51 protein-coding genes (1 of these 51 only partly in view) are annotated in these 56,747 nt (G+C 62.0%); 34 read left to right on the top strand and 17 right to left on the bottom strand.

Annotated features, from left to right (window positions below):
* The 3 genes from leuC to leuA all read right to left on the bottom strand — a co-directional run.
* On the bottom strand, window positions 1-1,315 hold the 5' portion of the coding sequence (leuC, locus tag I6L32_RS02920; protein ID WP_041211113.1) for a 3-isopropylmalate dehydratase large subunit. It extends 83 nt beyond the left edge of the window; the window shows 1,315 of its 1,398 coding nt (coding positions 1-1,315); it begins with the start codon at window positions 1,313-1,315; its stop codon lies beyond the left edge, outside the window.
* A gap of 32 nt (window positions 1,316-1,347) precedes the next feature.
* Entirely contained in the window at window positions 1,348-2,433 is a 1,086-nt protein-coding gene (gene leuB, locus I6L32_RS02915) for a 3-isopropylmalate dehydrogenase (protein ID WP_041211114.1), read from the bottom strand.
* Window positions 2,434-2,544: 111 nt separating this feature from the next.
* Entirely contained in the window at window positions 2,545-4,107 is a 1,563-nt protein-coding gene (leuA, locus tag I6L32_RS02910) for a 2-isopropylmalate synthase (protein ID WP_010673154.1), read from the bottom strand.
* Window positions 4,108-4,512: 405 nt separating this feature from the next.
* Between leuA and I6L32_RS02905 the strand changes: the two genes are divergently transcribed.
* The 6 genes from I6L32_RS02905 to ilvN all read left to right on the top strand — a co-directional run bounded on the left by I6L32_RS02905 (window position 4,513) and on the right by ilvN (window position 9,662).
* Window positions 4,513-5,136, top strand: a complete 624-nt coding sequence (locus I6L32_RS02905) for a TetR/AcrR family transcriptional regulator (protein ID WP_010673155.1) — start codon at window positions 4,513-4,515, stop codon at window positions 5,134-5,136.
* Between the two features lie 125 nt (window positions 5,137-5,261).
* Window positions 5,262-5,765, top strand: coding sequence for a phosphatase PAP2 family protein (locus I6L32_RS02900; protein ID WP_119197347.1), 504 nt, complete (start codon window positions 5,262-5,264; stop codon window positions 5,763-5,765).
* Window positions 5,762-6,871: an MJ1255/VC2487 family glycosyltransferase gene (locus I6L32_RS02895; RefSeq protein WP_103244288.1), complete on the top strand. Its 1,110-nt coding sequence runs from the start codon at window positions 5,762-5,764 to the stop codon at window positions 6,869-6,871. Before I6L32_RS02900 ends, I6L32_RS02895 begins: the two co-directional genes overlap by 4 nt.
* A gap of 35 nt (window positions 6,872-6,906) precedes the next feature.
* On the top strand, window positions 6,907-7,059 hold the full coding sequence (locus I6L32_RS02890) for a hypothetical protein (RefSeq protein WP_010673158.1): 153 nt from the start codon (window positions 6,907-6,909) through the stop codon (window positions 7,057-7,059).
* 390 nt (window positions 7,060-7,449) lie between these two features.
* Complete coding sequence (locus tag I6L32_RS02885) at window positions 7,450-9,168, top strand: acetolactate synthase 3 large subunit (RefSeq protein WP_039041176.1); 1,719 nt, start codon at window positions 7,450-7,452, stop codon at window positions 9,166-9,168.
* A complete protein-coding gene (ilvN, locus tag I6L32_RS02880; RefSeq protein ID WP_010673160.1) occupies window positions 9,168-9,662 on the top strand; it encodes an acetolactate synthase small subunit in 495 nt (164 codons plus the stop codon). The genes I6L32_RS02885 and ilvN overlap by 1 nt, the downstream gene beginning before the upstream one ends.
* 478 nt (window positions 9,663-10,140) lie before the next feature.
* Here the strand turns inward: ilvN and pta are convergent, their stop codons facing one another.
* Together pta and I6L32_RS02870 are read right to left on the bottom strand one after the other, a co-directional pair.
* Window positions 10,141-12,294 (bottom strand): phosphate acetyltransferase, encoded by a 2,154-nt coding sequence (pta, locus tag I6L32_RS02875; RefSeq protein WP_010673161.1) that lies wholly within the window; start codon window positions 12,292-12,294, stop codon window positions 10,141-10,143.
* 70 nt (window positions 12,295-12,364) lie between these two features.
* On the bottom strand, window positions 12,365-13,567 hold the full coding sequence (locus I6L32_RS02870; protein WP_010673162.1) for an acetate kinase: 1,203 nt from the start codon (window positions 13,565-13,567) through the stop codon (window positions 12,365-12,367).
* 301 nt (window positions 13,568-13,868) lie between these two features.
* Between I6L32_RS02870 and yfbV the strand changes: the two genes are divergently transcribed.
* Window positions 13,869-14,309 (top strand): terminus macrodomain insulation protein YfbV, encoded by a 441-nt coding sequence (gene yfbV, locus I6L32_RS02865; protein ID WP_113069686.1) that lies wholly within the window; start codon window positions 13,869-13,871, stop codon window positions 14,307-14,309.
* 52 nt (window positions 14,310-14,361) lie between these two features.
* Here the strand turns inward: yfbV and I6L32_RS02860 are convergent, their stop codons facing one another.
* From I6L32_RS02860 to I6L32_RS02850, 3 genes are all read right to left on the bottom strand, one after another.
* Entirely contained in the window at window positions 14,362-14,862 is a 501-nt protein-coding gene (locus I6L32_RS02860) for a YfbU family protein (RefSeq protein ID WP_042016678.1), read from the bottom strand.
* A gap of 195 nt (window positions 14,863-15,057) precedes the next feature.
* Window positions 15,058-15,522, bottom strand: a complete 465-nt coding sequence (bcp, locus tag I6L32_RS02855; protein WP_202040286.1) for a thioredoxin-dependent thiol peroxidase — start codon at window positions 15,520-15,522, stop codon at window positions 15,058-15,060.
* A gap of 23 nt (window positions 15,523-15,545) precedes the next feature.
* Entirely contained in the window at window positions 15,546-16,079 is a 534-nt protein-coding gene (locus I6L32_RS02850) for a glycine cleavage system protein R (protein ID WP_010673166.1), read from the bottom strand.
* A 188-nt stretch (window positions 16,080-16,267) separates the two neighbouring features.
* On the opposite strand from I6L32_RS02850, the gene dapA reads away from it, so the two are divergent.
* The 3 genes from dapA (at window position 16,268) to I6L32_RS02835 (ending at window position 19,539) form a co-directional block, all read left to right on the top strand.
* A complete protein-coding gene (gene dapA / locus I6L32_RS02845) occupies window positions 16,268-17,155 on the top strand; it encodes a 4-hydroxy-tetrahydrodipicolinate synthase (protein ID WP_029313831.1) in 888 nt (295 codons plus the stop codon).
* Window positions 17,148-18,266 carry an outer membrane protein assembly factor BamC gene (gene bamC, locus I6L32_RS02840; RefSeq protein ID WP_216944664.1) on the top strand — a complete coding sequence of 373 codons (1,119 nt, stop codon included), beginning with the start codon at window positions 17,148-17,150 and terminating at the stop codon, window positions 18,264-18,266. The genes dapA and bamC overlap by 8 nt, the downstream gene beginning before the upstream one ends.
* Before the next feature lie 169 nt (window positions 18,267-18,435).
* On the top strand, window positions 18,436-19,539 hold the full coding sequence (locus I6L32_RS02835) for a phosphoribosylaminoimidazolesuccinocarboxamide synthase (RefSeq protein WP_039040947.1): 1,104 nt from the start codon (window positions 18,436-18,438) through the stop codon (window positions 19,537-19,539).
* Between the two features lie 123 nt (window positions 19,540-19,662).
* On the opposite strand, the gene I6L32_RS02830 is transcribed toward I6L32_RS02835, so the two are convergent.
* Window positions 19,663-20,265 carry a short chain dehydrogenase gene (locus I6L32_RS02830; RefSeq protein WP_041211120.1) on the bottom strand — a complete coding sequence of 201 codons (603 nt, stop codon included), beginning with the start codon at window positions 20,263-20,265 and terminating at the stop codon, window positions 19,663-19,665.
* 97 nt (window positions 20,266-20,362) lie between these two features.
* Here I6L32_RS02830 and I6L32_RS02825 point away from each other — a divergent pair, with 97 nt between their 5' ends.
* From I6L32_RS02825 to I6L32_RS02810, 4 genes are all read left to right on the top strand, one after another.
* A complete protein-coding gene (locus I6L32_RS02825) occupies window positions 20,363-21,265 on the top strand; it encodes a LysR family transcriptional regulator (RefSeq protein WP_216944663.1) in 903 nt (300 codons plus the stop codon).
* 74 nt (window positions 21,266-21,339) lie between these two features.
* Window positions 21,340-21,963 (top strand): DUF2057 domain-containing protein, encoded by a 624-nt coding sequence (locus I6L32_RS02820; RefSeq protein WP_171865078.1) that lies wholly within the window; start codon window positions 21,340-21,342, stop codon window positions 21,961-21,963.
* Window positions 21,964-22,036: 73 nt separating this feature from the next.
* On the top strand, window positions 22,037-22,483 hold the full coding sequence (locus I6L32_RS02815; protein ID WP_039040966.1) for an HIT domain-containing protein: 447 nt from the start codon (window positions 22,037-22,039) through the stop codon (window positions 22,481-22,483).
* Between the two features lie 118 nt (window positions 22,484-22,601).
* The gene (locus tag I6L32_RS02810) at window positions 22,602-23,294 is read left to right on the top strand and encodes a DUF3334 family protein (protein ID WP_029313837.1); all 693 of its coding nucleotides are present in this window, start codon (window positions 22,602-22,604) and stop codon (window positions 23,292-23,294) included.
* Between the two features lie 61 nt (window positions 23,295-23,355).
* Here I6L32_RS02810 and I6L32_RS02805 read toward each other — a convergent pair whose 3' ends face one another.
* Window positions 23,356-24,354: a DUF2860 family protein gene (locus I6L32_RS02805; RefSeq protein WP_039040951.1), complete on the bottom strand. Its 999-nt coding sequence runs from the start codon at window positions 24,352-24,354 to the stop codon at window positions 23,356-23,358.
* Window positions 24,355-24,556: 202 nt separating this feature from the next.
* Here I6L32_RS02805 and arcB point away from each other — a divergent pair, with 202 nt between their 5' ends.
* The 6 genes from arcB (at window position 24,557) to I6L32_RS02775 (ending at window position 36,409) form a co-directional block, all read left to right on the top strand.
* On the top strand, window positions 24,557-26,869 hold the full coding sequence (arcB, locus tag I6L32_RS02800; RefSeq protein ID WP_216944662.1) for an aerobic respiration two-component sensor histidine kinase ArcB: 2,313 nt from the start codon (window positions 24,557-24,559) through the stop codon (window positions 26,867-26,869).
* Between the two features lie 29 nt (window positions 26,870-26,898).
* Window positions 26,899-28,275: a dGTPase gene (gene dgt / locus I6L32_RS02795; RefSeq protein ID WP_216944661.1), complete on the top strand. Its 1,377-nt coding sequence runs from the start codon at window positions 26,899-26,901 to the stop codon at window positions 28,273-28,275.
* Between the two features lie 293 nt (window positions 28,276-28,568).
* On the top strand, window positions 28,569-28,772 hold the full coding sequence (locus tag I6L32_RS02790) for a hypothetical protein (protein ID WP_041211124.1): 204 nt from the start codon (window positions 28,569-28,571) through the stop codon (window positions 28,770-28,772).
* 144 nt (window positions 28,773-28,916) lie between these two features.
* On the top strand, window positions 28,917-33,191 hold the full coding sequence (locus I6L32_RS02785; RefSeq protein WP_216944660.1) for a transporter substrate-binding domain-containing protein: 4,275 nt from the start codon (window positions 28,917-28,919) through the stop codon (window positions 33,189-33,191).
* Window positions 33,184-34,395, top strand: a complete 1,212-nt coding sequence (locus I6L32_RS02780; RefSeq protein WP_041214588.1) for an EAL domain-containing protein — start codon at window positions 33,184-33,186, stop codon at window positions 34,393-34,395. Before I6L32_RS02785 ends, I6L32_RS02780 begins: the two co-directional genes overlap by 8 nt.
* A 37-nt stretch (window positions 34,396-34,432) precedes the next feature.
* A complete protein-coding gene (locus I6L32_RS02775; RefSeq protein WP_103260760.1) occupies window positions 34,433-36,409 on the top strand; it encodes a methyl-accepting chemotaxis protein in 1,977 nt (658 codons plus the stop codon).
* Window positions 36,410-36,575: 166 nt separating this feature from the next.
* Here I6L32_RS02775 and rfaH read toward each other — a convergent pair whose 3' ends face one another.
* The 4 genes from rfaH to metN form a co-directional block, all read right to left on the bottom strand.
* Window positions 36,576-37,076 (bottom strand): transcription/translation regulatory transformer protein RfaH, encoded by a 501-nt coding sequence (gene rfaH / locus I6L32_RS02770; protein WP_010673182.1) that lies wholly within the window; start codon window positions 37,074-37,076, stop codon window positions 36,576-36,578.
* 97 nt (window positions 37,077-37,173) lie between these two features.
* Window positions 37,174-37,974, bottom strand: a complete 801-nt coding sequence (gene metQ / locus I6L32_RS02765) for a methionine ABC transporter substrate-binding lipoprotein MetQ (protein WP_041211129.1) — start codon at window positions 37,972-37,974, stop codon at window positions 37,174-37,176.
* 26 nt (window positions 37,975-38,000) lie between these two features.
* Complete coding sequence (locus tag I6L32_RS02760; RefSeq protein WP_029313844.1) at window positions 38,001-38,654, bottom strand: methionine ABC transporter permease; 654 nt, start codon at window positions 38,652-38,654, stop codon at window positions 38,001-38,003.
* Window positions 38,635-39,678: a methionine ABC transporter ATP-binding protein MetN gene (gene metN / locus I6L32_RS02755; RefSeq protein ID WP_039040957.1), complete on the bottom strand. Its 1,044-nt coding sequence runs from the start codon at window positions 39,676-39,678 to the stop codon at window positions 38,635-38,637. Before metN ends, I6L32_RS02760 begins: the two co-directional genes overlap by 20 nt.
* A gap of 471 nt (window positions 39,679-40,149) precedes the next feature.
* On the opposite strand from metN, the gene I6L32_RS02750 reads away from it, so the two are divergent.
* A complete protein-coding gene (locus tag I6L32_RS02750; RefSeq protein WP_010673186.1) occupies window positions 40,150-40,605 on the top strand; it encodes a hypothetical protein in 456 nt (151 codons plus the stop codon).
* Between the two features lie 52 nt (window positions 40,606-40,657).
* Here the strand turns inward: I6L32_RS02750 and ppgK are convergent, their stop codons facing one another.
* Together ppgK and queG are read right to left on the bottom strand one after the other, a co-directional pair.
* Window positions 40,658-41,401: a polyphosphate--glucose phosphotransferase gene (gene ppgK, locus I6L32_RS02745; protein WP_216944659.1), complete on the bottom strand. Its 744-nt coding sequence runs from the start codon at window positions 41,399-41,401 to the stop codon at window positions 40,658-40,660.
* Window positions 41,402-41,484: 83 nt separating this feature from the next.
* Entirely contained in the window at window positions 41,485-42,639 is a 1,155-nt protein-coding gene (queG, locus tag I6L32_RS02740) for a tRNA epoxyqueuosine(34) reductase QueG (RefSeq protein WP_216944658.1), read from the bottom strand.
* A gap of 99 nt (window positions 42,640-42,738) precedes the next feature.
* Here queG and I6L32_RS02735 point away from each other — a divergent pair, with 99 nt between their 5' ends.
* From I6L32_RS02735 to I6L32_RS02690, 10 genes are all read left to right on the top strand, one after another.
* Window positions 42,739-44,241 (top strand): NAD(P)H-hydrate dehydratase, encoded by a 1,503-nt coding sequence (locus tag I6L32_RS02735; RefSeq protein ID WP_216944657.1) that lies wholly within the window; start codon window positions 42,739-42,741, stop codon window positions 44,239-44,241.
* A gap of 17 nt (window positions 44,242-44,258) precedes the next feature.
* Complete coding sequence (tsaE, locus tag I6L32_RS02730; protein ID WP_029313846.1) at window positions 44,259-44,732, top strand: tRNA (adenosine(37)-N6)-threonylcarbamoyltransferase complex ATPase subunit type 1 TsaE; 474 nt, start codon at window positions 44,259-44,261, stop codon at window positions 44,730-44,732.
* A gap of 23 nt (window positions 44,733-44,755) precedes the next feature.
* Window positions 44,756-46,273, top strand: coding sequence for an N-acetylmuramoyl-L-alanine amidase (locus I6L32_RS02725; protein ID WP_223956306.1), 1,518 nt, complete (start codon window positions 44,756-44,758; stop codon window positions 46,271-46,273).
* Window positions 46,274-46,379: 106 nt separating this feature from the next.
* On the top strand, window positions 46,380-48,263 hold the full coding sequence (gene mutL / locus I6L32_RS02720; protein WP_216944656.1) for a DNA mismatch repair endonuclease MutL: 1,884 nt from the start codon (window positions 46,380-46,382) through the stop codon (window positions 48,261-48,263).
* Window positions 48,264-48,355: 92 nt separating this feature from the next.
* Window positions 48,356-49,273, top strand: a complete 918-nt coding sequence (gene miaA, locus I6L32_RS02715) for a tRNA (adenosine(37)-N6)-dimethylallyltransferase MiaA (protein ID WP_080770083.1) — start codon at window positions 48,356-48,358, stop codon at window positions 49,271-49,273.
* A gap of 72 nt (window positions 49,274-49,345) precedes the next feature.
* Window positions 49,346-49,609 (top strand): RNA chaperone Hfq, encoded by a 264-nt coding sequence (hfq, locus tag I6L32_RS02710; protein WP_011704864.1) that lies wholly within the window; start codon window positions 49,346-49,348, stop codon window positions 49,607-49,609.
* Window positions 49,610-49,672: 63 nt separating this feature from the next.
* Entirely contained in the window at window positions 49,673-50,959 is a 1,287-nt protein-coding gene (gene hflX / locus I6L32_RS02705) for a ribosome rescue GTPase HflX (RefSeq protein ID WP_010673194.1), read from the top strand.
* A 93-nt stretch (window positions 50,960-51,052) separates the two neighbouring features.
* Complete coding sequence (gene hflK, locus I6L32_RS02700) at window positions 51,053-52,204, top strand: FtsH protease activity modulator HflK (RefSeq protein ID WP_010673195.1); 1,152 nt, start codon at window positions 51,053-51,055, stop codon at window positions 52,202-52,204.
* A gap of 3 nt (window positions 52,205-52,207) precedes the next feature.
* Window positions 52,208-53,092 (top strand): protease modulator HflC, encoded by an 885-nt coding sequence (gene hflC / locus I6L32_RS02695; protein ID WP_010673196.1) that lies wholly within the window; start codon window positions 52,208-52,210, stop codon window positions 53,090-53,092.
* Between the two features lie 91 nt (window positions 53,093-53,183).
* Window positions 53,184-53,372 carry a DUF2065 family protein gene (locus I6L32_RS02690; RefSeq protein ID WP_049636189.1) on the top strand — a complete coding sequence of 63 codons (189 nt, stop codon included), beginning with the start codon at window positions 53,184-53,186 and terminating at the stop codon, window positions 53,370-53,372.
* Window positions 53,373-53,460: 88 nt separating this feature from the next.
* Here the strand turns inward: I6L32_RS02690 and ispB are convergent, their stop codons facing one another.
* Window positions 53,461-54,432: an octaprenyl diphosphate synthase gene (gene ispB / locus I6L32_RS02685; protein ID WP_010673198.1), complete on the bottom strand. Its 972-nt coding sequence runs from the start codon at window positions 54,430-54,432 to the stop codon at window positions 53,461-53,463.
* 242 nt (window positions 54,433-54,674) lie between these two features.
* Between ispB and rplU the strand changes: the two genes are divergently transcribed.
* The 3 genes from rplU to cgtA all read left to right on the top strand — a co-directional run bounded on the left by rplU (window position 54,675) and on the right by cgtA (window position 56,653).
* Window positions 54,675-54,986, top strand: coding sequence for a 50S ribosomal protein L21 (gene rplU / locus I6L32_RS02680; protein WP_005304210.1), 312 nt, complete (start codon window positions 54,675-54,677; stop codon window positions 54,984-54,986).
* A 17-nt stretch (window positions 54,987-55,003) separates the two neighbouring features.
* Complete coding sequence (rpmA, locus tag I6L32_RS02675; protein ID WP_010673199.1) at window positions 55,004-55,261, top strand: 50S ribosomal protein L27; 258 nt, start codon at window positions 55,004-55,006, stop codon at window positions 55,259-55,261.
* A gap of 189 nt (window positions 55,262-55,450) precedes the next feature.
* A complete protein-coding gene (cgtA, locus tag I6L32_RS02670; RefSeq protein WP_010673200.1) occupies window positions 55,451-56,653 on the top strand; it encodes an Obg family GTPase CgtA in 1,203 nt (400 codons plus the stop codon).
* Window positions 56,654-56,747: the final 94 nt, after the last annotated feature.

Below are 56,747 nucleotides of genomic sequence, written 5' to 3'. Positions count from 1 at the left end.
CACGACCCTGACGCCCCTCGAAGTTGCGGTTGCTGGTGGAGGCGCAGCGCTCCCCCGGTTGCAGCCGGTCGTTGTTCATGGCCAGACACATGGAGCAGCCGGGCAAACGCCACTCAAAGCCTGCCTCGATGAAGATCTTGTCCAGCCCCTCGGCCTCGGCCTGGGCCTTCACCTGCTCGGAGCCCGGCACCACCAGAGCCTGTACCCCGGCGGCGACCTTGCGGCCACGGGCGATGGCGGCGGCAGCGCGCAGATCCTCGATGCGGCTGTTGGTGCACGAACCTATGAACACCTTGTCGATGGCCACGTCGGAGAGCTTCTGGCCCGGTTGCAGGTCCATGTAGGCGAGGGCCTTGCGGGCGGACTGCTGCTCCACCGGATCGGCGAAGGATTCCGGGGCAGGGATGGGCTCATTGACGGCAATCACCTGGCCCGGGTTGGTGCCCCAGGTCACTTGCGGGGCGATGTCGGCGGCGTCCAGCACCACTTCGGCGTCGAAGTGGGCACCTTCGTCGCTCTTGAGGGTCAGCCAGTAGGCGATGGCTTGTTCCAGCGCCTCCCCCTTGGGAGCGAACTCCTTGCCACGGATGTAGTCGATGGTGGTCTGGTCGGGGGCAATCATGCCCGCTTTGGCGCCGAGCTCGATGGCCATGTTGCACACCGTCATGCGCCCTTCCATGGTGAGCCCCTCGATGGCTTCACCGGCGAACTCCACCACGTAGCCGGTCCCGCCTGCGTGACCCACCTTGCCGATGATGGCGAGCACCACGTCTTTGGCGCTGATGCCTGCGGCCAGCTTGCCGTTGACAGAGATACGCATGGTCCTGGCGCGGCCCTGTTTCAGGGTCTGGGTGGCCATCACGTGTTCCACTTCGGAGGTGCCGATACCGAACGCGAGCGACCCGAAGGCGCCGTGGGTGGCGGTGTGGGAGTCACCGCAGACGATGGTGGTGCCGGGCAATGTGATGCCGAGCTCGGGGCCCATCACGTGGACGATGCCCTGGTACTTGTGGTTCAAGTCATAGAGACGAACCCCGAACGCCTTGCAGTTGGCGGCGAGTGTCTCCATCTGGATGCGGGCCATCTCGCCGGAGGCGGCGATGTCCTTGGTGGTGGTGGAGACGTTGTGATCCATGGTGGCCCAGGTCAGATCCGGGCGACGTAGCTGGCGGTTCATGGCGCGCAGGCCGTCGAATGCCTGGGGGCTGGTCACTTCATGCACCAGATGACGGTCGATGTAGATGAGAGGGGTTTCCCCTTCCACTTCCCGCACCACGTGGGCGTCGAACACTTTCTGATAGAGGGTCTTGGACATTGCTCGGTTTCCTTGTTATCGATGCCGTGGGGTCAGATGCGCGCGGCGATCTGGCTGCCCATGTCGGCCGTGCTCTGCACCGGGTGCGTGGCGCTGGCCTGATGCAGGTCGGCGGTGAAATAGCCTTCTGCCAGGGTCTGGGCCACGGCCTGCTCGATGGCCTGGGCGGCGGCTTCCTGGCCGAGACTGTAACGCAGCATCAGGGCGGCGGAGAGGATCTGGGCGATGGGATTCGCAATCCCCTTGCCGGCGATATCCGGGGCCGAGCCACCGGCCGGCTCGAACAGACCGAAGCCGGATTCGTTGAGGCTGGCGGAGGGGAGCAGCCCCATGGAGCCAGTGATCATGGCGCACTCGTCGGAGAGGATGTCACCGAACAGGTTGGAGCAGAGCAGCACGTCGAACTGGGACGGATCCTTGATGAGCTGCATGGTGGCGTTGTCGATGTACATGTGGTTCAGGGCCACGTCCGGGTAGGACTTGGCGACCTCGGTCACCACCTCGCGCCACAGGATGGAGGAGGCGAGCACGTTGGCCTTGTCGATGGAGGTGACCCTGGCCTTGCGCACCCGGGCCGATTCAAACGCTATCTTGGCGATGCGCTCGATCTCGAAGCGGTGGTACACCTCGGTGTCGAAGGCCTTCTCGGTGGCGCCTTCCCCTTCACGCCCCTTGGGCTGGCCGAAATAGATGCCGCCGGTCAGCTCGCGTACGCAGGCGATGTCGAAGCCGCGATCGGAGATGTCGGCACGCAGCGGGGAGAACTGCTCCAGACCGGTGTAGATGCGGGCCGGGCGCAGGTTGCAGAACAGTTTGAAGTGGGCACGCAGGGGCAGCAGGGCACCGCGCTCCGGCTGATCGTTGGGCGGCAGGTGCTCCCACTTGGGGCCACCCACCGATCCGAACAGCACCGCATCGGCCGCTTCGCAGCCTTTGATCGTGCTCTGGGGCAGCGGTGTGCCGTGGTTGTCGATGGCGATGCCGCCGACGTCGTGACGGTCATAGTCGAGGGAGAAGCCGAATTTGGTCTGCACCTTTTCCAGTACCTTGATGGCCTCTGCCATCACTTCCGGGCCAATGCCGTCACCCGGCAATACTGCGATCCGATAACTGCTCATACTCTCTCCGTCTTGATAGTGTGATTCCGTTTCATCCGGGAGGCCGGTCCGGGCCACTGCCCTGGCCCCGGTCCTCCCCATGTCATGCTGTCATCTTGTCCGGCGGCGGGCTCAGACGGTTTCCGATTTGATGGTGTGGTTGCGCTCCATCTGCTCGGCCACCTGATCCGCGCGCCAGATGCTGTTGATCACGTGGACCAGGGCCTGGGCCGAGGATTCGATGATGTCGGTGGCCAGCCCCATGCCGTGGAACTTGCGCCCTTTGTACTCGGCGACGATGTCCACCTGGCCGAGGGCGTTCTTGCCCTCGCCCTTGCCCTTGAGTTCGTATTTGTCGATGCGGATCTCGTAGCCGGTGATGCGGTTGATGCACTGGTAGACCGCATCCACCGGGCCGTTGCCGGTGGCGGCCTCGCACACCAGATCCTGGCCTACCTTGAGCTTGACCGAGGCGGTGGCGAGCACCGAGCTGCCGCTCTGCACGCCGAGGTACTCCAGCTTGAAGTGCTCGGGCTCCTCGTGGATCTGGCTGAAGAAGGCGAGGGCCTCCAGGTCGTAGTCGAACACCTGGCCCTTCTTGTCTGCCAGGGTGAGGAACTTGGCGTAGAGATCGTCGAGGTCGTAGCTGCTCTCGGCGTAGCCCATGGACTCCATCCGGTGCTTGATGACGTGGCGGCCGGAGCGGGAGGTCATGTTGAGGTTGTTCTGGGTGAGACCGATGCTCTCGGGGGTGATGATTTCATAGGTGTTCTTCGCCTTGAGCACGCCGTCCTGATGGATGCCTGAGCTGTGGGAGAAGGCGTTGGCGCCGACGATGGCCTTGTTGGGCTGCACCGGCATGTTGCAGATTTGACTGACGAGGGTGCTGGTGCGGTGGATCTCGCTGTGGCGAATGTTGGTGTGTACCCCGAGCAGGTCGGCGCGGGTCTTCAGGATCATCGCGACCTCTTCCAGAGAGCAGTTGCCAGCACGCTCGCCGATGCCGTTGATGGTGCACTCGATCTGGCGGGCCCCCATCTGCACGGCACTGATGGAGTTGGCCACCGAGAGGCCCAGATCGTCGTGGCAGTGCACCGAGATGATGGCCTTGTCGATGTTGGGTACCCGGTTGAACAGGGTGTGGATGATACCGGAGAATTCGGTCGGCACCGTGTAGCCCACGGTGTCAGGAATGTTGATGGTGCGGGCGCCTGCCTTGATGGCGGCTTCCACCATGCGGCACAGGTTGTCTATCGGGGTGCGGCCCGCATCTTCGCAGGAGAACTCCACGTCATCGGTGTAGCGCAAGGCGTGCTTGATGGCGCCGACCCCCATCTCCAGCACGTCTTCGAAGCTCTTTTTCAGCTTGCTCTCCACGTGGATGGAGGAGGTGGAGATGAAGGTATGGATGCGAAACGCCTCTGCCACTTTCAAGGCTTCGCCGGCGGCATCGATGTCTTTTTGCAGGGCGCGAGCCAGGGCGCAGACCCGGCTGTTCTTGATGTGGCGGGCGATGGTCTGAACCGATTGAAAATCGCCGGGGGAGGAGACGGGGAAACCCACTTCCATGATATCGACACCGAGCCGTTCCAGCGCCTGGGCGATCTGCAGCTTCTCCTTGACCGTCAAGCTGGCCGACAGCGCCTGCTCACCATCACGCAAGGTGGTGTCGAATATGATGACCCGATCTGACATGTGACTTCCCTCTTCCTAAGTTCGCTGCGTGCATCCTGCATGGCATAAAAAAACCCGTGCGGGGTGCACGGGTTTCTGTAAATTCCGGCTATGCCTTAGCCCGGCTACAAGGATCCCGCGCGAGGAGTCGCGATTAGGGAGAGCAGTAGTAGCGGAGCGGCAATACGCATGATGTCTCAATCCTTCCAGTCGATAACGCTACTACCAATAACGAGATTTTTATGCTGTGTCAACCGGAATGGACAGGTTCAATCCACTGGTTTATTTAATCGGATTGTAAAGGAGTGCAAATTCTCTTGTTCCATATTCGGTTCATGCCTGATTATCTGGTCATTCCTGCTGTACTCGATCACCCGCACAATCAGATCGACTTATCAGCCCTTGCTGAATTATCTGAGGTATTCCATGGAAAAACGCAGACCTGGCCGTCCAGTCGGACGTTCCGACATTCGTGACAAGCTGCTTGCCGCCGCACGCGAACGTTTTCTCAACACCCCCTACAGCAAGGTGACGACCCGCGAGATTGCCGAGCTGGCAGGCTCCAATCTGGCGATGATCCACTACTACTTCGGCAGCAAGGAAGGCCTCTACAAGGCGGTGCTGGGGGATGTGGCCGAGCCCCTCGAGCAAGCCTGGCACGACGAGAGCAGCAACCGCAGCCTGACCGATCTGCTCAACACCTACTATCAGGTGATGGCGCCCAACAGCGAGCTGACTTCCGCCATCTCCAGCGCATTGTCCACTGAAAAGAGCCCGGGGCGTGATTTTGTGCTGAGCCGCCTGCTGGATCGCCAACTTCCCCAGTTCGATGCCCTGCTCGAATCCATGCGCTCCAACGGCCAGCTGGCGGACAACCTGGACCCCGAGATGCTGAAGATCTCCTTCCTCAGCATGATGTGGCAGCCTTTCGTGATGAAGGATCTCTACGAACAGGTGTTTGGTCTGACGGTGGACGAGCACTTCATGAGCCGCCTCGCGGCCCACAACTGCCGCCTGATGGAAAACGGCCTGCGCGGTGCCCTGAACTGACTTTTTCGGGATGACGGATGAAAAAGGGCCCCTGGGCCCTTTTTTTCATCAATCTGTTATCTGGGCGTCAACGAAGTGTCATGCCGCCCTCCTAGTCTGCACTCAGGATGCAAGGGAGGGCCGTGATGAACAAGATCCAGCAATGGGACCTGCGGGTGTGCCGTGTCTGCCTGCTCCACCCCTACAATCAGCCGCAGGCCAGGATAAGCCGGCTTGTCTCCCGTACCGGTGACGGCCCCCTCTATGCCGTGGCGGCCTGCCTGCTTTGGTGGCAGGGGAGCGTCGGGCAGGAGGCGGTCAGGGTGGCGCTCTGGGCGTTTGCCCTCGAGTTGCCGCTCTACCTGCTGCTCAAGAATGCCCTCAAACGCCAGCGCCCGGCAGGGCTGCCTGTCTTCATCACCCCGTCGGATCGTTACAGCCTGCCCTCGGGCCATACCGCGGCCGCCTTTCTGATGGCGACCGTACTGGCCGCCAGTTTCTCGCTCTGGGCACCGCTGCTGTTTGTCTGGGCCGCGCTGGTGGGGGCGTCCCGCCTGCTGCTCGGGGTGCATTATCTGAGCGATCTGGTGGCCGGGGCGCTGCTTGGCGGTGGTTGCGCCCTCTGGGCGCTGGGTTGGAGCCAGGGATGAGGATACTGTTCGGCGTTCAGGGGACCGGCAACGGTCATATCAGTCGTAGCCGGACCCTGGCGCGCGCATTGAAGAGCAGGGGCGTGGCGGTGGACTATCTGTTCAGCGGGCGCGCCGCCGACGGCTACTTCGAGATGGGGGAGTTCGGGGATTATCGCACCTTCCCCGGTATCACTTTCGCCAGCCATCAGGGGCGCATCTCGGGCTGGCGCACCCTCAAGGGACTCTCTCCCCTGCGTTTCTGGCAAGATCTGCGTGCCCTCGATTGTCGCGAGTACGATCTGGTCATCAGCGACTTCGAGCCGCTCAGTGCCCATGCTGCTCGCCGCTGGGGCAAACCCAGCCTCACCATCAGCCATCAGGCGAGCTTCGACTGGCCGATCCCGCGCTGGGGGGAGAGCGGCTTCAACCGCCAGCTGATGCGCCATTTTGCGCCGGTACGCCAGTCCTTGGGGCTGCACTGGTTCCATTTCGGCCAGCCCCTGCTGCCTCCCATCGTCGATCCCCTCGAGCCGGTGCCGGACAACCAGCAGATCCTGGTCTATCTGCCATTCGAGCAGACAGAGACGATCGCGGCCCTGTTGTCGCGTTTCAGCCAGCAGTCGTTCATCTGCTTCCATCCCGAGGTGCGCAAGCGCAGCGAGTGGCGCAACATCCGCTTTGAACCTCAGGCCAGAGAGGGCTTCAAGCTGGCGCTGGCCGGTTGTCGCGGGGTCATCAGCAATGCGGGATTCGAGCTTGCCTCCGAGGCGCTCTCCCTTGGCAAGAAGCTGCTGGTCAAACCCCTGGGTGGCCAGTTCGAGCAGTTGACCAACGGCAGGACCCTGGAGCTGATGGGGTTGGCCCAGTTGATGGACAGCCTGGATGCCAATGCGGTGCGAAGCTGGCTGGAGGCCCCTTCTCCTGGCAGGGTACGCTATCCCGATGTGGCAGGAGAGCTGGCCGACTGGTTGCTGGCCGGGGCCGGGGAGGAGGTGGGGGCGCTCTCCCGCCGCCTCTGGGGCAGGACCCTCTTTCCGGAGGAGGTGTGTGACAGCCTGGGGGAGCTTGCCAGCCGCACCGGCCAGGAGCGTCCCTGGTTATCCCAACTCAGCGCCTTTGACTAAACTGAGTCGATCCCACCACGGAGAGGACGGACACCATGCGCTTTACCAATGAAAACGGCGACACCATGACTCTGGCAGACAATCTCACCCTGCATGAGCTGCTCGACATGGGTGTCAGCATTTCGGTCTGCGAAGAGACGGATCCGGATCAGCAGATCTGGCTGGCAGAACCCGAAGACGAGCAGTGAAACCAGCCAGTTTTTGACGGCTCACCCCCTCGGGGTGGGCCGTTTATTTTGTTCCTGACCGACGCGGGCAGCATGATCCGCTGGTTGTTCCCCCCAGGGCCCCTCTTTGTTGCCCGTCTGGTGGCCAAGTCACTGAATGTTAATAGCTGTTTGAAATTTATGACTGTTATGGCCAGACAAAGCCGTGGACAAGCGTTCACGGGCGGGTTAAGTTGGTTTTTCACCCGCTTTTCGGGTGAATGATGGAAAACCCCTATTTTTCTACTATCGACGGCTCCGAACTCGCCTGATCTGCCTGCAGACAACAACAAGACTCGGATCGGCGCTGCCGGGAAGCAGCGGACTGTCGATAGCTTTCGCTTAACGGAGCAAAGCCTGGAGGGCTTTATCATGGAGATGTTATCAGGCGCCCAGATGGTGGTTAGAGCGCTGGAAGATCAGGGAGTGGAACACGTTTTCGGCTACCCTGGTGGCTCAGTGCTCGACATCTATGACGCTCTCTTCGAAAACGGCAAGATGGAGCATGTCCTGGTGCGGCACGAGCAGGCCGCAGTGCACATGGCGGACGGTTACGCCCGCTCCACCGGCAAGGTGGGCACTGTGCTGGTGACCTCGGGTCCCGGCGCCACCAACTGCATCACGGGGATCGCCACCGCCTACATGGATTCCATTCCCCTGGTGATCCTGTCCGGCCAGGTGCCGACCAGCATGATCGGGGAGGATGCGTTCCAGGAGACCGACATGATCGGCATCTCCCGCCCGGTGGTGAAGCACAGCTTCCTGTGCAAGAAAGCCAGCGACATTCCCGAGGCCATCAAGAAGGCCTATTACATTGCCGCCAGTGGCCGCCCGGGGCCCGTGGTGGTGGATCTGCCCAAAGACGTGCAGAATCCGAAAGAGAAGTTCCCCTATCAGTATCCCGAGTCCGTTTCCCTGCGCTCCTACAATCCGACCAAGGCGGGACACAAGGGCCAGATCAAGCGGGCTGCCAAGCTGCTGACCGAGGCGAGCCGCCCGGTCATGTACGTGGGTGGCGGCGCCATCAACGCCAATGCGGATCACCTGGTGACCAAGCTGGCGGAGCTGCTGAACCTGCCGGTGACCACCACGCTCATGGGGCTGGGCGCTTTCTCCGGCACCCATCCGCAGTTCATCGGCATGCTCGGCATGCACGGCACCTTCGAAGCGAACAAGAGCATGCACAACGCGGATCTCATCTTCGCCGTGGGTGCCCGCTTCGATGATCGCGTGACCAACAATGTCAGCAAGTTCTGCCCCAACGCCACCATAGTCCACATCGACATTGATCCCACCTCCATCTCCAAGACGGTACAGGCCCATGTGCCCATCGTCGGCTCGGTGGAAACCGTGTTGGAACAGATGCTGGAAGTGATCCGCGAGTGCGGCTTTGACAACGACAAGCAGGCGCTGGCGGACTGGTGGGAGCAGATCAACCAGTGGCGTTCCCGCAACTGCCTGGCCTACGAGACCCATCCCACCCTGATCAAGCCGCAGCAGGTCATCGAGACTCTCTACAAGGTGACCAAGGGGGAGGCGTTCGTTGCCTCCGACGTGGGTCAGCACCAGATGTTTGCCGCTCTCTACTACCCGTTTGCCAAACCGCGCCAGTGGATCAACTCCGGCGGTCTCGGCACCATGGGCTTTGGCATTCCCGCCGCCATGGGGGCCCAGTTTGCCAATCCGGAAGCCGTGGTCTGCTGCGTCACCGGCGACGGCTCGGTACAGATGAACATCCAGGAGCTCTCCACCTGCATGCAGTACGGGGTGCCCATCAAGATCATCTCGATCAACAACCGTGCGCTGGGCATGGTCAAGCAGTGGCAGAAGATGTTCTACGGTGGCCGCCACAGCCACTCCTACATGGAATCCCTGCCTGACTTCGTCAAGCTGGCGGAAGCCTATGGCCACGTCGGCATCGCGGTGAGCGATCCGGCGGAGCTGGAGAGCGCCATGGAGAAGGCCTTTGCCATGAAGGACAGACTGGTGTTCATGGACATCTCGGTCGATCCGGACGAGCACGTCTATCCGATGCAGATCAAATTTGGCGCCATGGACGAGATGTGGCTGAGCAAGACGGAGAGAACCTGATGAGACATATAATTTCCGTTCTGCTGGAGAACGAATCCGGCGCCCTGAGCCGGGTGGTGGGCCTCTTCTCCCAGCGCGGCTACAACATCGAGACCCTGACGGTGGCCCCCACCGAGGATCCCACCCTGTCCCGCATGACCATCGTCACCATGGGGGATGAGCGGGTGCTGGAGCAGATCCAGAAGCAGCTGCACAAGCTGGTGGACGTGCTCAAGGTGTGTGACCTGAGCGAGGGTGAGCACATCGAGCGGGAGATCGCGCTGGTCAAGGCGCGCGCCGCCGGTGGTGCACGTGACGAACTGAAGCGGCTGGCGGACATCTTCCGTGGCCAGATCGTCGACGTCACCCCCGAGCTCTACACGGTGCAGCTCGTCGGGACCAGCGAAAAGCTGGACGCCTTCATCAAGACGGCTGCCCAGACCAACGAGATCATCGAAGTGGTGCGCTCCGGTGTCTGTGGCATCTCCCGGGCGGACAAATCCCTGCGTCCCTGATGTGGCCGGATGTGAAAATAGCTGTTCAAGGGCTCTTCGGAGCCCTTTTTCGTGTCTGGCAGCGTTGCGGGCAAGTGGGGGGGCCGGTAGGGATGATGGCCACAGCATCAGGAGGTTATCGAGGGGGTGAAAGAGAAGGGGGAAGGGAGGGGCTTCACCTGTCATTTTCTTTCAAATGATCGGTAAACTATCCACAAAGGCTGTGGAAAACTCTGTAGATTAGCGGTGTGTCTGGCGTTAGTCTTATGATCTTAAAGGGATATTTCAATTTGATCCTGGCTGGATCGCATTTGTGCAATCCCCTGGCGAGGGTGTGAGCGTTTGCTTATCCCTCGAGCCTTGCCAAGGGCGGAACGCGGATCTGTCCGTGGATCCGGACGGGATCCCGACCTGATCTTGCGGATCAACATTTCTGGGCGCGAGCCATAAAAAAACCCGCCTCTCGGCGGGTTTTTCATTGTATCGGACTGCGGGTCGATTACTCAGCCTGGGCTGCCTGGATGCCGGTCAGGGCGATGGTGTAGACGATGTCGTCCACCAGGGCGCCACGGGAGAGGTCGTTGACCGGCTTGCGCATGCCTTGCAGCATGGGGCCGATGGAGACCAGCTCGGCGGAGCGCTGTACCGCCTTGTAGGTGGTGTTGCCGGTGTTGAGATCCGGGAACACGAACACGGTGGCCTTGCCGGCAACCGGGGAGTTCGGTGCCTTGGACTTGGCGACGTTCTCCATGATGGCCGCATCGTACTGAAGCGGGCCGTCGATGATGAGGTCGGGACGCTTGGCCTTGGCCAGCTCGGTCGCTTCACGCACCTTCTCCACGTCCGCGCCGGCGCCGGAGGTGCCGGTGGAGTAGGAGATCATGGCCACGCGCGGCTCGATACCGAAGGCGGCGGCGGAGTCGGCGGACTGGATGGCGATCTCGGCCAGCTGCTCGGCAGTGGGATCCGGGTTGATGGCGCAGTCACCGTAGACCAGTACCTGGTCCGGCAGCAGCATGAAGAAGATGGAGGAGATCAGGGAAGAGCCCGGAGCGGTCTTGATGATCTGCATCGGCGGACGGATGGTGTTGGCAGTAGTGTGCACTGCGCCGGATACCAGGCCGTCAACTTCATTGCGCTCCAGCATCATGGTACCCAGTACCACGTTGTCTTCCAGCTGCTCGCGGGCAACCACTTCGGTCATACCCTTGTTCTTGCGCAGCTCGACCAGACGAGCCACATAGCGCTCGCGCACGGCAACGGGATCGATGATCTCGACGCGGTCGGTCAGTACCACGCCCTGCTGTTCGGCAACACGACGGATCTCTTCCGGGTTGCCCAGCAGGACCGGGCGGGCGATGCCACGCTCGGCACAGATAGCGGCAGCCTTGATGGTGCGCGGCTCTTCCCCTTCCGGCAGCACGACGCGCTTGTTGGCCTGACGGGCCAGCTCGGTCAGCTGATAGCGGAAGGCCGGCGGGCTCAGGCGACGGGAGCGGGTGGACTTGGCGGAGAGAGACTCGATCCAGTGCTTGTCGATGTGACCAGCAACGTAGTCCTGCACCAGCTCGATACGCTCGCGGTCATCTTCCGGGATGTCGACGTTGAAGTTCTGCAGGCTGACGGCGGTCTGCCAGGTGTTGGTGCCGGTGATCATGATCGGCAGACCGGTGGCCATGGCCTGTTGGCACAGTGCCATCACCTGGGGTTCCGGGTGGTAGTTGCCGGTCAGCAGCAGGGCACCCAGCTTGACGCCGTTCATGGCGGACAGGCAGGCGGAGACGATGACGTCGGAGCGGTCGCCGGAGGTCACCAGCAGGCTGCCCGGACGGAAGTGCTCGATCATGTTGTGGATTGAGCGGGCGCAGAAGGTCACGGTCTGCAGGCGGCGGCTTTCCAGCTCACCCTTGTTGATGATCTTGGCGGCCAGGTGCTTGGCGAGATCCTTGGCGCGCGGGGCGATCAGCTGGGTGTTCCAGGGGATGCAGCCGAGGATGCGCAGCGGGCTCTTGCCGAAGACTTGCAGCACTTCCAGGTTGTGGCCGGTATCGGCGCCGTGGTGGTGCGCTTCGAACATCTCGGTCAGGTCGGGACGGGTCACACCGTGCTCGTCAACCGGGGCACCCACCTTGTTGATGACGCAGCCCACGATGCGCGGGTTGTTGACGCCACCGAAGTTGGAGCAGGCCAGCTCGATGCGCTCTTTGAGCTTCTGGCTGGAGTCGTTGCCCGGATGGGTCACGAACACCATGTCGGCGTCCAGCGCCTTGGCGACGTCGTAGTTCAGCTTGTTGGCAAAGGGTTGCTTGTCGGTCGGAACCAGGCCCTCGATCACCACCACTTCGGCACCGCTGGTCTTCACGTGCTCTTCGAAGCGGGCCACGATCTCTTCCAGCAGGATATCGGTGTTGCTGGAGGTGATCATGTTCTCGGCGTAGGAGAGGGCGAACGGCTCGGGCGGGTTGATGTTGGCGGCGGCGCGGATCACGGCGGTGGAGCGCTCGGTACCGGTTTCACCCGGACGCGGCTGAGCGACCGGTTTGAAGAAGCTGACATTGACACCGTGACGTTCCATGGCGCGAACGACGCCAAGGCTCACGGAGGTTACGCCGACACCAGTGCCGACCGGGATGAGCATAATAGTGCGTGCCACTTATTACCCCTTGTTCATTTTTTGGGATCAGGAAAAGGCCGCCCTGGGGCGGCCTTGCTCTACAGCTAATTTATGCGCCGACCAGTTCCAGCGCGTCGTGGGCGATGACCCACTCTTCGTTGGTCGGGATAACCAGGGCCTTGGTGGAACCAGCCTTGGTGATCTCGCCGCCCTTGCCGAAGCGAGCCTTCAGGTTGGCGTCGTGGTCGACGTCAAAGCCCAGCAGGCCCAGCTTGTTCAGGGTGATCTCACGGATCGGGGCGGAGTTCTCGCCGATGCCGCCGGTGAAGACCACGGCATCCAGACGACCGTCCATGGCGGCGGCGTAGGCACCGATGTACTTGGCCAGACGGTAGCAGTACACGTCCATGGCGCGCTTGGCTTCTTCCTTGCTGTCGTAGTTGTCTTCAACGAAACGGCAGTCGGAGGTGACTTCGGTCAGACCCTGCAGGCCGGATTCCTTGGTCAGCATGGTGTTGATCTCGGCAACGCTCATGCCCAGCTTGTCGTGCAGGAAGAAGATGATGGCCGGATCGATGTCACCGGAACGGGTACCCATCACCAGGCCTTCCAGCGGGGTCAGGCCCATGGAGGTGTCAACGGACTGGCCGTTCTTGATGGCGCAGACGGAGCCGCCGTTGCCTAGGTGGCAGTTGATGATGTTGAGCTCTTCCACCGGCTTGTTCAGCTGCTTGGCCGCTTCCAGGCTGATGTAGTAGTGGCTGGTGCCGTGGGCGCCGTAGCGACGGATGCCGTTCTCTTTGTAGAGCTTGTACGGCAGGGCGTACAGGAAGGCTTCTTCCGGCATGGTCTGGTGGAAGGCGGTGTCGAACACGGCGACGTTCTTCTCGGCCAGTTCCGGGAAGACCTTCAGGGCGGCACGGATACCGATCAGGTGAGCCGGGTTGTGCAGCGGTGCGTAAGGAATGGCGGCTTCGATGCCGGCAATGACGTCATCACAGATGCGAACGGAGGAGGTGAAACGCTCGCCGCCGTGTACCACGCGGTGGCCGATGGCGATCAGGTTCTTGGACAGTTCCGGGTTGAGCGGCAGGATCTTGTGAACGATGAAGTCCAGCGCTTCCTGGTGAGCGGCACCGGCACCCAGATCAGCGTTGCCTTTCTCGCCGTTCAGCTTCCACTTGATGCGGGCGTCGTCGAGGTTGAAGCATTCGGCCAGGCCGGACAGCAGGTCATCACCGGTGGTTGCGTCAATGACAGCAAACTTCAGGGACGAGCTGCCACAGTTAAGAACAAGAACCAGCTTACTCATGAATAAATCCTATCGCAGATTGGGTTGGGTTGGAGGATGCGCCGGACGCGGTGCGTCCAAAAACTATCAACTTATCCTTATGAGGGTTGGCAATCTGTTGCTTGCCCCTTGTATAGTGATACAAGACCCGAAATTCAGACGTCCCTGACTGGTCAGTGGCCGTGCCCCAGCGTAAAAATGGGCGTACAAAGGATAACCTGATTGTTGAAAAATAACAAAGTCATCCTCAACCTTTGTTATTGCCTCTCAAATATTGTCGAGGTTTTGCCGTTAATGCGTTCGAAAAGAGCTCGGAGGTAGCATGAGCATGAACATTTTTGGAACTAAATTACAGCAAGGCCGTCATTATATGACTCTTTGGCCGCGCCGTCCCGAGCTTAATTCCATGTTCCCGGAGAATCGGGTGATCAAGGCCACCGAATTCGCCCTCAAGGTGATCCCGGCACTGGCGGTGCTCAGCGTCATGGTGCAGTTCCAGTTTGGCGAGCTTCAATACTGGCCCTCCGTGATGGCGTCCGTGCTCTTCCTGCTCAGCCTGCCGCTGCAAGGGTACTACTGGCTCGGCCAGCGCGCCGATACCCGGCTACCCCCCTCCCTCGCCACCTGGTATCGGGAGATAAACGGCAAGATGAACGAGCAGGGCGGTCAACGTCAGCTGGTGGCCCGTCCCCGCTACGAAGAGCTGGCCGATACCCTCAACGCCGCCTTCAAGCAGCTGGACAAATCCTTCCTCTACGAATGACTTTCCGAAGTCAGACTGACGACAAAGGCGCCCTCAGGCGCCTTTTTCACATTCAGGCGGCCAGCACCTTGCTGATCTCCTGGATGGAGAGCTTGTACTGACGGGGGCACTGACGCCAGACCGTCAGCATGCGCTGGTATTTGTCCCGCATGGCGATGTCGCTGGAGAGCTCGTCGCAGGGGCAGGGCAGTTCGGGGAAGCGCTTGTCCACTTCCAGCAGGAAGCAGACGTAATCCGCCAGTTCCCGCTCCTGGCTGCGGCTGTAGCCGTTGAAGGCAAGGCGGCTCTCGTTGACATCGGCCCGGGCGCTGGCATCCAGGTTGCCCCAGGAGATGGCCAGTGCATGGTGCAGCTCCAGAGTGTCCAGCACCTCCTGGCAGGTGGCGAGATCCAGATGGCCGAAGCTCTTCTCCAGCTCGAGGATTTGCAGGCAGTAGCCGCGCTCGACGATGGTGCTGGCACGCTGGTAAAACGCCGCCTTTTCCGGATTGAGTTTGGCCAGGATCTCGTACTGGTTGCTCAGGATCAGGCGTTCGGTGTGGCTCATGTTCATGGGCTGTCTCGCTGGAAAATGAATCTGGGGTCACGTTAACCCATATCCAGGATGAATTTTTTGATCTGAGAGGGGAGGTTGGCGAGAAAAGGGGGGAAGAGGCGCCCTGGTGAGCCGCCAGAGAGTGGGGGCTGATGCCGTGGTGAAACGAGCAGGGCCCGCCATGGCGAGCCCTGCAACAATGCCGCTGGTGGCTTAGCCCTTGACGAGGTCGAGCACCACCTGATGGTGATCGCTGGTCTTGAACTTGTCGAAGCGATGGGCAACCTTGCCCTCTTCGTCGATGAGGAAACTCAGGCGATGAATGCCGTCATACTCCTTGCCCATGAACTTCTTCGGGCCCCAGACGCCAAAGGCATCGGCCACCGCGTGATCCTCATCGGCCAGCAGGCGGAAGTTGAGGTTGTCGCGCTCCTCGAACTTTTTCAGGCGCTTGGCGCTGTCAGGGCTGATGCCGAGCACCACCACATTGAGGGCAGCCAGCTCGCTATTGACGTCGCGCAGACCGCAGGCCTGGGTGGTGCAACCCGGGGTCATCGCCTTGGGGTAGAAATAGACGAGCACCTTCTTGCCGCGCAGGTCGGCGAGGCGAACCTGATTGCCGTCCTGATCGGAGAGGGAGAAATCGGGGGCCTGGGTACCAGCTTCTAGTGGTGACATGGGGTCTCCTCGGATAAACGCCGTCAGGCGTACTTGTGATTGACGATGAATTCGAACGACTCGGCGCCCAGTCCACGACAGAAATCGGCGAAGGCTGTCTTCGAGCCAGGCTCTTCTCCCTGCTTGGAGAGATTCAACTGAAAGTTCGCCTTGAGCAGGTTGAAGGGCTGCTGTTCCAAGGTGATGGTCTGCATGGCCTGAATGTCCCAGCCGTGATCGCTGAAGAACTGGGTGCACTGACTTACGATGCCCGGCTGATCCCGGATCAGCACCTCTGCGCTGGCGCTGATGTCATATTGCAGGGAGTGGTGGCGCTCGGTGCGTTTCATCATGGTGATGAGATCCCACTCCTGGCTGCGCAGTGGGAGGCTGATTTCCAGTTGCATCAGGCTGTTCCAGTCACCGGACAGGAGCATGATGAAGGTGAATTCGTTGCCGAAGATGCCAAGACGGCTGTCGACAATGTTGCAACCGCAGCCACTGACGTGACGGGTCACCTCATTGACGATGCCAGGCCTGTCCGTGCCGATGGCCGTTACGACCAGGTAGTGAGTCATAAATCGTCTCTCGTCCATTATTGAGAATGCGTTGACCGCGGGTGCCGGCACCCTGCCGTGAGGCCTCTTGTGCGCTCGTGCATTCATACGTTTTGTGCCGGATGGTAACACGGCTTGTCCCGTGCCTCCCTTGTTTTTCAAAAGGGGCAGCTTTACCATTACGCCCCTGAAAATCGGGAGAATTATCCATGTTACGCGGTAGTATTGTTGCGCTCGTTACCCCCATGCTGCCCTCGGGCGACATCGATTGGGTCAGTCTGGCAGCGCTGGTGGAATATCATGTGGATGCCGGGACCAGCGCCATCGTCGCCGTGGGAACCACGGGAGAGTCGGTCACCCTGAGCGAGCAGGAACATATCGCCGTGGTTGAGAAGACGGTGGAATACGCCGCCGGACGCATTCCCGTCATCGCGGGCTGCGGCTCCAACAATACTGCTCACGCCATCGCCCTCTCCCGGCGTTTCGCCACCATGGGCGTGGTGGCGGGTCTCTCGGTTACCCCCTATTACAACAAACCCACCCAGGAAGGCCTCTATCGTCACTATTGTGCGATCGCCGAGGCTAGTGGTCTGCCTCAAATTCTCTATAATGTGCCCGGTCGCACCTGCTGTGACCTCAAACCCGAGACGGTGGCCCGTCTGGCCAAGGTGCCCGGCATCATAGGTTTGAAAGAAGCGACTGGCGATCTTGGCCGTACCCCGCTGCTGCGCGAACTGTGCGGGCCGGATTTTGCGCTTTATAGTGGCGATGACGCCAGCGGATGTGATTTTATGCTGCAAGGGGGCGATGGTGTCATTTCGGTCACCACCAATATTGCGGCGCCCCAGATGGCCGACATGTGTCGTGCTGCCCTGGCCGGTGATGCCGGGCAGGCTCATGACATCAACAATCGATTGATGCCGTTGCATCAGACTCTGTTCTGTGAACCGAGTCCCATCCCGGTGAAATGGGCCTGTGCCCGGCTGGGATTGATGGCGACGGCGACCTTGCGTCTGCCCCTGACCGATCTCACCCCCGAGGGGGAAGCGGCGATGGCGCGAGCACTGACGACTGCGGAGTTGATGGCGAGTGTTTAAAGCAAATGGAAAGGGAAATGCAGTGCGCCTGGTACTGAGTGTCGCGACGGTGGCCGTGCTGGCTGCCTGCAGCTCACCCCAGGAACGCAAAATGGCCAACCGTGGCTTCGAGTATGAAGAGAGCCGCCTCGAAGGCCGCGCCTTCCTTGTGCCCGCCGGGTTGAGTACCCCCGCCTTTAACAGCAATTTCGACATTCCGGCCCTGCCCGAGAGCAGCCGTGAGGGCGCCCTCGGGGCCAAGGTGGACGTGCGTCCGCCTGCCCAGTTGCTCACCGTGGTGCCCGGCAGCCAGGTGGTGGCCAATGCCAGCGAGCCGACCGTCGCCTTCTATGCCCTCAGCACCTCCCAGAGCGTGGAGCGTGATACCTGGGCCTTCCTGATGAACTTCCTGGCCGAACACAAGGTCACCACCGAGAAGCTGGATCAACAGGACGGCGTCTTGCAGACCGGCTGGTTTGACAACTCAGCGGTGCTCGATGGCTGGGCGGAAGATGACGATGACTTCAAGATCCGTCAGCGTTACCAGTTCACCCTGCGCAACGATGTGCAGCGTCACGCCATCAAGATGTCGGTACGGGTGCTGGATCACGAAGAGACCATCGACGGCGAGACCAGCACTGTGCTGACGCCGGCGGACTCCCAGCGTTATGCCACCCGCGCCCTGAACCAGTTCTCCCTCTATTACGACAAGCAGCTCAAGGCCCGTGAACAGCACAAGTCCAGCGATGGCATGGGGCTGGAGCTGGGTCTGGACAACAACGAGCTGAGCGCCTGGATTGCCGAAGGGTCGTTTGACCAGGTGTGGCGCCGCCTCAATCAGGTGCTGCCTGCCTATGGTTTCACCATCAAGGACACCCAGCAGTCCCTGGGCTGGATCGACGTGGAGTACGACGAGCCGGACAGCGAGTTCTGGAAGGCCAAGGGAGCGGAGCCCTTCAAGCTCGAGGAAGACAAGTATCGCTTCCAGCTCGGCGAGATGACGGGCGGCAAGACCTCCATCACCCTGTTCGACAAGGACAAGAAGCCTGTCGCATCCGGTGTCATCTCCCAGATGTACATCAGCCTGTCCGAGGCCTTTGCCAAGGGCTTGGCCGATCAGGGGGCGAAGTAAGCATGGAAACAGGGGCCTCGCGCCCCTGTTTTGTTATGTCCGGGTTGCCGCAGGGCCAGCGTGCCGAGCCGGTTGCCCCGGGCCTGAGTACCTGATGATGTGAATCCCCCACAGACAGGGGTCTGGTGCCCCTGCCTAACTAGTCCCACAACAGGAAGTGTTATTAGCCATGAGTCTTGCAGATCAAGTATTGGCGGTGAACGACGATTTGCCGATCCGTACCGATAAACCTGTCCATTCCGGCAAAGTGCGCAGCGTCTACTGGTTGACCCCGGCAGACAGTGCCCGGCTCATTCGGGAGAAAGGCTATGATGTGCCGGCCGATACGCCCCTGGCCCTCATGGTGATCAGTGATCGCATCTCGGCATTCGACTGCATCTGGCAAGGGGTGGACGGTCTGAACGGCGTGCCGGGCAAGGGCGCGGCGCTCAATGCCATCTCCAGCCACTGGTTCAAGCTGTTCAAGGAGCAGGGGCTGGCGGACAGCCACATCCTGGACATCCCGCACCCCTTCGTCTGGATCGTGCAAAAAGCCCGTCCCGTGATGATCGAGGCCATTGCCCGCCAGTACATCACCGGCTCCATGTGGCGTGCCTACAAGGATGGTGAGCGGGAATTCTGCGGCATCACCCTGCCGGAAGGGCTCAAGAAGGATCAGAAGCTGCCCGAGATCCTCATCACCCCGTCCACCAAGGGGATCCTCAAGGGGCTGGATGGCGTGCCGGAAGCGGACGACGTCAACGTCTCCCGCGGCGACATCGAGCGCCACCATCAGGCCTTCGGCTTCCGCTCCCCTGCGGACATCGACCGCTACGAGGCGCTGCTCAAAGAGGGCTTCAACGTCATCAGCGAGGCGCTGGCTGCCCTGGATCAGGTCTTCGTCGACACCAAGTTCGAGTTCGGTTACGTGACCGATGCCGCCGGTCGCGAGAAGCTCATCTACATGGATGAAGTGGGCACCCCCGACAGCTCCCGCATCTGGGACGGCGCAGCCCTTCGCGGCGGCGAGATCATCGAGAAGTCCAAAGAGGGCTTCCGCCAGTGGCTGCTGAACCACTTCCCGGATCCGGACATCCTGCTCAACAAGAACCGCATGCCCGAGCGCTTCGCTCTGGCCCGTGACAACAAGCTGCCCACCGAGGTGATGATGGATATCTCCCGCACCTATGTGGGGATCGCCGAGAAGATCATCGGTCAGCCGCTGGTACGCAGTGCCAATCCGAAGCAGGAGATCATCGAGGTACTGCGGGAGCAGTACGGCCTGATCGACTGAGGCCGACCGCTTTTTTTGCCGCAGGCGAACAAACGTTTGCTGGTGGCAAGGGAGGCGTTTGCAACGCAGATGACAAAACGGGCCCCATGACGGGGCCCGTTTTCATTGGGTTGTCCGGAGCGCTCAGCCATTGACCCGGAAGATCTGGCCGGTCTGTACCCCCAGTACCGATTTCTTGTAGGCCTGGGCCACCCGGGCGGCGGGTACCGGCACGAAGCCCGGGAAGAAGTCGGCATACTTGCCCATGGACTCTTCCAGCACGGTGGGGCTGACCACGTTGATGCGAATGCCCCTTGGCAGCTCGCAGGCGGCCCCTTTCACGAAGTGCTCGATGGCACCGTTGATGGTGGTGGCGCTCACCCCCCAGTGGATGGGCTCCTCGCTCAGAATGCCGCTGATGAGGGTGATGGAGCCACGGTCGCTCAGGTGGGCAATGGCGGCCCGGGTCAGATTGATCTGGCCCATCAGCTTGCTCTGAAGCCCCACCTGCCACTGCTCGTCCGTCATCTCGGTCAGGGCATTGAAGGCGACGCTGCCGCTGGCGACCACCAGGGCATCGAAGGACCCGACCTGCTCGAAGAGCGCTCTGATGGAGGCGGGGTCGCGCATGTCCACTCTGGCATCCCCCTGGCTGTGACCGACCCGGATCACCTGGTGATCCTGGGCAAGCAGTTCGCTGACGGCGGCGCCAATGGTGCCGGAGGCACCCACAATCACAATCTTCATATCTATCGCTCCTGGTTGAGATGAGTTGATGATAGCGGGATAAAAAGGGAGAAAAAGCGCTTATGATGAACCCATTGTTTCCATATTGGAGCTAATGATGGATATCACTCACCTGGCCAGTTTCTATGAAGTGGTGCAACGAGGCAGTTTCTCCGCCGCTGCCGATGCCCTGGGGGTGAGCAAGGGGATGCTGAGTCGCCATGTCAGCGCCCTGGAGTCCGCCCTCAATGCCCAACTGCTCCAGCGCACGACCCGCAGACTCAGCCTGACCGAGGCGGGGCGGGTGCTTCACCAGCAGGCCGGTGAGATCTTCGCCCTGGCCCGGGAGGCGGAGGAGGGGATCCGTGCCCTGACCGAGGAGGACAGCGGCCGCCTGCGCTTCACCTGCCCGGTCAGCACGGGGGACCGCATGGTGAGCGAGCTGCTCGCCCGTTTTGCCGAGCTCTGCCCCGGCGTCCAGGTCGAGCTCAACTTCACCAATGCCATGATCGACATGAGCCAGGGGGAGAATGACATCGCTCTGCGGGCCATGGAGCTGATCCCCGACAACCTGGTGGCCCTGCCGCTCGGCAGGCTCAAGGATGTGGTGGTGGCAAGCCCCGCCCTGCTGGCGCGAGAGGGGATCCCCGCCACTCCCTATGAGCTGGGGGGGCGCTCCTGCCTGCTGCAGGGCCACAACCCGGACTGGGAGCAGTGGCACTTTCGCCAGGGGGAGGAGGAGGCGCACATCCTGGTGCAGGGGCGAGTGCGGGCCAACCACTACAGCACCCTGCTGCAACTGGCCCGGGCGGGCATGGGCTTTGCCAAGTGTCCACTGATGCTGGTGGAGGCCAGCCTGACCCGAGGGGAGCTGGTGGCCGTGCTGACGGAGTGGCAGACCGGCCTGCACCCGATCCATGTGCTGCACGCCCAGCAGCGCCGGGTGCCGCGCAAGATCCGGCTGTTCAAGCAGGTGCTGGCCCAGTGGTTTGCCGAGCGGCCCCATTATCTGCTGGGGTGAGCCTGCATCCCGTTATTTTTCTGTCATCTGGGGCTGCTACCCTGCGCCCTTCATCGCGAAAGGAGAGTCAGGGAATGAAGCGTCATCAGGGTTGGGCAGGGGTTGCGCTGCTGTGCTGCGGCGGTGTGCAGGCCGAGGTCAGGGTCGAGGTGCCCCGGGATTTCCAGATCCTGGCGGTGAGCGCCGGCAAGGTGCAGGACGAGCAGCATGCCGTGCTGGCCGACGGGGAGCAGCAACTGCTGGTGCGCTACGAGGGGGTGATCCCGAGTCGCAACAGCAGCGACAACGATCGCCAGGTTCGCTCCGAGCCCCAGGTGCTTCGCTATGAGGCCCGCGGGCAGTCGGTGCGCCTGCAGGCTCCCGTGCCTGCGGACGAGGCCGGGATGGAACGCTACGCCAGGGCCCCTGTCCTGGGCCTGGTGGCGGGGGGGCAGCCCCTCGAGGTGCGCCAGGATACGCTGATGGTGCAGGGGATGCAGATCGGCATGGACTGGCATGCCAGGCTGATGGAGTACAACCGTGGCGAGGGGCCTGCCGTGCTCGCCGGTGCGGCGGATGTGACTGCGGCCGCCGTGGCGACGCCCCGGGTCTCCTCCGTGCCGGCCAGCGCCCTGGAAGGGCAGTTGCAACAGCTTTTCCTGCAGGCGGACCCCGCGCTTCGCAAGCGCTTCATCGGTTGGGCCGTGCCGCGCCTTTAAGTTTGCTCCCCGTTGCAGTAACGTGGGCACATCTTTGATTCCCGATGTGCCCATGTTGATCAGCGAGGCCCCCATGTTTGAATTGCACCCCCGCCTTCAGGCGGATACCCGGATACTCGGGGATCTGCCCCTGTGCCGCGTCCTGCTGGCCAAAGACAGCCAGTATCCCTGGCTGATTCTGGTGCCCCGGGTCGCCAACCTGCGGGAGATCCATCATCTGGCCCCCGAGCAGCAACAGCAGTTGATGCAGGAGTCCTGCGCCGTCGCCACCCTGATGGAGCGGGCACTCGGCCCGGACAAGATCAACGTGGCGGCCCTCGGCAATCTGGTGCCTCAGCTGCACCTGCACCACGTGGCCCGCTTCAGCTCGGATGCGGCCTGGCCCGGTCCCATCTGGGGTGCCTGTCCCGCCATTCCCTATGAGGAGCAGGCCTTGCAAGGGGCGGCTGCCAGTTGGCAAACCCGTCTGGCTACCCTGGATGGATTTCAGCCATTTCTGACTGATAATCCAGTCAAGTGAGAGGTGGCTCGCGCTTTGGGCACCGGGATCACGCAATCTGTTAGCGTATCGCGTCGGTGCATGGTGACATGGGCGACACGAGTGACAGCCCCATTATTTCGATCAGCAGGAAGGTTCCATGATAGTGACAAGATCCGAGGATGATGCCGTATTGACCACAGAGGACGTACTGCTGAGCCTGTGCAATTCGGTGACGAGCGTATTGAGTGCGGCGACCCAGACCCAGGTGCGCTTCTCCGGCATGGTGCAGCGGATCAGCAAGACCTGCCTCAAGCCTGACATCGGCTGTTTCGTGCTGTTTGACGGCGGCTTCTCCGGGCTGGTGGTGATCAACTTCTCCGCCGCCGCGGCCATGGAACTCTACCAGAGCTACATGCTGAGCATGGGGCTCTCCAAGGAGGATCTCGCCATCTCCCACACCTCGGACGAGGTGAGCAACGTCATGGGCGAGCTGATGAACCAGATCGTCGGCAGCTTCACCACCAAGGTGGGGCGCGAGCTGCAGACCCACATCACCCAGAACCAGCCCAAGATGCTGGCGCTCAACAAGCAGGTGATGCTGAGCGTCGACACCAACCTCGACAATCCCGAGACCCGCCGGGTGACCTTCTTCACCGCCAGCAACAACATCTTCTATCTGGAGCTGGCCATGGACAAGACGGAGTTTATCCGGATCCATGATGGCGGCGTGCAGGAGGAGGTGGATCCCGACGAGCTGATCGCCCAGGCCAAGCAGTCAGCCAAACCGGCACCGGCGGCCGCGCCGGCGAGCAACGAGCACGACGATCTGCTGGATTCCCTCGGCATCTGATGGTCGAGGGTTGTGCAAATGAAGAGGCCACCCCGGGGGTGGCCTTCTTGCTTGGGGCGGGTCAGAAGTTGTAAAGCAGCCCGGTACTGAAGCGAAGCGCCTCGGCATCGTAGAAGTCGATGTCGGAGTCGGCGCTGGAGTAGGCCGCGGTGAAGGTGGCGGCAAGGGGTTTGATGCCGAACAGGTTGTGCCAGAAGAAGGTGCCATTGAGGGCGAACTCGCTGGCATCGGCGCGCTGGCCGAACAGGGGATTCGCCTCGTCATACTTGCGCTTGCCGGCGTAGAGGTTGCTCACGATGGACCACTGGGAGGCGCGCTTGGCATAGGTCAGCTGCAGACCGGTGTTCTTGAAGCTCTCCGCACTCCCGTCCAGGCGGGCCTCCTTGTAGAGGAAGGCGGGCTCCAGCAACTGGTCGCCGCCGAAGTGGTACTGGTAGGAGAGCGCCAGGTCGTGGACCTTGCCATTGCGGCTCAGCATGGAGGCGTAGTGGGTGCCGTGGGTCAGGTCATATTGCTGGCCACTGCGCTCCTCGTCGAGCTCCACTTCCCGGCTGGTCAGGGTGGCGTAGACGTTGCTGCCCCAGATCCTGTCCCAGGCAAAGCGCACCCCTTTTGAGGTGAGATCGGTGGCGCTGCGGTCCACGCCGGTGGCGAAGGGATCGCTCCACACTTCCACCGGCATGAGGTTGAACACCAGGGAGGTGGCGACGATACCCTTGTCGCCCATCTCCTGGCGCAGACCGAGTTGCTGGGTAAAGTCGAAGCGCACCGCGTCCTGGATGAGGTTGCCGAGGAAGACCTGGGTGCGGGTATCGGCGAAGGTGTAGCGGATATCGGCATTGAGCAGCGGGCTCAGACCGCTTTCGCGGCCGGGGGAGCCCAGATCATCGATACGGCTGTTGCTGTCGTCACCGGCATAGAAGTTGGACTTGTGGCTGCCGGCATTGACCCCGCCCAGCAGAAAACCGGACCAGCCGGTCTGGCGGGGGATCTCCCCCAGATCGGCGTGGGCGGTGGTGGCGACCAGCAGGCCAAGGCTCAACAGAACATGATTTCGCATCGGGTATGCTCCTGACATAACGAATGAGAAGGGTGACAGTGCGCCCCGGTATTCCGGTGGAACCGGTGCTGACTGAGGCATGGCAGGCATGCTACCCCAGCCGGAGTGTGACGTTAATCAATAATTGAATACGCGACGGACAAGAGTTCATGGCGCCGTACTGGTATCCTGTTTGCGCAAGAAAAGGGGAGAAAACAACGAGATGAAGCAGATCAAATCCTGGGCGCAATATTACGTCGACCTGATGACCAAGCTGGGACTGGTGCGCTTCAGCATGTTCCTGGCCACCGCCATCATAGTGCTGGCCGTGTCGATCCAGATGGGGGTGACCCTGTTTTTGCGCGGCACCGTGGACATCGTCGACCTGGTGCGCTCTGTCTTCTTCGGTCTGCTGGTGACCCCCTGGGCCGTCTATTTTCTCTCCATCGTGGTGGATCAGCTGGAGGACTCCCGCCAACGGCTGACCCGGATGGTGCGCAAGTTGCAAGACATGCGCGAGCGGGATCTCGAGCTCAACAGCCAGTTGCAGGAGAACATCAGCCGGCTCAACGCCCAGATCGCCGAGACCAACCGGGCCGAGACCCTGCGCCAGCAAGCCATCGAGGATCTCGAGAACGAAGTGTTCCAGCGGGAGAAGGCCCAGCTGCATCTGGGGGAGCGTACCGCCCTCTTGCGCTCCTTCATCGACTGCTCCCCCGATCTGGTCTATTACCGCAACGAGGACGAGCAGTTCTCCGGTTGCAACCGCGCCATGGAGGAGCTCACCGGCAAGGTGGAAGCGGAACTCATCGGCCTGACCCCGTTCGATGTCTACAAGCACGACATCGCCAGCAAGGTGGTGGAAACCGACAAGCAGGTCTTCGCCCAGAACGAGCCGCTCACCTATGAGCAGTGGCTGGAGTATCCCGATGGCCGCAAGGCCTACTTCGAGCTGCGCAAGGTGCCCTTCTTCGACCGCTTCGGCAAGCGGCTCGGCCTGCTCGGCTTTGGTCGCGACATCACCGAGCGCAAGCAGTACCAGGACAAGCTGGAGAAGGCGAGTCGGGACAAGACCACCTTCATCTCCACCATCAGCCACGAGCTGCGCACCCCGCTCAATGGCATCGTGGGCCTGAGTCGGATGCTGATGGATACGCCCCTCGATGCCAGACAGCAGCAGCAGCTCAAGACCATCCACCTGAGCGCGGTGACGCTCGGCAACATCTTCAACGACATCATCGATCTGGACAAGCTCGACCGTCGTCGGCTGGAGATTGCGCCGGCTCCGCTGGATTTGCCCGCCTTCCTCGACGAGCTGGAGACGCTGTCGCGCATCCAGGCGGAGCAGAAGGGGCTCTACCTGCACTTCGACCGGGACGGCGACATGCCCCAGTTCGTGATGGCGGACGGCACCCGGCTGCGTCAGGTGCTGTGGAACCTGGTGGGCAATGCGGTCAAGTTCACCGATGAAGGGGGCGTCACCATACGCTGTCTCGCCCACGCCGCTGATGAACCGGGCAAGCTGGCGCTGCACTTCGAGGTGGAAGACACCGGGGTGGGCATTCCCCGTGCCCAGCAGGAGAAGATCTTCGCCATGTACTATCAGGTGCAGGGCAAGAAGCACGCCACCGGTACCGGCATCGGCCTTGCGGTCTCCCGCCAGCTGGTGCAGGCCATGGGCGGTCAACTCTATGTGGACAGCGACCCGGGCGAAGGCGCCTGCTTCACCGCCGAGCTGGAGGTGGACTGCGTCGAGCCCAAGGCCGCGGCCCCGGAGCCCGAGATGCCCTCCCTCGACATCCTGCTGGTGGAGGATGTGGAGCTCAACGTGACCGTGGCCTGCGCTCTGCTGAACAAGCTCGGCCATCAGGTCAAGGTGGCGCGGGATGGTGCAGAGGCGCTGGCCATGGCCAACCCGGATGATTTCGACTTGATCCTGCTCGACATCCAGCTGCCGGACATGACGGGGTTCGATGTGGCGGAGCAACTGCTCACGCGCTACGGCGACAGCCTGCCCCCCATGGTGGCGCTCACCGCCAACGCCACCGGCGATCGCCAGTACTACCGGGATCACGGCATGCAGGATGTGATCAACAAGCCGCTGGGCTCCAAGGCGGTGCGGGAGGTGATAGGCCACCTGTTTGCGGATCTCGCCGGGGACGAGGCGGACGAGCAGGACGATGTCCACCATCAGGATGCCCTGCTGGATCTGCCCTTCCTCACCGATTACGCCAGCACGGTCGGCAAGCCGGTGCTGCTCTCCAGCGTCGAGCTGTTCGAGAAGATGATGCCGGACTACATGGCGGTGCTCGACTCCAACATGATTGCCAGGGATCAGGCCGGTGTGGTAGAGGAGGCCCACAAGATCAAGGGGGCGGCGGGCTCCATCGGCCTGCGCCGGTTGCAGCAGACGGCCCAGCTCATCCAGAGCCCGGAACACCCCGCCTGGTGGGAGAACGTGGAGGACTGGATTGAAACCCTGCGCCGGGAATACCCGGGTGACATCGCCCGCCTGCGGCGCTGGCTGCTCTCGTAGACACGACGCCTCAGGCAAGGAGCCACGACATGTATGACCGTTTGATCCCCCCCGAGCGCATTCACCCCTGGGGAGACGAAGACCTGCTGGAGGCGACGGAGCAGGACCGCACCCGCATCGTGCAGGCGGCGCCGGTGCGCCGCCTGCAGCAGAAGACCCAGGTCTTCCCGCTCGATGTGAAAGCCTCGGTGCGCAGCCGCCTCACCCATTCGCTGGAGGTGCAGGAGACCGGTCGCCAGATCAGTCGCCGCATCCTGGCGGCGTTGCCGGCCGGAGTGGTGTGCGAGGGGGCCTTCATCAATCTGGTGGAGATGTCCTGCCTGTTGCACGATGTCGGCAACCCGCCGTTTGGCCATTTCGGCGAGCAGGTGATGAGTCAGTGGCTTGCCCAGGAGCTGGATGGCCTCTTCGCCCGTGCCCACGACCAGTTGCCGAGCCCCCAGTGGGCAACCCTTCGCCAGGATCTGCTGGTGTTTGACGGCAATGCCCAGAGCCTGCGACTGGTGCACAGCCTGCATGAGCTGAACCTCACCCTGGGGCAGCTGGCGGCGCTGTGCAAATACCCGCAGCAGCCCGTGCCGGGCCTGCACCATCCCCAGGGCTATGGTCAGCACCACGGCTGGACCAGCAAGCGCGGCATCTTCTTCAGCGAACAACCCCTCTATCGTGCCCTCGGCCAGAGCCTGGGGCTGGCCGAGGGGTGCCGTCATCCGCTGGTCTACATCATGGAGGCGGCGGACGACATCTCTTACTGCATCGCCGATCTCGAGGATGCGGTGGACAGGCGCATCCTCACCCAGATCGAGCTGCTGGCAGCTCTGCGCGAGGCGGACGAGGGCGGTTACATGGCCGACCTGCTCGATGAGGCGCTTGCCTCCGGTCGGGGGTTCTTCCCCCATTTTCGCCAGCATCTGACCCGGGATCTGGTGGCGCTGGCCGCCCATACCTATGTGGCCGAGCACGATCAGATCCTGAGCGGGGCCTATCCCCAGGCGCTGCTGCACGGTCAGGCTCCGGCAGCCCGGGTACTCGATACCCTCAAGCGGGTGGCTCGCGAGCTGGTGTTCATGCGCCCGGAGGTGGAGGCGCTGGAGCTGGAAGGCTATGCCGCCCTGCGCGGGGTGCTCTCCACCTACGCCTGCCTGCTGGCCCTGCCTGCCAGCCAGTTCGAGCGGCTGCTCGCAGGCAACGGCGGGAGCGAGCTCTTCTTCGCCCGGCGGTTGTTCCACCGCCTCTCTGCCCGCCACCTCAAGGCGTACCGACTGGCGGTGGCGAGCCGGGATCCCCGTTTCGAAAAGGAGAGCGAGCAGGAGTGGTACTACCGGGTGCGGCTGCTGCTCGATTATGTGAGCGGCATGACGGATACCTATGCGCTGGAGGAGTTCCGGCTGTTGTCAGGGATTTGACTGAACCTCTTTTTGGCCGCATTCCACCCATATGGGTGGGAGAGATATTGCGTAAAATTCGGTGTTTTTTTACACTGCGGCAACTTGTTCAACTTTCACACGGTAAGGAGACGACCATGCAACATTCCATGTTCAACGTTGCGTTCGATCGCTGCTCTGGCAGCGCGAAGACTCGTGCTCTTTATTTGCCGCGTGGAGGGGACAGGTAACACCTGCTTTTTTCATCACCCGCGGTTGTCCCGCAGGGTGATCACCTCTCTCCGGGGGAACCGCACGTTCAACTGGAGAATATTATGTCTATCGAACTCGCCCTGCTGCGCCACGTAGAGACCCTGGTTCAAAAAAGGATCACCCGGCTGGAGCGTCGCGTCAGCTACCTGCATCTTTCACCTGCCCTGCTCAAAGACATCGGGCTGGAAGGCAAGGAAGTGCAGATCGCCCACATCCGTGAGCGGGAGTTTCAAACCGGTTTCCGGCTCGGGAACCGAATAACCTGATGGGAGGGGGCCCGGCCCCCGACCTGGTGGATGGCAGGCCTGGGCCTGCCATTTTTCTTTCCTGATGAGCATTGTCTCAATTTAGTTGTCGCACATTGCGCCAAACACTCTATGATCCCCCTCCGTTTCGTATGGGAGTTGATAATGTTCCGCCGCTGCTGTCGTCTCATCCTGCTATGTGGTCTGGCTTTCTGGAGCCTGATGGTTGCGGCTGCGCCGGCGCAACTGGACCAGAGCAACTTCACCCTGGACGAACTGCACTGGCTTGCCACCCATGATGAACTGGTTGTCGGCATGCCTTCGGCGGCCTGGCCACCCTATGTCTATACCGATGGGCGCGGCAACTTCACCGGCCCCCTGGATGAGTTCGCCTCCCAGATTGCAGCCAGGCTGGGGGTGAGCCTTCGCTACCGTGCCTATGCCAACAATGCGGCGGTCCAGCAGGCCTTGCTGGATGGCAAGGTCGACATGTTGATCGGGGTGGCACCGAGCCCGACCCGCACCCTGCAGATGCAATTTACCTCCGAGCTGATGGCACTGCCCCGGGCCGTGCTGCTGACGGGGGGGAGGGAGAGCCTCTCCCTGGAGGAGGCCTATGGGGTGCGCTGGGTCTGCGTCTTCGGTGTCAGCGCCTGCGATGAGCTGCTGCGCCTTGGGATCTCGAACCTGATCACGGCCGACAGCCGTGACGAGGCGATCTTCATGCTCAAGGAGGGCAAGGCGGATGCCTACCTGGCCGAGCTGCCCATGCTGAACAGGCTGCAAGCCATGGCGGGCATGGCGCTGGCCAGGATCGACTGGATGAGGGATACCTCCCTCGCCATGGCCGTGGCGCCCAGGAATGATGTCTTGCAGGGATTGCTGGAGCGGGCCCTCGAGGATATCTCTCCCCTCGAGCGTCGCGCCATTCTGGAGGCGGGGGATATCCTCGACTATGCCCTGGTGAAAAGGAGCAGGGAGATCGTCTTCAATCCGCAGGAGCAGGCGTGGTTGCAAGCACATCCGGTCATCCGCTACGGGGTTGCCCCGGATTGGCCCGGGATGAGCGAGGTGGACGACAGGGGGCGGCTCAAGGGGCTCATTGCCGATCTGCTGACACTGATGAGCCAGCGTGCCGGGCTTCAGTTCACCCTGGTGCCGACCCGGAGCTGGGCCCAGAGCATGGCGCTCTTCCAGGATCGCAAGCTGGATCTCATCCCGGCCATGACTCCCACCGCGGAGCGTCAGCAGTTTGCCCGGTTTACCCCCAACTACGCGTCGATCAACCGGGTGGTCGTGGCGAGGCAGGGGATGGCCGAGCTCACCGCCGCCAGGGCACTGAAAGGGCACAGGGTGGGCATGGTAGGGGGCTCGGTGGAGCAGGTCTTGCTGAACGAGGTGGGGGCCATCGCCGTGCCGGTGGCCAGCGATGCCGAATTGCTGCCCCTGCTGGACCAGCAGAAGGTCGACTATGTGCTGATGAGCACCACCACCCTGGAGCAGTCGCTGCAAAAGGGATTCAGCGACCGCTACCAGGTGGTCTTCTCCGGCAGCGACCTGCGGGTACCCATCGCCATGGCGACCCAGTTGCAGGACCCCATGCTGCAGCAGATCCTCACCAAGGTGCTGATCGCCATTCCCCCCGACGAGCTCTCCGCCCTGGAGAAAAAGTGGCTTTCCCTGACCATACAGACGGGACTGGATCCGAAGACGGTGCTGCTCTGGTCCTCCCTCGGTGGCGGCATTTTCCTGCTCTGCCTCTTGCTGTTCATGGGCTGGAACCGGACGTTGCGCCGCCAGATCAGCCAGCGGCGGGAGGCCGAGCGGCGGCTCGAGGAGCAGCTGGTGTTTGTCCAGATGATGCTGGATGCCCTGCCCAACCAGGTGGTGCTGACCAACGAGCGCTATGAAGTGGCAATGACGAACCGTGCGTATCGGCAGATGTTTCTCGGCGGGGAGAACCTGACGGGCTCCTATGAGCGGTTGCTCCAGGATCGATTGCCCGAGTCGATCCGCGCCAGGGTGATGGAGGAGGATGCCAGCGTCTGGGAGAGCGGAGAGGAGCTTCATGGCCGGGGCGAGATCCGGTTTGATGACGATCGCCTGCACCAGATGATCTACACCAAGCGGCTCTTTGCGGGGCCCGATGACAAGCGGCTCGGGATCCTGACAGTGCTGACCGACGTGACCGAGCTGGAGCAGGCGCGGTTTGCGGCCCAGGAGGCGCAGACCCGGCTGACCCAGATCACCGACAGCATGCCGGGTCTGGTCTATCAGTATCACTGGCTTGGGCCGGGCAAGGGGCACTTCCTCTACACCTCGCAAGGGGTCAGGGAGATGGTGGGGGTCGAAGAGGAGCAGGCCGGCATGGCGGTCACCGGTGCCTCCATCCTGGGGCTGACAGGCAAGGCGCACCAGGACTTCGTGGCCACGGTGGATCGTCATGCCCTGAGCATGCAGCCGCTGGATCTCGAGGTGGAGATCCGGCGCCAGGGGGAGGCGGGCTATTTGCAGATCCGTGGTCATTTCGTTCACCAGGAGGGGCTTGAAGGGGTCATATTGAACGGCGTGGTGCAGGACATCACCAAGCTCAAGCGCCAGGAGCTGGAGCTGCGCCAGGCCAGGCGGGTGGCGGAGGAGGCGACCCAGGCGCGCAGCCGCTTCCTCGCCACCATGAGTCATGAGCTTCGCACTCCCATCTCCGGCATGCACGGCATGCTGGAGCTGCTGCAAATGAGCCCGCTGGATGACGATCAGCGCTACATGTTGCGCAATATCTCGACCTCCACCAACCACCTGCTCTATCTGGTGAACGACATCCTGGACTTCTCCAAGATGGAAGCCGGGCAGTTGCAACTGCATCCCCATCACTGCCGCCTGACCTCGGTGATTTGCGATGTCATCCGGGGACATGCGGCCCTGGCCTATGGCAAGGGACTCATTGTGACGCTGCGGTGGGGGAAGACGGTGCCGGATCTGGCCTGCATCGACGGGATCAGGGTGGGGCAGGTGATCTCCAATCTGTTGAACAACGCGGTGAAGTTCACCGAGGCGGGGGCGATCGCCATCCAGGTAGATTATGAAGACGACCGGCTGGCCTTCCGGATCCGGGATACCGGGATAGGCATCGCCCTGGAGCAGCAGCGCACCCTCTTCATCCCGTTCAAGCAGGTGGAGTCCGACACCAACCGCCGGTTTGGCGGCACCGGGCTCGGGCTTGCCATCTGTCATCAACTCACCCAGAAAATGGGGGGGAGCCTGACCCTGGAGAGTACCCCCGGAATGGGCACCTGCGTGACTTTCACGTTGCCTCTGGCCGAGTGCCAGTGGGAAGCGCCGCCCCTGGCCGGCCAGGTATGGTGGTGGTTTGGCGAGGATGAGGGGCTGGAATCGGTGATGGCCAGGCTGGGCGCCAGACTGGTTCGCATGGAGGCACACCATTGGCAGCAGCCCCTCGAGGGGCATCTGCTGGCGCAGGAGAATCACCTGGAGCAGGCCCTTGGCAGTGACTGGCTGGCCTGTTTGCAGCGTTCGAACCTCAAGGGCATAGTACTCTCTCCCCATGAGGCCCTGCGGGGGCGCATGGGGGGCAACGCCTGGTGGCGACTGGGACAATCGCCCCTCTACCCCGATCTGTTGCTGGAAACCTGCCAGTCACTGTTCAACCAGCAGGCGAGCCAGTCGATGGGGATGGAGGGGGAGAAGCTCAGGGGGCGGGTGCTGGTGGCGGATGATCACCCCGTCAACCGGGCATTGCTGACGAGGCAGCTCGCTATCCTGGGGCTCGAATCCGAGGTGGTGGAAGATGGCGAGGAGGCGCTGCGCGCCTGGCAGGGGCAGGACTTCGCCCTGCTGCTGACCGACTGCCACATGCCGGTGATGGATGGCTATGCCCTCACGCGAGCCTTGCGGGATGCCGGGGACAGTGCTCCCATTATCGGGGTGACGGCCGATACCTCTGAGGAGGCGAGCCAGCAGATGCGTGATGCCGGCATGAACGACATGCTGTTCAAGCCCTACAGCCTGGATGCCCTGAGCCAGACCCTGGGACGCTGGTTGCCGACTCAGGAAGAACAGCTCGCCTCGGAGGCGCCCCGGCAAGCCAGGGTTCAGCTACCTGGCATAAGCTGGTTGACCCTGTTCGGGGATGAGGCGGTGGCTCGCAGCATGGCCAGCGAATACCTGGACGCCAACGAGCAGGATGGCGAGGACATGAGACTGGCGCTGGCCAGCCAGGATACCCAGGCGCTGGTGGAGACGGCACATCGCATCAAGGGGGCCGCGCGCATGGTAGGACAGCAGGCATTGGCAGAGGAGGCGGCCCGGCTGGAGGCGGCGGCCAGATTGAAACAACTGGACAAGCTCGATGACCTGGCCAGGGCGGTACAGGCATTGATGGACTCTATCAGAGGTGAAACGGGGTTATGGCTCGATGAATAGCGCACGGCATGAGTTGGCGATCATGGTGGTGGAGGATCACAACTTCCAGCGCAAGGCCCTGATGCACCAGATCCGCGGACTGGGCTACGGCAACCTGCTGGAGGCGCAGGACGGGGAGGAGGCGCTGGCACAGTGCCAGCACCACAGGGTCGACATCCTGTTCTGCGATCTGCGCATGCCGGGCATGGATGGCATGGCGCTGCTGCGCCGCCTCTCCCTTGGCGGGTTCCGCGGCGGCATTGTGCTGTGCAGCGCCCTGGAGGATGACGTGGTCGATGCCGTGCTGCGCATGAGCCGGGCCTATGGCCTGCAGGTGCTGGGGCGCATCGAGAAACCCGCGTCTCCCCAGCAGATCGCGCAGCTCATCGGTGCCTGGCGGCCCCAGCAGGTGCGTAGCCAGGAAGAGGATGGTTATCACCTGACCCTGGATGAGCTGCGCCGGGCGCTGGATCAGGACCAGTTGCTGCCCTGGTATCAACCCAAGGTGGGATTTCACAACGGGGAGTGGCTCGGCATGGAGGCGCTTGCCCGCTGGCAGCACCCCGAATATGGCCTCATCTCGCCGGCCCGTTTCATCCCGCTGGCGGAGCACAACGGGCTCATCGACCCGCTCACCGAGGTGATCATCGGCAAGGCTTTGCGGGACGGCCACCTGTGGGAGAAGACCGGGCTCTCCCTGAACCTGTCGATGAACCTCTCTACCACCTCCCTCATCGAGGGGGATCTGTGCAACACCCTGCTTAGCCACTGCCAGCGCTGGAGCATCAACCCCGAGCTCATCACCCTCGAAGTGACCGAGAGCGCCTTCGTCAAGGATCTCGGCAAGTCGCTGGAGGTGCTGACCCGCTTGCGGATGCACGGTTTTGGTCTCTCCATCGATGATTTCGGGACCGGCTACTCCTCCATGCAGCAGCTCGCCCTGCTCCCCTTTACCGAGTTGAAACTGGACAGATCCTTCGTGGATCGCTGCTATGAAGATCCCTCTCGCCTAGCCATCATCGAGTCCAGCATCGAGCTGGCTCGCAAGTTGGGCTTGAAATCGGTGGCCGAGGGGGTCGAAGATGAGGCGACCTGGCAATTGCTGGCGAAGCTGGGGTGCGATCAATGCCAGGGCTTCTTCTCCGCCCGTCCCATGCCCCGCGAGGAGCTGATGGGATGGCATCAGGGTTGGCAGGCTCGTTTGCCCGCGCTCATCAGACGCTAATCCCGGGCAGGATGCCCGACGAATTCCAAGGATGGCCATGAAAATATCAAGCAAGTTGTTGTTGAGCTTCTGTTTTATCAACCTGCTCATCATTCTCTCCTCCGCCCTTGTCTATCATCAGCTCGGCCGGATCGAAGGCTCGCAAGATGCCTTGCTGGCCCAGGCCCTGCCTGCCCTGCAGCGGGACGAGGCGAGCCAGAAAGCCCTGATTGCCACCGTTTCATCCCTGCGGGCCTATCTCATCCTCGGCAAGGATCCGGCACAGGGTGATCGCATCAAGCAGGAGTGGGAAGAGGCCTGGCACGCCATCGATCGCCAGCGTTTCACCCCCGACCTGACCCGGGCACTCAAGGATTTCAAGGGGGCACAGTCACAGGTGTGGGCCCTGGCTCACACCGAAGAGAACCTGCCCGCCCACACCCTGATGCTGCTGGAGGCCGGCCCCCTGGCGGAGTCGGCCCTCGATCAGTTGCAGTCTTTTGCCAATGAAGAGGTGGCGACGCCCCAGGCGACGTTGCCCGGTGACAGGCGCCTGCTGCTCAAGCAGGTGGGGGATGCCTACAACAGCCTGGGCAATGCGCTCTCCGCCCTGCGGGATTTCCTCATCTCGGGGGAGAAGGAGTACCTGGACAAGTATCGGGACTACTACCAGTTCCACCAGCAGCGGGTGGCCGAGCTGAAACAGCAGGAGGCCAACTTCACCGAGGCACAAAAGGGGCTCTGGACGCTCTTTGAAGAGATGTCAGCCCCCTTTGCAGAGCTGGTCGGTCAGGTGATCGAGAAGCGCCAGGCCCCGGACTGGGACAGGGCCAACCACCTGATGGCCACCGAGATAGAGCCCGCCCTGACCCGGCTGGCGGATCAGCTGGCGACCCAGGTGACCCATACCCGTGCCGAGGTGGACAAGATGGCGGGGGAGATGGCGGCCGCCAGTCAGACCATTCACCGCACCCTGCTGCTCGCCACCACCAGTGTCATCCTGCTGGGCACCCTGGTGGCCCTGCTGTTCAGCCGGCGCCTGACCCGGGACGTCGCCAGCCTGGTGAAACGGGCGGGCCTGGTGGCCGATGGCCGCCTCCCCGTCACCCCCTTGCCCGTGCTTCGTCAGGATGAGCTGGGAGGGCTCACGGGCTCCATCAACCGGATGTCGGCACAGTTGCGCGAGCTGGTGGGGGAGATCCAGGGGGCGGTCGGTCAGGTGGAAGGGGCTGGCCGCGAGGTGGGCCAGACCACCAATGCCATCGTGGATGATCTGGCGAGCCAGAATCAGCGGCTCGATGCGGTGGCAGCCGCCATCGAGCAGATGTCGGTCAGTACCCGGGATGTGGCGGGCAACATTGCGGACGCGGCGGGAGCGGCTCGCCAGACCGAGCAACAGGCAAGGGAGGGGGAGCAGGCCCTCGCCCGCATGGGGACCACCATGGCGCAGATTGGTGCCATGATTGCCCAGGCAAACCAGGCGATGACGCAGCTCAGCAGCCAGAGCGAGCAGGTGGGGAGGGTCACCGAAGTGATCGCCACCATCGCCGAGCAGACCAATCTGCTGGCACTCAATGCTGCCATCGAGGCGGCGCGAGCCGGTGAGCAGGGACGGGGATTTGCCGTGGTGGCCGATGAAGTGAGGCAGTTGGCCAGCCGCACCAGCGCATCGACCATGGAGATCAACCAGACCATTGCCAGCATCCAGCAGCAAACCCGGGAGACCGCGGATACCGTGGGCAGCGGTACCCTGCTGGTGGAGCAGGGGCGCGGCGCCGTGGCCTCGGTGACCGAGACCCTGGAGTCGATGGCGACGCTGGTGCAGGATCTCAGCGGCCAGCTTGCCGCCATCGCCACCGCCACCGAGCAGCAGTCAAGGGCGGCGCAGGAGGTGGCGGGCACGGTGGAGGAGATTGCCGGGCTCAGCCATCAGTCCAGCGAGCATGGCCAGCAGGGGGAGCAGATCGCCGCCCGCCTGACCCGGGAGACCGGGAGACTGACATCGGCCATCAGTCGCTTCGAACTGGATGCCTGACGCAAGGGAGAGAAAAACGGGGCAGACCTCTGGGTCTGCCCCGTTTTTTTGGCCCGACAACCTAGTGGTGGAAGGATGCACGACGCAGGTGCGGTCCTGACCGTTCGGAAGCAGGGGGATGGTGTCTTGTGTACTTCCCTGTGGCTCATTCTGCCGGCAGGACGGGTCACTCCAGGCGGCGGAAGGCCTGGTTTTCGAAGCTGCTGCAGGTCTCCTGGTTGAGCAGGTTGACCAGCAGGATGGCCCGCTTTTCGCCATCCGGCTCCAGATAGATGGCTTCAAACCCGGCGAGGGGGCCGGATTCGATAAGTACCTTGTCTCCCTGGGTCGGCAGACGGGCATAGCTGGCGCGCGCCTCGTCGCTGTCGTCCCGGCTCATGAGCCGGTAGATCAGCTGGCTGCTGACGGGGGTCCACTCCTTGCCGAAGTGGATGATGCGACTGATGCCCCGGGTCGATTTCAGGGTGACCGGGGTGACCTCTTCCAGATCCACGTAGATGAAGAGGTAGTTGGGGAACATGGGCTCGCGCTGGGGCACGCGCTTGCCTCGCCGCAGTTTTTCAATCTCGACCATGGGGTAATAGGATTCCACGCCCTGGGCTGCCAGATGGGCGCGGGCGCGGGCCTCTTCCTTGGGTTTGCAGTAGGCCAGATACCATTTCTTCATTGTTGTTCTGTTTTTCGTGTTGCCGTGCTTGTGGCTATGATAACGGGGGTAAAAAAAAAGGCCACGCTTGACGTGGCCTTTTTTCCAGAGTGAGTGATTACCAACCTTTCACCAGACCGCCCTTGAACAGCTCGGTCCCCTTCTTGAAGACCTCGTCGGTCTGGAAGGACTGGACGAACTCCTTGACCTTCTCGTCGTCCTTGTTGTTCTCGCGAGCAACGATCAGGTTGACGTAGGGGGACTCCTTGTCTTCGACAAACAGGCCGTTCTCGGTCGGGGTCAGACCAATCTGACCGGCGAAGGTGTTGTTGATGATGGCCAGATCCACGTCTTCCAGGGAGCGCGGCAGTTGTGCGGCTTCCAGTTCGACGATCTTGAAGTTGCGCGGGTTGCTGGCGATGTCCAGTACGGTCGCTTCCAGACCGGCACCCTCTTTAAGCGTCAGCAGGCCCTGCTTCTCCAGCAGGATCAGGGAACGACCCAGGTTGGTCGGATCGTTCGGCACCGCGATCTGGGCACCGTCTTTCAGCTCGGACAGGGCCTTGACCTTCTTGGAGTAACCGGCGATCGGGTAGACGAAGGTGTTGCCGACCGGCACCAGCTTGAAGCCGCGATCACGGATCTGGGCATCCAGGTAGGGTTTGTGCTGGAAGGCGTTGACGTCGACGCTGCCGTCGTTCAGGGCCACGTTCGGGGTGACGTAGTCGGAGAAGGTGACCACTTCGACGGTCAGGCCGTATTTTTCCTTGGCCACCTTGGCCGCGGTCTCAACCAGCTCGGTCTCGGGACCGGCGATGGCGCCCACCTTCAGGGTCTTGTTCTCTTCCTTCTGGCCGCAGCCGACCAGTACCAGGGTTGCCAGCAGCGCAGCTGCTGCGGATTTGATGCCCAATTTCATAAAAACCTCCTGTCAGAAATCGACGATTAACGATGATCACATTGTTTGACCAGGCGCTCACCCGCGCTCTGGATGAGTTGAACCAGCACCACCAGAATGACCACGGTGACCAGCATGACGGTGGGATCGAAACGCTGGTAGCCGTAGCGAATACCCACATCACCGAGACCACCGCCTCCGATGGCACCTGCCATGGCGGAGTAGTTCACCAGGGTGACGAGGGTGATGATGACGCTGTTGAGGATCCCCGGCAGGGCCTCGGGCAGCAGCACCTTGGCGATGATTTGCAGGGGCTTGGCCCCCATGGCCTTGGCCGCTTCCAGCAGGCCGTCAGGCACCTCCATCAGGGCCCCTTCCACCAGGCGGGCGATGAAGGGAATGCAACCCACGGTCAGCGGCACGATGGCGGCGATGGTGCCGATGCTGGTGCCGACGATGAAGCGGGTCAACGGAATGATGGCGACCAGCAGAATGATGAAGGGCACCGAGCGACCGACGTTGACGATGACGCCCAGGACCTTGTTGAGCAGCGGATTGGCCAGGATCTGGCCTGCCTTGGTCACGTGCAGCGCCACGCCGAGCGGCAGGCCGAGCAGGCAGCCGAACAGGGCGGAGGCAAACACCATGATGAGGGTGTCGCCCAGAGCCGAAATCAGCAGATTAATCATTGCTTCGGACATAACCCATTACCTCCAGCTGAATGTGGTTGTCGATGAGGAACTGCTGGGTGGCCTCGCACTGGGCCTCGTCCCCGAACAGTTCCGCCAGCAGGAAGCCGAACTTGACGCCACCGGCGTATTCGATGTCTGCGCTCAGGATGCTGATGTCGATGTTGAAACGGCGGCTCGCCTCGGAAATCAGCGGTGAATCCACCGTGGTCCCGGTAAAGCCGAGCTTCACCAGGGGATAGCTGCCGGGCACCCGGTCGCTACTCATCCGATCCTGATACTCCTGGGGCACTTCCAGGTGGATGGTGGAGTGGATGAAATCCCGGGCCAGCTGGGTCTTGGCATTGCTGAAGAACCAGGCCACTTCCCCCTGTTCGATCAGACGGCCGTCGCTGATGATGGCCACCTCGTCACAGATCCCCTTCACCACGTCCATTTCGTGGGTGATGAGCAGTATGGTGAGCCCCAGCTTGACGTTGATCTCCTTGAGCAGGGTCAGGATCGAGCGGGTGGTCTGGGGGTCGAGGGCCGAGGTTGCCTCGTCACACAGCAGGACCTTGGGAGCCGGTGCCAGGGCACGGGCGATGGCGACGCGCTGCTTCTGGCCGCCGGAGAGCTCGGACGGATAAGCGTGGGCACGGGCTTCCAGCCCGACCAGGGCCAGCAGTTCGCTGACCCGGCTCTGGATCTTGTCCTTGCTCCAGCCCGCCAGCTCCAGCGGGAAGGCGATGTTGGCGGAGACGGTGCGAGAGGCCAGCAGGTTGAAGTGCTGGAAGATCATGCCGATCTGGCGGCGAGCCTGAGTCAGATCCCGCTCGCTCAGGGCGACCAGGTCCTGGCCATCGACGATGACCTGCCCCTCGGTGGGGCGCTCCAGCAGGTTGACGCAGCGGATGAGGGTACTCTTGCCGGCACCGGAGGCACCGATCACCCCGAAGATCTTGCCTTGGGGCACATGCAGGCTCACGTCACGCAGGGCGTGCACGGCATCACTGCCTTTACCGTAGACTTTGTTGAGACCGATCAACTTAATCATGGATTCTTCCGTGCTAACAGCCTTAAAGCACAGGGCGCTACAGGCGGGTAAATTGGGCAGAGGTTTCACTGGGTAGCTCTGTCATCATGGAGGATGATGCTAAGATGTCCGGATGGCTGTGTCAACGCATGTTTTTACGTCTAGACGTCTAAAAAATGGATAAGGATTCCCGCCATTTGACTATGGTGTGGAGGTATCACCACCAGTATCAATATTAGATTCCGATTTGATGACTCTAGTCCGAATATAAGCTGGTAAATATCTTTTATGTCGTCGATTTGATGCCTCCCTTCGGGCAAGGTGCCCGGTTGTCCGGGCAGCATCGCTGCCGGTTTCCCCTTCCTCCTGCTGTCTCTTTTTCTGCTTTCTTTTCCATCGCCTTGATGCAGAACAATAAATGACCAGTTCGTGGCCGTGTCGACATGCCAGCTCCCTATACTGGCTGCAGGTAGATGCCAGGAGGGAGGCGAGATGCGATTCCAACAGATCAAGGACCTGATGCTCTATCTCGAGGAGCTTCATCATCGGCAAGGGCACATTTACGGGCGCCAGATCCCCCGGGTGGATGCTGAGCGCAGCAGAATGTTGCTGGCCTATCTGCAAGGGCGGGAGGATGCCGCGGCGGCTCATCTGCACGATTATCGCGAGCAGATGGGCAGCGCGGTGAAGGAGACCTGGCTGGATCAGGGGTTTGGCGAGGATCTGCTGGCCGAGGGGGATCGTCTGGCGCTGCCCGCCACAACCCAGCCCGCGGAGATAGTGGCCCTGGTGTCACGCCAGGAGGAGAGGCTCATCGGCGAGCTGGAACGTCTGGCCCGGGAGTGCCCCACGCCCGACACGGCGGCGCTGCTGAAAGCCCTGGCCTCCATGGCCCAATCCCGCCTGACCCGTTTGGTACACGGTGCTCATCGCCTCGACGATCTCTGAGCCCGGATGAGAGAGACCCGGCACGGGCCGGGTCTTCTGAGGTTGCTGGCGGTCAGCCCCCTTGCCGGGCCGCGCCATAGAGGGCGGCGCCTATGATGCCGGCCTGGTTGAGGTTCGCGGCCGCCACCAGGGGAGCCCGGGTCTCAATCTTGTCGATGAACTTGTCGAGCTTGGCGGCGCTGCCGCCCCCCAGGATGAAGAGGTCGGGGGAGAACAGAAACTCCAGGCGAGCCAGGTATTTGTTGAAACGTTTGCCCCAGCGGCCCCAGGAAAGATCCTCGCGCTTGCGCACCGCATCGGAGCAATAGTGTTCGGCCACCATGCCTTCCAGCATCAGGTGGCCCAGCTCGGTATTGGGCAGCAACTGGCCATTGACGAAGACGGCGGTACCGATGCCGGTGCCGACGGTGATGAGAATGATGACCCCCTGGCGATCCTGCCCGGTGCCAAAGCGCATCTCCGCCAGACCGGCCGCATCGGCGTCGTTCAGGACATGGCAGGGCAGGCCGGTCACATCGGCAAACAGGTGGGCTGCATCGGTCTCAATCCAGCTCTTGTCGATGTTGGAGGCATTCTTGGCGATGCCGTTGTGGATGGTGGCGGGAAAACCGCACCCCACGGGACCCTTCCATTGGAAGTGTTCGACCAGCGCCTTGAGGGTGTGTGCCACGGCGGCCGGGGTTGCCGGTTGCGGTGTGGCGATGCGGTGGCGTTCGCCAATCAGCTCCCCGGTTTCGGTGTCGACCAGGCAGCCCTTGAGCCCGGACCCCCCAATATCTACTCCCAGCATCTGCATCAGAATCTTCCTTTTATTGTGCCGATGTTCAATGGTCGGCAGAGCATGAAAAAATGGCTGCGATCCGGCAAGTGCCAGATCACTTATGCGTGATCCGGCAGACCTTTTTCGATGCAGCGGATCAGCAATCGCGTCTTTTTATTCTCTTCCTGCTGACGCCTGGCCAGGGTCGCCAGCGCCCACTCGATATGCTCGGCCACCATGGGCGCCGCCTCAGGCAGCGCCTGTTCCAGGGCGGCCAGGACCTCGCTGCTGGCCGGTCCGTTGCCAAGGGCCACCGCCAGGTTGCGGCGCCAGCGCTGATAGCCGATGCGGCGGATGGGGCTGCCTTCCGTGTGCTTGAGAAATTCGGCCTCGCTCCAGCCCCACAAGGTCAAGAGGGGCGGGCGGTGCAGATTGGGGCGCGGGCTGAAGTCGGGCTCCGGGCTGGCATCGGCATAGCGGTTCCAGGGGCAGATGAGCTGGCAGTCGTCACAGCCATAGATGCGATTGCCCATGAGCGGCCTGAACTCCTCGGGAATGGGGCCGTCATTCTCGATGGTGAGATAGGAGATGCAGCGCTGTCCGTCTACCACATAGGGGGCGATGATGGCACCGGTGGGGCAGATATTGATGCAGGCCACGCACTTGCCACACAGCTCCTTCTCCACCGGGGTATCCACGGGCAGCGGCAGGGCGATGAGCAATTCTCCCAGAAAGAAGAAGGAGCCGGCGGACTCGTTGATCAGCAGCGAGTGCTTGCCCACCCAGCCAAGGCCGGCCTTGGCCGCCAGCGGCCGCTCCAGAATAGGGGCGGAGTCGACGAAGGGGCGCCACTCGCCCAGGGTTTGCCCTGTCGCCTGTAACAGGGTTTCGCACCGCAGCTCGATGCGCTCCCCCAACTGTTTGAGCCGATTGCGCAGCACCTTGTGGTAGTCGCGGCCGAGGGCATAGCGGCTGATGTAGCCGAGGGTGGGATCGCGCAGGGTGGCGGCAAAGCCCGCCTCGAACGGGAGGTAGTTCATCCGCACCGAGATGACCCGCAAGGTGCCCGGCAACAGCTCGTGGGGGCGGGCCCTCATCATGCCGTGGCGCGCCATGTAGTCCATGGTGCCGTGATAACCGGCATCCAGCCAGGCCTGCAACCTCGGCTCTTCCAGGGTGAGATCGGTGTCGGCGATGCCGACCTGGTCAAATCCTAGCTCCCTTGCCCAGAGCTTGATATCGTGGGCCAGTTGCGCAAGTTCGGCAGCCGTCATGCAGCATCCCCCCTCTGCCTGCAGGAGTGTGGCAGGCACAGGGCGTCAATATGGCGTGCCAGTTGCCGGGTCATGGGATGATGAAACGTGGGGGCCGTCATGGTAGAGGTGTTCGGGGACGCTATCCGCAAAAATGAGTGGGAGAGTCTAGCACAACCCCTGTGGCGGGCCGAGCAGATCCGCAGCATGGAACGGCGCTGGGCCGAGCAGGAAGGGTTGCCCCTCTATGTGCTGATGGAGCGGGCCGGGAGTGCGCTGTGCAACTATGCCTGTCACCACTGGCCCGACAGCCGCCAGTGGTGGATCTTCGTCGGCCCTGGCAACAACGGTGGGGATGGCTACGTGCTGGCCCGCCTTGCCCGGCGCATCGGCCTCGAGCCTTTGGTGATTGCCGCCCGGGCTCCCGGCCTGCTGAGGGGAGATGCCAGGCGGGCTGCCGAAGAGTGGCTCGCATCGGGGGGGAGCGTGACCATGGCCGAGGTTCTGCTGCCCGCCACGCTGCCGCCGCCGGATCTGGTCATAGACGCACTGCTCGGTACCGGCGTCCAGCTTCCCCTCTCCTCGTCAATGACAAAGATCGTCGCAACAATCAATGGCTTGAACGCGCCCGTGCTGGCGGTGGATCTCCCCTCCGGTCTCAATGCCGACACCGGCCGCGCCATGGGCGCACTGGTGCGTGCCACCCGCACCCTCACTTTCATCGGCATCAAGCAGGGCATGCTCACCGCCGACGGGGTAGACGGAGTCGGCCACCTCGACCGGGATCCCCTGGGAGTGACGCCGGGGGAGGAACGGGTTCCCGCTGCCGAGCGGATCGATTATCCCAGCCTCAAGGGGTTGCTGACCCCGCGCAGGCGCTCGGCTCACAAGGGACACAGCGGCAAGGTACTGCTGACGGGGGGGAACCTCGGCATGCAGGGGGCCATCCTGCTGGCGGGTCAGGCCTGTCTGCGGGCGGGGGCGGGATTGGTACGCCTGCGCCAGCACCCTGATTGCCCTGCGGCCAGCCTGGTTCAACCCGAGCTGATGGGATGCCCCGCGGACATGGATGAAGGGTGGGCATCGGTGCAGGTACTGGGCCCCGGGCTCGGTCAGGATGAGTGGGGCCGGGCCCGGTTCGAACAGGGCATCGGAGCCGCCGTGCCACTGGTATTGGACGCCGATGGATTGAATTGGCTGGCGCAGGCCCCCCGTCATCAGGATAATTGGGTGCTCACGCCCCACCCCGGGGAGGCGGCTCGCCTGCTGGGTTGCTCCATCGACGAGGTCGAGGGGGACAGGTTTGCGGCCGTCTCGCGACTGCAACAGCGCTACGGTGGTGTGGTGTTGCTCAAGGGGGCGGGGTCGCTCATCTGCGACGGCAGGCGCATTTCCCTGTGCGACGAGGGCAACCCCGGCATGGCCAGTGGCGGCATGGGTGACCTCTTGTCTGGTATAATCGCCGCCCTTCTGGCTCAGGGCTGGTCTGCGGGCATGGCCACCCGACTCGGGGCCGTGATCCACGCAGAGGCCGCCGATCTGGCCGCTGCCGAGGGTGAGAGGGGCATGCTGGCATCGGATCTGCTGCCCTGGATCCGTCGTCTGGTCAATCCGACACAGTAACAAGTAACAAGAAGAACATGGCAAAAACCTTGATGATGACACTGCCGGACGAGGCAGCAACAGTGGCGCTGGGTGGCCGTCTGGCAAAGGCGTGCCAACAGGCCACCACGGTATTTCTGCACGGTGCCCTCGGGGCCGGCAAAACCACCCTGACCCGAGGATGGGTGCAGGGACTGGGTCATGAGGGCAAGGTCAAGAGTCCGACCTATACCCTGGTGGAGCCCTATGAGCTTGCCCAGTGGCAGGTCTATCACTTCGATCTCTATCGACTGGCGGACCCGGAAGAGCTGGAGTTCATGGGCATTCGCGACTATTTCGCCGCCGATACCCTCTGCCTGGTGGAGTGGCCAGAGAAGGGCGACGGCTGGCTGCCAGCCCCGGATCTCGAGATCACCCTGAGTTATGCAAACGAGCAGCGCGAGGTGCAGATTGATGCCCGCACTGCTATCGGCGAAGCCATTCTGGAACGGTTGTCATCTCAGTGCGCGTGATCCTTGTTTTTGTTCTCTCCCTGATGGCATTGCCCACCTGGGCCAATCAGCTCAAGAGTGTGCGGGTGTGGCCATCACCGGACAACACCCGGGTGGTGCTCGACATGAGCAGCGCCCCCAATTTCAACTACTTCACCTTGACCGGTCCGAACCGTCTGGTCATCGACCTGAAAGGGGCGAGCAACGCCACCAACCTGGCCCGCATCGAGAACAAGAGCGAGCTGGTGCGCAAGATCCGCGAGAGCACGCCGCTGGAGAAGGGCGGCCTGCGACTGGTGCTGGATCTCGGCTCTGCCATCAAGCCGGTGGTCTTCCCGCTGGCGCCGGCAGGCCCCTATGGCCACCGTCTTGTGATCGATCTTCCCTATGAAGAGAAGGGGAGCGCTGCGGCGCAGCCCGCTCCCGTCGGGGGGCATGGTAAGGCCATCGTCATCGCCATCGATCCTGGTCACGGCGGGGAAGACCCGGGCTCCATCGGCCCGCGCCGCACCTACGAGAAGCGGGTGACCCTGGCGGTCTCCCAGAAGCTGGCGGCCCTCATCGACCGGGAGCCCGGCATGCGGGCCGTGCTGACCCGCCGTGGCGACTACTTCGTCGATCTCAACAAGCGCTCCGAGATTGCCCGCAAGGCCAAGGCTGACCTGCTGGTGTCGGTGCATGCCGACAGCTTCCACAACTCGACTCCTCGCGGCGCCTCCGTCTGGGTGCTGTCGACCAACCGCGCCAACCGCGAGATGGGTAGCTGGCTCGAGAAGCAGGAGAAGCAGGGGGAGCTGCTGGGGGGCGTCGGCAAGGTATTGGCCGAGTCTGATCCCAACCCCTATCTGGCGCAGACCTTCCTGGATCTCTCCATGGACAAGTCCAGGGCCGAAGGCTATGACGTCAGCCGTCAGATCCTGCGCTCGCTCGGCCGGGTGGCCAGATTGCACAAGAAGGCGCCGGAACATGCAAGTCTGGCGGTGCTGAAGGCGCCGGACATCCCCTCGGTACTGGTGGAGACGGGCTTTATCTCGAACCACGCCGAGGAGAAGCTGCTGGCCACCGCCAGCTATCAGGATCAGCTGGCCCGGGCCATCTTCGAGGGGATCCGCAACTATTACCGCAGCCATCCGACCAAGGGGCCCATGCTCACCGGCAAGGGCCAGGTAGCCGCCCCGCCGCGTCAGGCGCCTGCCAGCAAGCCGGTCGCCGTCAGCAAGCCGGCTGTCCAGCCAACGCAGCAGGTCGTTACCAACCGGATGCCGGCGAGCGAGCCCTATCGCGTCGGTGAGGGCGGCGCCCCGGTCAGCAGCGTCGGCAGCGCCTCCGGTGCCGGCGTGATCAAACCTTACAAGGTCGCAGCCCAGGAGCCGAGTGCGCCTGTAGCCAGCGTGCAGAGCAACGACAAGTCCAACATGATCCGCCACGTGGTCACCCGTGGCCAGAGTCTCTCCCGGCTCGCCGAGAAACACGGGGTGAGCCAGGCGCGACTGGTGGAGATCAACAAGCTCAAGTCGCGGGACATCCAGATAGGGCAGGTGCTCTATATTCCGCGAAAATAGCGCGGGCTGAAGAACGCCGCCCTTCTCTGCCGATGGCAGGGAGGGGCGGTGAGCATTGATGGCGCCAGGTCCACCTCTTCCCCTTTTTCATCTGCAGGAGCAAGCGATGTCAATCCGTATATTGCCGCCGATTCTGGCCAACCAGATTGCTGCCGGTGAGGTCGTGGAGCGGCCCTCCTCCGTGGTGAAGGAACTGGTGGAAAACAGCCTGGATGCGGGGGCTGACCGGGTCGAGATCGACATCGACAAGGGAGGCGCCAAGCTTATCCGCATTCGTGACAACGGCTGCGGTGTCGCCAGGGATGAGCTGGTGCTGGCGCTGTCGCGCCACGCCACCTCCAAGGTGGCGACCCTGGACGATCTGGAAGGGATCAACAGCCTGGGCTTTCGCGGGGAGGCGCTTGCCTCCATCAGCTCCGTCTCCCGCCTCACCTTCACCTCCCGCACGGCAGAGCAGAGCGAGGCCTGGCAGGCCCAGGCGGAAGGGCGTGAGATGAGCGTCACCGTCAAGCCGGCAGCCCACCCGGTGGGCACCACGGTGGAGGTGGTGGATCTCTTCTTCAACACCCCGGCGCGGCGCAAGTTCATGCGCAGCGAAAAGACCGAATTTGCCCACATCGACGAACTGGTGCGCCGCATCGCGCTCTCCCGCTTCGACGCTACCCTGATCCTGCGCCACAACGGCAAGGTGGTGCGCCAGTACAAGGCGGCCAACACGGTGGCGGAGCAGGAGCGCCGCCTCGCCGCCGTCTGCGGTTCCCCCTTCATGCACCATGCCCTGGCGGTATCGAGCGAACACAGCGACGTGCGGTTGTGGGGCTGGCTGGCCACCCCGGCAGGAGCCAGGCCGCAGAACGACCTGCAATACACCTATGTCAATGGCCGCATGATGCGGGACAAGCTCATCAATCACGCCATTCGCCAGGCCTATGACGAGCTGCTGCCCGCCGATCGCTTCGCGGCCTATGTGCTCTATATCGAGCTGGATCCCCGCCAGGTGGATGTCAACGTCCATCCGGCCAAGCACGAAGTGCGTTTCCATCAGGCGCGTCTCATCCACGATTTCATCTTCCAGGCGCTGTTTACCGCACTGCGCCAGGACGGGGCAGGGAGCGCCACCGATGCCCCCCTGGCCGAGACCCAGGTCGAGCTGCCGGGCAGCCCGGAGATCACCTATCCGGGTCAGGCGCCGCGCACCGAGTGGTACGGTGCCGAACACGGCTATCGGGCTCCTGCCCCTGCGCGAGATGGCGACGGCGTGCGGGAAGGCGGTGGTGGCAGGGGAGGACACTACCAGCCTCCCGAACCCCCGAGCCGGGCCGCCATGCGAGGCATGGGCGCCTTGCTCACCACCCTGCCCGAGGTGGCGATGCCGGCATCCCGGCCAGGAGCCGAGAGCGGTGCCGTCGAGACGCCTGCCCGAACGGGGGAGTGGCGTGCCCTGAGCCTGGTCGAGCAGGCCTATCTGCTGATGGAGCGTCAGGGGCAGCTGGCGCTGCTCTCCCTGGTGCGCGCCGAGCGTCTGTTGTTGCGCCACTGGCTGCTGGATGCCTGGGGCCAGGGGCTGGCGGCCCAGCCTTTGTTGCTGCCGGTCTCCTTCAAGCTGCCGAAAAACCTGGTCGCTCTGGTGGAGGAGCGGGAACGTCTGCTCAAACGCATGGGGCTGGAGTTGAAAAGCGGGGGACGCGACACCATGATCCTGACTCGGGTGCCCGCCCTGCTGCGCCAGACCGATCTGGCCCGTCTCTTACCCGAATTGTTGCAGCTGGTCGAGAGCGGATCTGACAGTGATGCCGATGCGCAGGCTGGAGTACTATGCCAGTGGTTGGTGGAGCAAGGCATAAGTGCCGAAAAAATATACGATTTTGCCACTGCCACCCGGTTGTTGACGGAACTTGTTGCCGATTTCAGTGACCAACTGGCAGACGTTCGCATGGTGCGTCCGTTGCCGCTGGCGAACGTGCTGGCCGAGTTTGCCGATGGCAACTGACGGCGTCTCGTCGTCTGTTGCATCCATATGACCAGTTTTATGCCGGTTCGCCCGTGAAGGGGCGGCCGAAGGGAGTGTTTAACGTGGCTGACTTGCCGACTGCAATTTTTCTGATGGGGCCGACGGCCTCCGGCAAGACGGATCTCGCCATTGAACTGTGCCAGGCCCTGCCCTGCGACATCATCAGCGTGGACTCCGCGCTAATCTATCGCGGCATGGACATAGGCACCGCCAAGCCGACGCCAGCTGAGCTGGCGCAGGCCCCGCACCGGCTGATCGACATCCTGGATCCCGCCATGAGCTATTCGGCGGCGGATTTTTGCAAGGATGCCCTGCGGGAGATGAAAGAGATCGCCGACCGTGGTCGCATTCCGCTGCTGGTGGGCGGCACCATGCTCTATTTCAAGGCGCTGCTGGAGGGGCTTTCTCCGCTGCCTTCCGCCGATCCCGCCATTCGGGCCGGCATCGAGGAAGAGGCTGCCCGCCTCGGCTGGCAGGCGCTCCATGACGAACTGGTGCGCATCGACCCGGTGGCCGGTGCCCGCATCCACCCCAACGATCCCCAGCGCCTGTGCCGGGCGCTCGAGGTTTACCGCATCAGCGGCAAGACCCTCACCGAGCTGACCCAGGTACAGGGAGAGGGGCTGCCCTACCGGGCGCTGCAGTTTGCTATCGCGCCGAGGGATCGGGCCGTGCTGCACCAGCGCATCGAACAGCGGTTTGACAAGATGCTGGGCAGCGGCTTCGAGCAGGAGGTCAGGGCGCTTTACGAGCGGGGGGATCTCACCCCGGATCTTCCCTCCATTCGCTGCGTGGGATACCGCCAAATGTGGGACTACCTGGCGGGGGAAGTGGAGTATGATGAGATGCGTTATCGCGGCATTGTTGCCACCCGCCAGTTGGCCAAGCGTCAGATGACCTGGTTGCGCGGTTGGCCTGATGTGACCTGGTTGGAATCTGGTGAGTCTGGCAATCTGGCCAGGGTCGTCGCCCAAGCTGGTCCGGCTTGACACTCCTGTATAATCAGGTTGTTATATTGAATATCCGGTGTTTAAAAACAACAAACTATAAGGAAAAGAAAGATGGCTAAGGGGCAATCTCTCCAAGACCCGTTTTTGAATGCGCTGCGCCGTGAGCGTATTCCTGTTTCTATCTATTTGGTGAACGGCATCAAACTGCAGGGTCAGATCGAATCGTTTGACCAGTTTGTCATTCTGCTGAAGAACACCGTGAGCCAGATGGTCTACAAGCACGCCATTTCCACCGTGGTGCCGGCCCGTGCCGTCAACCATCACCAGCACGCCCCGGGCGCCGCCGGTGAAGAGCAGGGTGAAGCCGAGGCGTGATATCCTGCGGCGAGTTCACTCGCCAACTCAGATCCATCATGATACCTGTCAAGGAGCAAGCGCTTGTTTGACCGTTACGAAGCTGGTGAACAGGCCGTTCTGGTACATGTCAACTTCAGCGATGAGGGCGAGCGGGAGGATCTGGACGAGCTCAAGATGCTGGTGAGCTCGGCCGGGGTCAATGCACTGGGGGTGATCACCACCAGTCGCAGCGCACCCAGCGCCAAATTTTTTGTCGGCAGCGGCAAGGCGGAAGAGATCGCGTCCCAGGTCCAGATGCTGGACGCCGACGTGGTCATCTTCAACCATGCCCTGACCCCTGCCCAGGAGCGCAACCTGGAGCGTCTGTTCCAGTGCCGGGTCGTGGACAGGACTGGTCTTATCCTCGATATCTTCGCCCAGCGCGCCCGCACTCACGAAGGCAAGTTGCAGGTCGAACTGGCCCAGTTGCGCCATCTTTCCACTCGTCTGGTGCGAGGCTGGACCCACCTTGAGCGACAAAAGGGGGGGATCGGTCTGCGCGGCCCGGGTGAAACCCAGCTTGAAACCGACCGACGCCTGCTGCGTGAGCGCATCAAGGCCATTTTGCGCCGCCTCGACAAGGTGGCCAAGCAGCGGGAGCAGGGGCGCCGTGCCCGCAACCGCAACGAAGTGCCGACCGTTTCTCTGGTGGGGTATACCAACGCCGGAAAATCCACTTTGTTCAACCAACTTACAGATGCCAGCGTGTATGCTGCCGACCAATTGTTCGCAACCCTGGACCCCACCCTGCGCAAATTGGTGATCCAGGATGTGGGTGATGTGATCCTGGCGGATACAGTTGGATTTATTCGGCACTTGCCCCATGATCTGGTCGCGGCCTTCAAGGCGACCTTGCAGGAGACTCGCGAAGCGGACCTGCTGCTGCACGTGGTGGACTGCGCCGATGAACAGATGCAGGAGAATATCGAGTCGGTCCAGCGTGTGCTGGCCGAGATCGAGGCGGATGACCGTCCCCAACTGATGATCTGCAACAAGATCGACAAGCTGGGGGATCGTCCAGCTGGTCTTGAACGGGATGAGGCTGGACGACCGGTGCGAGTCTGGTTGTCGGCCCAGACTGGCGAGGGTAGTGAATACCTGTTCCAGGCACTGACCGAACTGCTGGCCGGCTCCATGGTGCATCACACCCTGCAACTGCCCCCTTCCGCCGCCAGACTGCGCAGTGCGCTCTATCGGCTGAAAGGTATCGAGCAGGAAGGTTTCAGCGAGGAGGGGGACTTTGTGCTGGAAGTTCGCCTGCAACTGGCTGACTGGAACCGCCTCATGAAACAAGAAGGTGAGAGTTTACAACGCTTTATCAGGCATTGATGGGTCGATGAATATAAATGGTTTGCTGATTTCATCGCCCCTCTGTGGCCCGATAGAGATGATATCCATCCGCATGTATTAATGGAGACGCTGATGGCTTGGAATGAGCCTGGTAACAATGGCAAAGACCGTGACCCCTGGGGGAACAACGGCAAGAATCAGGGCCCCCCTGATCTGGACGAGATGCTTCGCAAGGTGAGCCGTCGTTTTGGCGGTCTGCTCGGTGGTGGCAAATCCGGTGGTGGTGACGTCGGCAAGTTCGGCCTCTCCATCGCCTTGGTGGTGGCCGTGGTGGTGTGGGTCGTCAGCGGCTTCTACACCATTCGCGAAGCCGAGCGAGGCGTGGTGCTGCGCTTTGGCGAATACTCCCACAACGTGGATCCCGGCCTGCGCTGGAAACCGACCTTCATCGACCGGGTGATCCCGGTGGACGTGGAGTCTGTCCGTTCCCTGCCGGCGTCCGGTTTCATGCTGACCCAGGATGAGAACGTGGTACGGGTCGAGATGGACGTGCAGTATCGCGTGGTCGATCCCGAGCAGTACCTGTTCAGCGTGACCAACGCCGACGAGAGCCTGAGCCAGGCCACCGACAGCGCCCTGCGCTACGTGGTGGGTCACACCCGGATGGACGATGTGCTGACCACGGGTCGTGAGAAGGTGCGTCAGGAAACCTGGCAGGTGATCGACAGCATCATCGAGCCCTATCAGATGGGTCTGCAGATCGTGGACGTCAACTTCCTGCCGGCGCGTCCGCCGGAAGAGGTGAAGGATGCGTTTGATGACGCCATCTCCGCCCAGGAAGATGAGCAGCGTTTCATCCGTGAAGCGGAAGCCTATGCCCGTGAAGTGGAGCCCAAGGCTCGTGGCCAGGTCAAACGTCTGGAGCAGGAGGCCGAAGCCTACAAGTCCCAGATCGTGTTGAAGGCCAAGGGTGAAGTCGCTCGCTTCAACGAGCTGCTGCCCCAGTATCAGGCCGCGCCCGAGCTGACCCGTGATCGTATCTACCTGGAAACCATGGAAGAGCTCTATCAGCAGGCCAACAAGGTGGTGGTCGACATGCCGGCCGGCAACAACAGCATGATCTACCTGCCGCTCGACAAGCTCTCTGGCAAGGCGAATGCCGTGCAACCGGCACGTCCTGCGGGCACCCCGGCAGTCGAGGCGGCCCAGCCGTCCAACGAAGGGGCCAACTCCACTCCGACCCCGCTGCGTGGCGGTGATCGTTTCAGCACAGGGAGAAACTGATAGATGAAAAAGCTAGCTATTGGTGTCATCGCTGTGGCCGCCATGGTCTGCTTCTCTTCCATCTTCATCGTCGATGAAGGACAGAAGGGGATCGTGGTGCAGTTTGGCAAGGTGAAACGGGTCGACTCTGGTGAACCGCGCCTGTACGAGCCGGGTCTGCACTTCAAGGTGCCGCTCATCGACCAGGTACGCAAGATGGATGCCCGCATCCAGACTCTGGAAGGCCAGGCGGATCGCTTCGTTACGTCCGAGAAGAAGGACCTCATCATCGACTCCTACGTGAAGTGGAAGATCGAGGACTTCTCCAAGTACTACCTGGCGACCGGTGGTGGCAACAAGATCCAGGCTGAAGACCTGCTCAAGCGCAAGATCAACAACGGCCTGCGTTCCGAGATCGGTAACCGCACCATCAAGGACATCGTCTCCGGCGAGCGCAGTACCGTGATGGAAGATGCCCTGATGAAGATGGCGCGCTCCTCCGAGCTCGGCATCAAGGTGGTGGATGTGCGCATCAAGCAGATCAACCTGCCGGTGGAAGTTTCCAGCTCCATCTATCAGCGGATGCGTGCCGAGCGGACCGCGGTTGCCCGTGAACACCGTTCACAGGGCCGCGAGCAGGCCGAGATCCTGCGTGCCGACATCGACCGCAAGGTGACCGTGATGATCGCCGACGCCGAGAGTAATGCCCGTCAACTGCGTGGTGAAGGGGATGCCGAAGCCGCCAGGATCTATGCCGACAGCTACAAGAAGGACCCGGAGTTCTTCAGTTTCGTGCGCAGCATGGAGGCCTATCGCAAGAGCTTCGCCGGTGGCAACGACCTCATGGTCCTGAAACCGGACAGCGAGTTCTTCCGCTACCTCAAGTCGCCGCACGGCAACAAGCAGTAAACATGTGTTGATATGACCCAAGGGCCTGATGATTCAGGCCCTTTTGTTTGCCGGCCACAGACCGGCAGGGGAACAGGGATAGGGAGAGGTGATGCTGACATCCATGTTGATGGGGCTGGGGTTGCTGCTGCTCTTCGAAGGATTGGGGCCCTTGCTCGCTCCCAGGGCATGGCAGCAGATGCTGCGCCTGCTCGGGGAGTTGCCGCCGGAACAGCTGCGCCGCATCGGCGGCTGTCTGGTGGTGGCAGGTGGTGTCATCTTGTGGGCGTCGGCCCGTTAGAGCCTGTGTTGATACGACAGTGGCACGGCGAATTCGGACAATAAAAAAGAGGCCCTCTGGCCTCTTTTTTATTGTCCGCCGGCTGGCATCAGGCGCTGCGCTGCACCGCCATGTGGGCCAGGGTCTCCAGCGCTTGCTTGTGCCGGGAGTCCGGCAGGATGGCGAGGGCGGCGATGGCCTTGTCAGCCTCTTCCCGAGCCCGCTGGCGGGAGTATTCGAGAGCTCCGGTGCGATCCAGGATGCCCAGAATACGCTCCAGGTGATCCATACCGTTGCGGTGCTCGATGGCATCGCGCACCAGTTGACGCTCTTCCGGGGTACCCACTTCCATGGCGCGCAACAGCGGCAGGGTCGGCTTGCCTTCGGCCAGATCGTCACCCACGTTCTTGCCCATCTCCTCGCTCTGGGAGCAGTAGTCCATCACGTCGTCGATGATCTGGAACGCGGTACCCAGGTACTTGCCGTAGTCGGTCATGGCCTGCTCGACGGGCTCGGGCTGATGGGTCAGCACGGCGGCGAGTCGGGTCGCGGCTTCAAACAGCTTGGCGGTCTTGCAGTAGATGACCGTCATGTAGCTCTCTTCCGTGGTATCCGGATCGTTGCAGTTCATCAGCTGCAGCACTTCTCCTTCGGCGATGGTATTGGTGGCATCGGAGAGGATCTCCATCACCTTCAGGTTGGAGAGTTCGCTCATCATCTGGAAGGAGCGGCTGTAGAGGTAGTCACCCACCAGAACGCTGGCGGCGTTGCCAAACAGGGCGTTGGCGGTTTCCCGGCCGCGGCGCAGGTCGGATTCGTCGACCACGTCGTCGTGCAGCAGGGTGGAGGTGTGAATGAATTCGATGATGGCGGCCAGTTTCAGGTGATCTTCACCCTCATAGCCCAGTGCGCGTGCGGCCATCACGGTCAGCATGGGGCGCATCCGTTTTCCGCCCGCACTGACAATATAGAAACCCAGCTGGTTGATTAGGCTGACATCGGACTGGAGTCTCGCCAGGATCAGTTCATTGACCGCCGTCATGTCGGCGGCACAGAGCGCACGGATAGTCTGTTGGTCCATAAGTCTCGTAACGTGACGGCAGCATTTACTGCGTTTTTAGCAATGGCGGGGATTCTACACGATTTCACAATGGGTTACAGTTAGGCGTTTATTCACGGGGGCAGATATGCGCACAAAATAAACTTTTTGCTAAATTGGCCTTGCCTCGGCAAATCGTTCTGCGTAGAATGCCCGCCCATTGTTATAGGTTTTTGTGCGTGTCTGGCCTTGAGCAAAAGACACGCCTTTACGGAGTTAATCAAATGTACGCGGTATTCCAAAGCGGCGGAAAACAACACCGTGTGGCCGAAGGTCAAATCGTTCGTCTGGAAAAGCTGAACGTTGAGACTGGCGCTACCATCGACTTCAACGAAGTGCTGATGGTTGCTGCAGGCGACACTTTCAAAGTAGGTGCTCCTTTCGTTGAAGGTGGCAAGGTTGTGGCTGAAGTTGTGGCTCACGGCCGTGGCGAGAAAGTGACTATCGTCAAGTTCCGTCGTCGTAAGCACCACCGTAAGCAAGCGGGCCACCGTCAGTGGTTCACTGAAGTCAAAATCACTGGCATCAGCGCTTAATTAGAGGAGTCCGATAGATGGCACACAAAAAAGCTGGCGGTTCATCCCGCAACGGTCGCGATTCTGAAGCTAAACGCCTGGGCGTGAAGCGTTTCGGCGGCGAAACAGTTCTGGCTGGCAGCATCATCGTTCGTCAGCGCGGCACCAAGTTCCACGCTGGTGAGAACGTTGGTCTGGGCAAGGACCACACTCTGTTCGCTACCGCGAACGGTAAAGTGCAGTTCGAAGTTAAAGGTCCGCAGAATCGTAAGTACGTCAGCATCGTTGCTGAGTAATTACGGACCGCAAGGATCCGAAGCCCCGCCAACCTGGCGGGGCTTTTGTTTTTCTGATGAGTTTGACGAAAAAACGGCACGCGGATGAGCCGGCGCTGACAGCCCTCATCGGCCAGATGCGCCTCGCCCGAAGGGGCCCGTATCACTATAATTGCGTATCGGTTTTTCGAATTAAGGTGACGGTTACCTATGAAGTTTGTTGATGAAGTCCAGATTCGAGTCGATGCCGGTGACGGTGGTAACGGTTGTGTGAGCTTCCGCCGCGAGAAGTACATCCCGAACGGCGGCCCGGACGGCGGTGACGGCGGTGATGGTGGCGACGTGTATCTGGTGGCCGATGAAAACCTGAACACCCTGATCGACTACCGTTTCGAGCGCTTCCACGCCGCCGAGCGTGGCGAGAACGGCCAGAGTGCCAACTGTACCGGTCGTCGCGGCAAGGACAAGATCCTGCGAGTACCGGTCGGCACCCGCGCCACCGATGAAGACACCGGCGAACTGCTGGGGGATTTGACCAGTCACGATCAGAAGCTGCTGGTTGCCAAGGGCGGTTTCCACGGCCTTGGCAACACCCGCTTCAAGAGCTCGGTCAACCGGGCGCCGCGCCAGAAGAGCAACGGCACCCCGGGTGAAGTGCGTACCCTGAGGCTGGAGCTGCTGCTGCTGGCGGATGTCGGCATGCTGGGTCTGCCGAACGCTGGCAAGTCCACCTTCATTCGCGCCGTTTCTGCGGCCCGTCCGAAAGTGGCAGACTACCCCTTCACCACCCTGGTACCGAACCTGGGTGTGGTACGAGGTGAAAACTCCCGCTCCTTCGTCATTGCCGACATTCCCGGCCTCATCGAAGGGGCTGCCGAGGGAGCAGGCCTCGGTATCCGCTTCCTCAAGCACCTGGAGCGTTGCCGCGTCCTGATCCACCTGGTGGACATCTGCCCGGTGGATGGCTCCGATCCTGCCGAGAACGCCGTGACCATCGTCCGGGAGCTGGAAAAATACAGCCCCGAGCTTGCGGGCAAGCCGCGCTGGCTGGTGTTCAACAAGATGGACCTGATCCTGGAAGAAGAGGCTCAGGAAGTGATGGACAGAGTCAAGGCAGCCCTCAACCACGAAGGTCCGGTCTACGCCATCACCGCCATCAGCAAGGAAGGCACCAAGAAGGTGTGCTACGACATCCTGGATCTGCTGGATACCATGCCTCGTCAGCTGGCGGAAGATGCCAGAGACGCCATCGAGAAGGTGGAGTTCAAGTGGGATGACTATCACAAGAACCAGCTTGCCAAGGCGGAAGCCGATGCCCTGGCGGCGTCCAAGGCCTTCGATGATGGCTTGGACGATGACGACTGGGACGATGAGGACGACGACGGCGTCGAAGTCATTTACGTTCGCGATTGAGCATCATGTTCGTGACAAGACCGGAGCCAGACAGGCTCCGGTTTTTTTATGGGAGGATCGACGGGATCACCCTATAGATATATTTTTTATGTCT

Origin of the sequence: Aeromonas sp. FDAARGOS 1402 (assembly GCF_019046925.1) — a bacterium.
GTDB lineage: Bacteria > Pseudomonadota > Gammaproteobacteria > Enterobacterales > Aeromonadaceae > Aeromonas > Aeromonas caviae.
Note: the sequence above shows the minus strand (reverse complement) of the source record. Positions and strands in the feature narration are given on the sequence as shown.

Excerpts from the sequence above, each read along its gene's own strand:
- queG (WP_216944658.1), bottom strand. The coding sequence starts at position 42,639 with ATGACGGCTGCCGAACTTGCGCAACTGGCCCACGATATCAAGCTCTGG.
- I6L32_RS02735 (WP_216944657.1), top strand. The coding sequence starts at position 42,739 with ATGGTAGAGGTGTTCGGGGACGCTATCCGCAAAAATGAGTGGGAGAGT.
- metN (WP_039040957.1), bottom strand. The coding sequence starts at position 39,678 with ATGATTAAGTTGATCGGTCTCAACAAAGTCTACGGTAAAGGCAGTGAT.
- I6L32_RS02775 (WP_103260760.1), top strand. The coding sequence starts at position 34,433 with ATGAAAATATCAAGCAAGTTGTTGTTGAGCTTCTGTTTTATCAACCTG.
- I6L32_RS02690 (WP_049636189.1), top strand. The coding sequence starts at position 53,184 with ATGCTGACATCCATGTTGATGGGGCTGGGGTTGCTGCTGCTCTTCGAA.
- I6L32_RS02820 (WP_171865078.1), top strand. The coding sequence starts at position 21,340 with ATGAAGCGTCATCAGGGTTGGGCAGGGGTTGCGCTGCTGTGCTGCGGC.
- ilvN (WP_010673160.1), top strand. The coding sequence starts at position 9,168 with ATGAGACATATAATTTCCGTTCTGCTGGAGAACGAATCCGGCGCCCTG.
- I6L32_RS02885 (WP_039041176.1), top strand. The coding sequence starts at position 7,450 with ATGGAGATGTTATCAGGCGCCCAGATGGTGGTTAGAGCGCTGGAAGAT.
- I6L32_RS02835 (WP_039040947.1), top strand. The coding sequence starts at position 18,436 with ATGAGTCTTGCAGATCAAGTATTGGCGGTGAACGACGATTTGCCGATC.
- I6L32_RS02785 (WP_216944660.1), top strand. The coding sequence starts at position 28,917 with ATGTTCCGCCGCTGCTGTCGTCTCATCCTGCTATGTGGTCTGGCTTTC.
- arcB (WP_216944662.1), top strand. The coding sequence starts at position 24,557 with ATGAAGCAGATCAAATCCTGGGCGCAATATTACGTCGACCTGATGACC.
- mutL (WP_216944656.1), top strand. The coding sequence starts at position 46,380 with ATGTCAATCCGTATATTGCCGCCGATTCTGGCCAACCAGATTGCTGCC.
- metQ (WP_041211129.1), bottom strand. The coding sequence starts at position 37,974 with ATGAAATTGGGCATCAAATCCGCAGCAGCTGCGCTGCTGGCAACCCTG.
- yfbV (WP_113069686.1), top strand. The coding sequence starts at position 13,869 with ATGAGCATGAACATTTTTGGAACTAAATTACAGCAAGGCCGTCATTAT.
- leuA (WP_010673154.1), bottom strand. The coding sequence starts at position 4,107 with ATGTCAGATCGGGTCATCATATTCGACACCACCTTGCGTGATGGTGAG.
- I6L32_RS02810 (WP_029313837.1), top strand. The coding sequence starts at position 22,602 with ATGATAGTGACAAGATCCGAGGATGATGCCGTATTGACCACAGAGGAC.
- I6L32_RS02905 (WP_010673155.1), top strand. The coding sequence starts at position 4,513 with ATGGAAAAACGCAGACCTGGCCGTCCAGTCGGACGTTCCGACATTCGT.
- I6L32_RS02830 (WP_041211120.1), bottom strand. The coding sequence starts at position 20,265 with ATGAAGATTGTGATTGTGGGTGCCTCCGGCACCATTGGCGCCGCCGTC.
- cgtA (WP_010673200.1), top strand. The coding sequence starts at position 55,451 with ATGAAGTTTGTTGATGAAGTCCAGATTCGAGTCGATGCCGGTGACGGT.
- I6L32_RS02890 (WP_010673158.1), top strand. The coding sequence starts at position 6,907 with ATGCGCTTTACCAATGAAAACGGCGACACCATGACTCTGGCAGACAAT.
- I6L32_RS02750 (WP_010673186.1), top strand. The coding sequence starts at position 40,150 with ATGCGATTCCAACAGATCAAGGACCTGATGCTCTATCTCGAGGAGCTT.
- dapA (WP_029313831.1), top strand. The coding sequence starts at position 16,268 with ATGTTACGCGGTAGTATTGTTGCGCTCGTTACCCCCATGCTGCCCTCG.
- I6L32_RS02805 (WP_039040951.1), bottom strand. The coding sequence starts at position 24,354 with ATGCGAAATCATGTTCTGTTGAGCCTTGGCCTGCTGGTCGCCACCACC.
- I6L32_RS02870 (WP_010673162.1), bottom strand. The coding sequence starts at position 13,567 with ATGAGTAAGCTGGTTCTTGTTCTTAACTGTGGCAGCTCGTCCCTGAAG.
- leuB (WP_041211114.1), bottom strand. The coding sequence starts at position 2,433 with ATGAGCAGTTATCGGATCGCAGTATTGCCGGGTGACGGCATTGGCCCG.
- ispB (WP_010673198.1), bottom strand. The coding sequence starts at position 54,432 with ATGGACCAACAGACTATCCGTGCGCTCTGTGCCGCCGACATGACGGCG.
- dgt (WP_216944661.1), top strand. The coding sequence starts at position 26,899 with ATGTATGACCGTTTGATCCCCCCCGAGCGCATTCACCCCTGGGGAGAC.
- ppgK (WP_216944659.1), bottom strand. The coding sequence starts at position 41,401 with ATGCAGATGCTGGGAGTAGATATTGGGGGGTCCGGGCTCAAGGGCTGC.
- I6L32_RS02780 (WP_041214588.1), top strand. The coding sequence starts at position 33,184 with ATGAATAGCGCACGGCATGAGTTGGCGATCATGGTGGTGGAGGATCAC.
- I6L32_RS02725 (WP_223956306.1), top strand. The coding sequence starts at position 44,756 with ATGGCATTGCCCACCTGGGCCAATCAGCTCAAGAGTGTGCGGGTGTGG.
- hflC (WP_010673196.1), top strand. The coding sequence starts at position 52,208 with ATGAAAAAGCTAGCTATTGGTGTCATCGCTGTGGCCGCCATGGTCTGC.
- I6L32_RS02760 (WP_029313844.1), bottom strand. The coding sequence starts at position 38,654 with ATGTCCGAAGCAATGATTAATCTGCTGATTTCGGCTCTGGGCGACACC.
- I6L32_RS02815 (WP_039040966.1), top strand. The coding sequence starts at position 22,037 with ATGTTTGAATTGCACCCCCGCCTTCAGGCGGATACCCGGATACTCGGG.
- I6L32_RS02790 (WP_041211124.1), top strand. The coding sequence starts at position 28,569 with ATGTCTATCGAACTCGCCCTGCTGCGCCACGTAGAGACCCTGGTTCAA.
- I6L32_RS02825 (WP_216944663.1), top strand. The coding sequence starts at position 20,363 with ATGGATATCACTCACCTGGCCAGTTTCTATGAAGTGGTGCAACGAGGC.
- rfaH (WP_010673182.1), bottom strand. The coding sequence starts at position 37,076 with ATGAAGAAATGGTATCTGGCCTACTGCAAACCCAAGGAAGAGGCCCGC.
- bcp (WP_202040286.1), bottom strand. The coding sequence starts at position 15,522 with ATGTCACCACTAGAAGCTGGTACCCAGGCCCCCGATTTCTCCCTCTCC.
- hflK (WP_010673195.1), top strand. The coding sequence starts at position 51,053 with ATGGCTTGGAATGAGCCTGGTAACAATGGCAAAGACCGTGACCCCTGG.
- I6L32_RS02900 (WP_119197347.1), top strand. The coding sequence starts at position 5,262 with ATGAACAAGATCCAGCAATGGGACCTGCGGGTGTGCCGTGTCTGCCTG.
- I6L32_RS02895 (WP_103244288.1), top strand. The coding sequence starts at position 5,762 with ATGAGGATACTGTTCGGCGTTCAGGGGACCGGCAACGGTCATATCAGT.
- tsaE (WP_029313846.1), top strand. The coding sequence starts at position 44,259 with ATGGCAAAAACCTTGATGATGACACTGCCGGACGAGGCAGCAACAGTG.
- rplU (WP_005304210.1), top strand. The coding sequence starts at position 54,675 with ATGTACGCGGTATTCCAAAGCGGCGGAAAACAACACCGTGTGGCCGAA.
- I6L32_RS02860 (WP_042016678.1), bottom strand. The coding sequence starts at position 14,862 with ATGAACATGAGCCACACCGAACGCCTGATCCTGAGCAACCAGTACGAG.
- hfq (WP_011704864.1), top strand. The coding sequence starts at position 49,346 with ATGGCTAAGGGGCAATCTCTCCAAGACCCGTTTTTGAATGCGCTGCGC.
- rpmA (WP_010673199.1), top strand. The coding sequence starts at position 55,004 with ATGGCACACAAAAAAGCTGGCGGTTCATCCCGCAACGGTCGCGATTCT.
- I6L32_RS02850 (WP_010673166.1), bottom strand. The coding sequence starts at position 16,079 with ATGACTCACTACCTGGTCGTAACGGCCATCGGCACGGACAGGCCTGGC.